This is a genomic window from Streptomyces sp. NPDC029164 (assembly GCF_055563995.1).
The window spans coordinates 55735-106095 of the sequence record NZ_JBVHWW010000019.1; the positions used below are offsets into that span (position 1 = coordinate 55735).

The following is a 50361-nucleotide window of genomic DNA, read 5'->3' on the forward strand; positions in this document are numbered from 1 at the left end:
CTGCCGGACCTGATGCAGGCGTACGGGGAGGTCCTGTCCGGGCGCGGCCCGCAGGAACGGCCGGAGCCGCCGCCGCTGTAGCCGCTGCGCGGCAAGATCGGGGGCTCCGCCCCCGGACCCCCGCGCCTCAAACGCCGGCGAGGCCGGATCTTTTCAGCCCGTCCGGCGTGTGAGGACCGGGGTCCGGTGGCGGAGCCCCGCAGCTGCGGCTACGCGCCCCGCACGTACGCGCGGTGGGACGGGTCGCGGACCTCGCCGACCAGCATTTCCAGGACGTCCTCCAGGGCGACCAGGCCCAGGACGCGGCCGCCCGGGTCGGCGACCTGCGCCAGGTGGGTGGCGTCGCGGCGCATGACGCCGAGGGCGTCGTCCAGCGGGACGGTGGCGCACAGCGTGGTCATCCGGCGCCAGACCCGCTGGGGCACGGCCCGTTCCCGGTCCTCCAGGTCCAGTACGTCCTTGACGTGCAGGTAGCCCATGAAGGCGCCGCTGGCGGCGCGGACGGGGAAGCGGGAGTAGCCGGTGCGCACGGTCAGCTGCTCGATCTGGCGCGGGGTCACGTCGGGGCCGACCGTGACCAGGCGGTCCCGGTCGAGGAGGACGTCGGTGACGGGCCGGCTGCCCAGTTCGAGGGCGTCCTCCAGCCGCTCCTGCTCGACCGGCTCCAGGAGCCCGGCCTGCCGGGAGTCCTTGAGGAGGCGGCCGAGCTGGGCGGAGGTGTAGACGGCCTCGACCTCGTCCTTGGGTTCGACCTTGAAGAGCTTCAGGACGAGCTTGGCGCAGGCGCCGAGCGCGGTCGTGACCGGCCCGCACAGGCGGGCGAAGGCGACCAGGCCGGGGCTGAACCACAGGGCGGTCTTCTCGGGGGCGGCCATGGCGAGGTTCTTGGGGAGCATCTCGCCGATGACCAGGTGCAGGAAGACCACGGCGGCCAGCGCGAGGGCGTAGCCGAGGGGGTGGATCAGGCCCTGCGGTACGTGAACGGCGTGGAAGACGGGCTCCAGCAGCCGGGCCACGGTGGGCTCGGCGACCGCGCCGAGGGTGAGGGAGCAGATGGTGATGCCGAACTGCGCGGCGGCCATCATGCGGGGCAGGTTCTCCAGGCCGTGGAGCACCTGGCGGGCCCGCTTGGACTCGGCGGCGAGGGGCTCGATCTGGCTGCGCCGTACGGAGACGAGTGCGAACTCGGCGCCGACGAAGAAGCCGTTGGCGAGGACCAGCAGCAGGGCGAAGAGGAGCTGGAGCGCGTTCATCGGGAGGCGCCTTCCAGCTCGGCCCGCTGCGGGACGGCTTCGCCGTGGCGGCCGGAGCCGAGCAGGGCGGCTCCGTCGGCGGCGGAGGCGGGCCGGTACGGGCCGGCCGCGGGCACCGCCGTCAGGCGGACCAGGCGCACGCGCTCGGCGCGGTTGCGGCCGACCTGGCGGACGGACAGCTTCCAGCCGGGGAGGTCGGCGCGGTCCCCGGGGGCGGGGATCCGGCCGAGCAGGTCGGCGACGAGGCCCGCGACGGTCTCGTACGGGCCTTCGGGCACCTCCAGGCCTATCCGGCGCAGGGTCTGCACCCGGCAGCTGCCGTCGGCCTCCCAGGAGGGGCGGCCGTCCTCGGCCGGTACGGCGGCCAGTTCGGGGCTCTCGTCCTCGGCGAGGTCGTGCTCGTCGCGGACCTCGCCGACGAGTTCCTCGACGATGTCCTCCAGGGTGACCACGCCGGCGGTGCCGCCATACTCGTCGACGACCACGGCCATCGGCTGTTCGCTGCGCAACCGTTCCAGCAGCGGCTGCACCGGCAGGGAGCCGGGCACCAGCAGCGGGGCGACGCAGATCCGGCTCACGGTGGTGCGGTCGCGCTCGGACTCGGGCACGGCGAGGGCGTCCTTGAGGTGGACCACGCCGGTGACCTCGTCGATGCGGTCGCGGTAGACCGGGAAGCGGGACAGGCCCGTGGCGCGGGTCAGGTTGAGCACGTCGGCCGCGGTGGCCGTGTGCATCAGGGCGCTGACCTTCACCCGGGGGGTCATGACGTGCTGGGCCGTGAGCTCGCCCAGCGAGAGGGTCCGTACGAAGAGGTCGGCGGTGTCCTGTTCGAGGGCGCCGGCCTGGGCCGAATGGCGGACCAGGGAGACCAGTTCGCCGGGGGTCCGGGCGGAGGCCATCTCCTCGGTCGGCTCCACGCCGAGCGCCCGGACGAGCCGGTTGGCGACGGCGTTGAGGCCGGCGATGACCGGCCGGAAGGCGCGGGAGAAGGCGTTCTGGGGGCCGGCGACGAAGCGGGCCACCTGGAGCGGCCGGGAGACCGCCCAGTTCTTCGGGACGAGCTCGCCGACGACCATCTGGACGGCGGAGGCGAGCAGCATGCCGATGACGACGGCGACGCCGGGGACGGCGCCCCGTGGCAGACCGGTCGCGCCGATCGGCCCGGCCAGCAGTGCGGCGAGGGCGGGTTCGGCGAGCATGCCGACCACGAGGGAGGTGATGGTGATGCCGAGCTGGGTGCCCGAGAGCTGGAAGGAGAGCTCTCTCAGGGCCTTGACCACCGTGCGGGCACGGCGGTCACCGTCGGCTGCGGCGCGCTCGGCCTCGGGTCTCTCCACGGTGACGAGGCCGAATTCGGCTGCCACGAAGAAACCGTTGGCGAGGATCAGGGCGAATGCCGCCGCGAGCAGGAGTAGCGGAATGGTCATGCCGCCGCCTCCGGAGGGAGGGCGGCGCGGGTACTACCGGACGATCCGTCCATTGCTGGAGGGAGTCACTCCTCGAGTCGCAGGTGCCCACGGGCCTCGGGGTCCCGGGGCCGGTGGGAGGGCGCACAGTTGCGCCCCGCCACCAGGGTAGTCATTGAGATCCCGGCCGCAACGGTACGCAGCGACGAGGATCGGTGGTCTCAGTGGTCGTTCGCACCGGTTCCGCGGCTCTCGGCGAGCGCGCGCAGGGCGCGGGCGTCGCCGATCGCCTGCTGCTTGGCGACGCCCGGCTGGATGCCGAGGACGGGCAGGCTGGTGCCGTCGTTGAGGTCCAGGAACACCCACGGGTCGCCGGGGCGGAGATTGACGCGCAGGATCTGCGCCCACTCCAGCCGGCGGGTGGTGGTGATGTTGACGACGGTGACGCCGGCCTCGTCCGCGACCACCTTGGGGCGGCTGAGCAGGACGAGGACGGAGCTCAGCAGGACGGCGGTGAACAGGAAGCTGATCCGCTCCCCCGTGCTGAGGTTCTCCAGGAGGAAGGAGATCGATCCGATGGTCACGAACATGGCGGTCCCGACGCCCAGCAGGACGGCCCGGGTCCGGTTCGGCCGGAAGGTGACCGGCAGGGCGGGGGTTCGGTGCTGGGCGGCGGACTCGGCCATGGTGGTTCGGATGCCTTCTGCGGTGGTGGTGCGGGTGGGACGGGTCAGAGCCGGCAGGCGTGGATCGACGTGGTGAGGATCGCGCGCGCGCCGAGCTCGTACAGGTCGTCCATGATCCGCTGGGCCTCCTTGGCCGGGACCATGGCGCGGACCGCGACCCAGCCTTCGTTGTGCAGCGGGGAGACGGTCGGCGACTCCAGGCCCGGGGTGAGGGCGACCGCGCGCTCCAGGTGCTCGGCGCGGCAGTCGTAGTCCATCATCACGTAGCTGCGGGCGACCAGGACGCCCTGCAGGCGCCGCAGGAACTGCTGGACCTGCGGGTCGTCGGCGTCGGCGCCGTTGCCGCGGATGACGACGGCCTCGGAGGTGAGGATCGGCTCGCCGATGACCTCCAGGCCCGCGTTGCGCAGGCTGGTGCCGGTCTCGACGACGTCCGCGATGATCTGGGCGACGCCGAGCTGGATGGCGGTCTCGACCGCGCCGTCGAGGTGGACGACGGAGGCGTCGATCCCCTTCTCGGCGAGGTGCTTGGCGACGATTCCCTCGTACGAGGTCGCGATCGTCATCCCGTTGAAGTCCTCGGGGCCCTTCGCGGTGCCGGGGGTGGTGGCGTAGCGGAAGGTGGACCGGCCGAAGTTCAGCGGCAGGATCTCCTCGGCGCTGGCGCCGGAGTCGAGCAGCAGGTCCCGGCCGGTGATGCCGATGTCGAGCTTGCCCGAGGAGACATAGATCGCGATGTCCTTGGGGCGGAGGTAGAAGAACTCCACCTCGTTCCCGGGGTCGACGACCACGAGCTCCTTGGACTCCTTGCGCATCCGGTAGCCGGCCTCATGGAGCATCGCCGACGCCGGTCCGGAGAGAGAACCCTTGTTGGGGACGGCGATGCGCAGCATGGGGCTTCCTTTGATGCGTGGGTGGTGCGTGCTTACGGGTGGGTGTACGGGCCGGAGCTCAGAGGTGCGCGTAGACGTCGTCGAGGGAGATCCCGCGCGCCACCATCATCACCTGGACGTGGTAGAGCAGCTGGGAGATCTCCTCGGCGGCGGCTTCCTTGCCCTCGTACTCGGCGGCCATCCAGACCTCGGCGGCCTCCTCGACGACCTTCTTGCCGATGGCATGGACGCCCTGGTGGACGAGCTCGGCGGTACGGGAGGTGCTGGGGTCGCCGTTGGCGGCCTTGAGCTGGAGCTCGGTGAAGAGGTCTTCGAAGCTCTTGGAGGGTTTGTTCGCCATGATGTCCTTAGGGTACGGGCTCACCCGGGTGTCCCCGTGCCGGGGTTCACTCCTTGGACTAGCGCCAGGGTTCGCTGACGGTCCGCAGGGTCATGGCGGTGGAGACGGCGGCGGTGACCGCTTCGTGCCCCTTGTCCTCGTTCGATCCCTCGAGCCCGGCGCGGTCCAGCGCCTGCTCGTCGTTGTCGCAGGTCAGTACGCCGAAGCCGACGGGGACTCCGGTGTCGATCGACACCTGTACCAGGCCCTGGGTGACGCCCTGGCAGACGTAGTCGAAGTGCGGGGTGCCGCCGCGGATGACCACGCCGAGCGCGACGATGGCATCGTAACCGCGACCGGCCAGTACCTTCGCCACGACCGGCAGCTCGAAGCTGCCGGGGACGCGCAGCAGGGTGGGCTCGTCGATGCCCAGCTCGTGCAGGGCCCGCAGGGCGCCGTCGACCAGTCCGTCCATGACCTTCTCGTGCCACTGGGCCGCGATCACGGCGACTCGGAGGTCTCCGCAGTTCTTCACGCTCAGTTCGGGTGCGCCCTTGCCGCTCACAGCTCTGCTCCTCGGTGGTTCGTGGATGTACGTACGGGTGGTGGTGGTGCGTGCTTACTGGTTGCCGCAGGCGGACGTGGTCACGGGCCCGTCCAGCCAGGGCAGGTCGTGGCCCATCCGGTCCCGCTTGGTGCGCAGGTACCGCAGATTGTGCTCGCCGGCCTCGACCGGCATGGCCTCCCGGCCGGTGACCTCGATGCCGTGCCGGACGAGCGCGGCGGATTTGTCGGGGTTGTTGGTGAGCAGCCGGACGGTGTGCGCGCCGAGGTCGGCGAGGATCTGCGCGCCGGCGGCGTAGTCGCGGGCGTCGGCGGGCAGGCCCAGCTCCAGGTTGGCGTCGAGGGTGTCGCGGCCGCGCTCCTGGAGCTCGTACGCGCGCAGCTTGGACAGCAGCCCGATGCCGCGGCCCTCGTGGCCGCGCAGGTAGACGACGACCCCGCGGCCCTCGGCCTTGATCCGCTCCATGGAGGCGTGCAGCTGGGGGCCGCAGTCGCAGCGCTGGGAGGCGAAGATGTCGCCGGTCAGGCATTCGGAGTGCATGCGGACCAGGAGGTCGCTGCCGTCGCCGATCTCGCCGTGGACGAGGGCGACGTGCTCGACGCCGTCGACTGTGGAGCGGTAGCCGAAGGCCGTGAACTCGCCGAAGGCGGTCGGCAGGCTGACCTCGGCCTCGCGGCGCACGGTGGGCTCGGCGGAGCGGCGGTAGGCGATCAGGTCCTCGATGGAGATGATCGTCAGGCCGTGCTTGCGGGCGAAGGGGATCAGCTCGGGCAGGCGCAGCATGACGCCGTCCTCGCCGGCGATCTCCACGATGGCACCGGCCGGGCGCAGGCCCGCGAGGCGGGCCAGGTCGACGGCGGCCTCGGTGTGGCCGCCCCGGACCAGGACGCCGCCGGGCTTGGCGCGCAGCGGGAAGATGTGGCCGGGGCGGACGAAGTCGCCGGGGCCGCAGACCCCGTCGGCGAGGAGCCGCAGGGTGGTGGCGCGGTCGGCGGCCGAGATGCCGGTGGTGACGCCGTGGGCGGCGCTCGCGTCGACGGAGACGGTGAAGGCGGTCTTCATCGACTCGGTGTTGTTCCGGACCATCTGGGGGAGTTCGAGCCGGTCCAGCTCGGGGCCCTCCATGGGGGCGCAGATCAGGCCGCGGCACTCGCTCATCATGAAGGCGATGATCTCCGGGGTGGCCTTCTCGGCGGCGATGACGAGGTCGCCCTCGTTCTCGCGGTCCTCGTCGTCGACGACGACGACCGGCCGGCCCGCCGCGATGTCGCGGATGGCCTGCTCGACGGGGTCGAGGAGGAAGGTCTCTTCGGGGATCTCGGGCACGGGCTTGAGGCTGGTCATGCCGTTGCTCCTTCCAGGGCCGTGGCGGGGGTGGTGGTGCGCGAGCGCTGGTACCAGTCGTAGGCGCCCCAGACGACGAGGGCGAAGTACACGACGTAGACGAGGCCGGAGAAGGCCAGGCCGCCGTTGAAGGCGAGGGGGACGCCGACCAGGTCGACGAGGAGCCAGGCGATCCAGAACTCGACGAGGCCGCGGGCCTGGGCGACCATCGCGACGATGGTGCCGACGAAGATGTAGGCGTCGGCCCACGGGCTCCAGGACAGGTCCGGGTAGAGCGTGAACAGGCCGCCGACGGCGAGGGTGCCGAGCGCCGCCCCGGCGAGGAGCAGCGCGCGCTCCTTCCAGGTGGCGGTGCGCACGGCGATGGAGCCGTCCTGGGCCTGCCGGCGGCCGAGCTGCCAGGCGCGCCAGCCCCACGCGGCCACGCCGATGACCAGGAGCTGCTTGCCGATGCCGCCCGTGAGGTGGGCGGACGCGTAGGCGGCGATGAGGATCAGGCCGGAGAGGAGCTGGGCGGGCCAGGTCCATATGGAGCGGCGCCAGCCGAGGGCGAGCGCGGCCAGGCCCATCAGGTTGCCGATCATGTCGGACCAGATGACCTTCTGGCCGAAGGCGGTGAAGGCCTCGGCGTTGAGCCAGGTCAGGGCGGTCACCGGCCGTCTCCCGCCGGATTGGCGTGCAGCGGGTCCACGCCGGCGGCCAGGAGGCGTTCGACGTACTTCGCGAGGACGTCGACCTCCAGGTTGACCGGGTCGCCGGCCTGCTTGTGGCCGAGCGTGGTCAGGGCGAGGGTGGTGGGGATGAGGCTGATGGTGAACCAGTCGGCGGCGGCCTCGACCACGGTGAGGCTGACGCCGTCGACGGTGATGGAGCCCTTCTCGACGACGTAGCGGGCGAGGTTCCGCGGGAGGGCGACCTTGACGATCTCCCAGTGCTCGGAGGGGGTCCGGGAGAGGATCTCGCCCGTGCCGTCCACGTGTCCCTGGACCAGGTGGCCGCCGAGCCGTCCGCCGAGGGCCATCGGGCGCTCCAGGTTGACCCGGGAGCCCTTGGTCAGGGCGCCGAGGCTGGAGCGGTTCAGGGTCTCCTGCATGACGTCGGCGGTGAACTCGCCGTCGGCGCTCTCCACGACGGTCAGGCAGACGCCGTTGACGGCGATGGAGTCGCCGTGCTTGGCGCCCTCGGTGACGAGGGGGCCGCGCAGCCGGAAGCGGGAGGCCTCCTGGAGCTGCTCGACGGCGGTGACCTCGCCCAGTTCTTCGACGATTCCGGTGAACACTCAGTGCTCCTTCGGGGCGGTGGTGGGGATGGCGGTGATGCGGAGATCGGGGCCCACGCGGACGGCCTCGGTGAGGTCGAGGCGGACGGCCTGGGAGATGTTCGTGATGCCCGCGTCGCCGAAGGCGGCGGGGCCGGCGCCGAGCAGGGCCGGGGCGAGGTAGCCGACGACCCGGTCGACGGCCCCGCCCTCGGCGAAGGCGCCCGCCAGGGTGGGGCCGCCCTCCAGGAGGAGGGAGCGCACGCCACGGGCGTACAGCTCCGTCAGGAGCCGGTGGATCGGGATCCGGCCGTCGTGCAGGGGCAGCCGCAGCACGTCGACGCCGGGCAGGTGGCCGGTGTCGGCGTCCTCGGCGACGACCAGCAGCGTGGGCGCGGAGTCGTCGAGGACGCGGGCGGACGGCAGGATTCCGGCGTGGGTGTCGAGAGCCACGCGCAGGGGCTGGGTGGCTCCGTCGATGCCGCGCACGGCCAGGTGCGGGTCGTCGGCGCGCAGGGTGCCGCCGCCCACCAGGACGGCGTCGGCCTCGGCGCGCAGCCGGTGGACGTCCGCGCGGGACTCGGCGGAGCTGATCCAGCGGCTGGTGCCGTCGGCCGCGGCGCTGCGGCCGTCGAGGGTGGCGGCGTACTTCCAGGTCACGTGGGGGCGGCCGAGCCGTACGGAGGTCAGCCAGGCCGTGTTGCCGGCCTCGGCCTCTGCTTCCAGGAACCCGGCCTCGGTGTCGACCCCGGCGGCTCGCAGGGTGGCCGCGCCGCCGCTGGCCTGCGGGTTCGGGTCGGAGACGGCGTAGACCACGCGGGCGATGCCGGCCTCGACGAGGGCGCGGGCGCAGGGTCCCGTACGGCCGGTGTGGTTGCAGGGTTCGAGGGTGACGTAGGCGGTGCCGCCGCGGGCCGCGGCGCCCGCGGCGCGCAGGGCGTTGACCTCGGCGTGCGGGCCGCCGGCGCGCTCGTGCCAGCCCTCGCCCACGACGGTTCCGGCGGCGTCGGTGATGACGCAGCCGACGACGGGGTTGGGGCTGGTGGAGCCGAGTCCGCGGGCGGCGAGCTCGACGGCTCGGCGCATGGCACGGGTACCCGCGTCGGATGCGGGTGCTGCGTGCGCGGCGTGTGTCGCCACCGGGTCCTCCTGCCTCATCGGGCACGGACTCCGGGGCCTGTCGGGATACGACAGATGAAGCGGTCCAGCTCACAGGGGGACGCCGAGGCCGAAAAAACGGTCCGATCGGGCATGTCCGCAGGGATATGCCGATGAACCGCCGACGGCGGCGTACCCGTGACTGGCCCGCCGCGCACTGCCTCCCATCCGGACTTTAACCGTCGGTCCAGGAATCTCACCTGGTCAACCGGCCGCTGGCTGCGGACGGGTCGCGGACTGTAACCGCCGGTTCGGAATTACACCGACCCCGGAGTGCGCTGCTACTGGTACTCCAGCCAGTCTGCCACGGGTGATCCGCCGCCATGCAGGTGATGCGGTGTGGCCTGGCTCACAGCGAGTCGCCGTCCGTGCGGACCCTGTCAAGTGGAACGGGGTTGGTCCAGACCTATTGACGAGGTGGTCTAGTCCTCTTAACGTTCCCTTCATCTTCCCGGGAACGGCCCGTCAGATGTGCGCACGTCACGGGCCAACACGCCTGCGCACCATCCCTGTTGCTTCATGTTGTGTCCACTTGTGTCCCGCATCCTCCCCTCCCCAGGAGGCACCATGCTGTCCCCCACACGTACGAGAGCGATGCTCCTGGCATCCGGCGCCGCGATCGCCGGACTGCTGGTGGGCGGGCTCTCGGCGGGCGTCTCCCACGCGGCCGACAACGAGTCGTGTCGCCCCGACGGGCTCTACAAAACCGCCGGCGTCGACGTCCCCTACTGCTCGGTCTACGACTCCGAGGGCCGCGAGAAGATGGGCGCCGACCACCAGCGCCGCGTCATCGGCTACTTCACCGGCTGGCGCACCGGCAAGGACGGCACCCCCGCCTACCTCGCCCACAACATCCCGTGGTCCAAGGTCACCCACCTGAACTACGCCTTCGCCCACGTGGGCGCCGACAACAAGATCTCGGTCGGCTCGGACAACGTGAACAACGCCGCCACCGGCATGACCTGGCCCGGCGTCGCGGGCGCCGAGATGGACCCGGCCCTCCCCTACAAGGGCCACTTCAACCAGCTGACCAAGTTCAAGAAGCAGCACCCGAACGTCAAGACGCTGATCTCGGTCGGCGGCTGGGCGGAGACCGGCGGCTACTTCGGCGACGACGGCAACCGCGTCGCCTCCGGCGGCTTCTACTCCATGGCCACGAACGCCGACGGCTCGGTGAACCAGGCCGGCATCGACACCTTCGCCGACTCCTCCGTCGAGTTCGTCCGCACGTACGGGTTCAACGGCGTCGACATCGACTACGAGTACCCGACCACGATGAAGGACGCGGGCAACCCGCTCGACTGGCAGCTGTCCAACGCCCGCCGGGCCGGCCTGGTCCAGGGCTACGCGGCCCTGATGAAGTCCCTGCGCGAGAAGCTCGACCGCGCGGGCGCCGCCGACGGCAAGCACTACCTGCTCTCCGTCGCCGCCCCCTCCTCCGGCTACCTCCTGCGCGGCATGGAGACCTTCCAGGTCCAGAAGTACCTGGACTACGTCAACATCATGTCCTATGACCTGCACGGCGCCTGGAACGAGTACGTCGGCCCCAACGCCTCGCTCTTCGACGACGGCAAGGACGGCGAACTCGCCGCCGCCGGCGTGTACTCCACCTCCCAGTACGGCGGCATCGGCTACCTCAACACCGACTGGGCCTACCACTACTTCCGCGGCTCGATGCCGGGCGGTCGCATCAACATCGGCCTGCCCTACTACACCCGCGGCTTCAAGAACGTGCAGGGCGGCACCGACGGCCTGTGGGGCAAGGCCCCCGCGACCGCCTGCCCGGCCGGCGCCGGCCTGACCAAGTGCGGCGACGGCGCGGTCGGCATCGACAACCTGTGGCACGACAAGGACACCAACGGGGTCGAGTCCCCGGCGGGCTCCAACCCGATGTGGCACGCCAAGAACCTGGAGAAGGGGATCGTCGGCGACTACGTCACCACGTACGGCTTCCCGGCGAACACCACGCTGACCGGCACCTACGTCCGCAAGTACGACTCCACCCTGGTGGCGCCGTGGCTGTGGAACGCGCAGAAGAAGGTCTTCCTCTCGACGGAGGACGAGCAGTCGGTGGCCGCCAAGGCCGACTACGTGGTGAACAAGGGCATCGGCGGCACGATGGTCTGGGAGCTCGCGGGCGACTACGCGTACAACGCCGCCAAGGGCCAGTACGAGAGCGGCGACACGCTCACCGACACGATGTACCAGAAGTTCAAGTCGGCCTCCCCGTACGGCGCGAAGAAGGCGGGCGCCACCGCGCTGCCCACCCAGGCCGTGAACATCAGGACGGAGTTCACCGAGTTCAAGCTGGGCGACTCCAACTACCCGCTCACCCCGAAGCTCAAGATCACCAACAACACGAACGCGACGCTGCCCGGCGGCACCGAGTTCCGGTTCGACTACGGGACCTCGGCCCCGGACAACGCCTCCGACCAGTCGGGCTTCGGCACCAAGGTGATCAGCAGCGGTCACACCGGCAACAACGTCGGCGGCCTGAAGGGCGACTTCCAGCGGGTCTCGCTGAAGCTCCCGGCCTGGCAGACGCTGGCCCCGGGCGCCTCCCTCGACCTGGCGTTCAACTACTACCTGCCGGTCTCCACGCCCTCCAACTGGACGGTGAACATCTCCGGCACCACCTACGCCCTCGCCGGGGACCTGGCGCGCGGCACCACGGTGACGGAACCGGGCGGCACCCAGCCGCCGACCACCCCGCCGACCACTCCCCCGACCACGCCGCCCACCACCCCTCCCCCGACGGGCGGGACCTGCACCGGCCCGGCGTACGCGGCGGGCACGGTCTACAACAGCGGCAACGTCGTCTCGCACAAGGGCCACCACTGGAAGGCCCAGTGGTGGACGCAGAACGAGGAGCCCGGCACCACCGGTGAATGGGGTGTCTGGAAGGACCAGGGCGCCTGCTGACCCTGATCCGCGCCCGAGCGAGTGACCGGGGACCCGGTGGCCCGGCGGCCACCGGGTCCTCGCCCGTGCCTACGCTGTCCCGGTGAGCACCCATGTCACCGCGACCGACGCGGTCTTCGAGGAACACCGGCCCCGGATGTTCGGCATCGCCTACCGCATGCTCGGCTCCGCCGCGGAGGCCGAGGACACCGTGCAGGACGCGTACCTGCGCTGGGCGGCGGCGGACCGCGCGGACGTCGGGCACCCGGGGGCCTGGCTCGCCAAGGTCGTCACGAACCTGTGCCTCAACCACCTCACCTCGGCGCGGGTCCGGCGCGAGGAGTACGTGGGCCCCTGGCTGCCGGAGCCGGTCCTCACCGGGGACGGGACGCTCGGCCCGCTGGAGTCGGCGGAGCAGCGGGACAGCGTGTCCATGGCCCTGCTGGTGCTGCTGGAACAGCTCACGCCGGTGGAGCGGGCGGTGTACGTGCTGCGCGAGGCCTTCGCGTACGGCCACCGGGAGATCGCCGGGCTCCTCGACCTCTCCGAGGCCAACTGCCGCCAGCTGTACCGGCGGGCGGCCCAGCGCGTGGAGGCCCCGCGGCCGCGCTTCCGGCCCGACCCCGCGCAGTGGCAGGGCCTGGTGGACACCTTCATGTCGGCGGCGCGCAGCGGGGACGTGTCCCGGCTGGAGAGCATGCTGACCGCGGACGTGCGGTACGTGTCGGACGGCGGTGGCGTGGTCAACGCGGCGCGGCGGCCGATCCTGGGCCGCGACAAGGTGGCCCGCTTCGCGATGGGCGCCCTGGGCAAGTACGTGGCGGGTCTGCCGGTCACCCTCACGGAGGTCAACGGAGCCCCCGCGCTGCTGTTCGGGGAGGCCGCGGTCCTGCTGATCGACTTCGAGGACGGCCTGGTCAGCGGGATGCAGGCGGTCGTGAACCCGGAGAAGCTGGAGTTCCTGCGGCGCCAGCTGTCACATTCCTGACGGCTGTCCGGTCCCTGCTGGCGAAGGCTTTTCCCCAGGGAAGGACGGACGGACCATGAGCACCATCCTCGTCACCGGCGGCACGGGAACCCTCGGATCGCAGGTCGTCACCCGGCTGCGGGACGCGGGCCACGAGGTCCGCGTCCTGAGCCGGCACTCCCCGGACCACCCCGTCGACCTGCGGGACGGCGCCGGGCTGGACGCGGCGGTGGCCGGGGCGGAGGTGGTCGTGCACTGCGCGAGCAGCCCGCGCGGCGGGGACGACACGGCGGCGGGCCATCTCATCGAGGCGGCCCGGCGGGCGGGGGTCGGGCACCTCGTCTACATCTCGATCGTGGGCGTGGACCAGGTCCCGTACTCGTACTACCGGGTCAAGCTCAAGGTCGAGCGGATGCTGGAGGAGTCGGGCCTGGGCTGGACGGTGCTGCGCACCACCCAGTTCCACGACCTCGTCCACGGCTACTTCCGGGCGATGGCCAAGCTGCCGGTCCTGCTGGTGCCCGCGGGGACCCGGGACCAGCCTCTCTCGGTGGACGAGGTCGCGGACCGGCTGGCGGCCCTCGCGGCCGCCCCGCCGGCGGGGCGGGTACCCGACATGGGCGGCCCGGAGTCGCGCGAGATGACGGACCTGGCCCGGGCCTACCTCCGCGGCACGGGCCGCCGCCGCCCGGTCCTCCCGGTCCGCCTCCCGGGCAAGGCCGCCGCGGCCTTCCGCCGCGGCGCGCACCTGGCCCCGGCGCACGCCGTCGGCAAGGCCACGTTCGAGGACTTCCTGGCGGTTTGGCTCCCGCCCGGGGATGCCGCCGCTTCCCGGTAACGGCGCCGCAACCGGGGCTCCGCCCCCGCCCCCACCGGGCTCCGCCCCGCACCCCGCGCCTCAAACGCCGGCGAGGCTGAACTTGTGCGGCGAGACTGGGTGGTGCGGCAAGGCCGAAGGGTGCGGCTCAAAGATCGGGGCTCCGCCCCGGACCCCGCGCCTCAAACGCCGGCGAGGCTGAACTTGTGCGGCGAAGCCGGATGGTGCGGCCAGGCTGGAGTAGCAGCCGGGCCGGTTGGGTCGGGGTCGGGTGTGTGTCGGGGTGATCCCCGCAGGGCGCCGAACACAAGGTGCCCAGACGCTCCGACCCCCCGACACGTTCGGCGCCCGAGGAGACGCCCCGGCGCGCGCCCGGCCCCGGCACAACCGGCCCCACCCGTACCCCGCCCGAGCGGTGCAGCCACCCGGCGCCCAGCCCCGGCACAACCCGCCCCCGCCCAAGCGGCGCAGCCAACCCGCGGCGCAGCCAACCGGCGGTCCCTACCCCCCGAACAGGGCGTCCTGCGCCGCCTCGCGGGCGCACAGGCGGGCGCCGGTGAGGACCGCCCGGTCGCCGAGCGCGGTGGCGCGGACGGCGGTCGGGACCGGGGACAGGGTGGCGAGGCGGGCGGCGACGCGGGCGGCCAGTGCGTCGCCCCCGGCTCGGCCGAGTTCACCGCCGAGGACCACGCAGCCCGGGTCGAGCACCGCCGCCACCGCCGCGGCGCCGAGGGCGAGCCGTTCGGCCAGGGCCTCCAGGAACGCGTCTCCGGCCGCGCCGGCGACGGCCTCCTCCGCCGGGCCGCGGAAGCCGTGTTCCGCCGCGAGCGCCGCCACCGCCTCCCGGCCCGCCAGGGCATGGAAGCCGCCCCCGCACTCGGCGGCCGAGGGCAGGGTGCCGGTGCCCGGGACCGGGAGGAAGCCGATCTCGCCGGCCCCGCCGGAGGCGCCCCGGCGCAGCCGGCCGTCCAGGACCACCGCCGCGCCCACGCCCGCGCCGAGCCACAGGAGGACGAAGGAGTCCAGGTCGCGGGCGACACCCAGGCGCTGTTCGGCGAGGGCGGCCAGGTTGGTCTCGTTCTCGACCACGACCACGGCGGGCAGGGTCCGTTGCAGGGCGCTCACCAGGTCGCGGTGCCAGGCCGGCAGGCCGATGGTGTCGCGGAGTTCGCCGGTGGCCGGGGTGACCAGGCCGGGGGCTCCGATGACGACGGTGTGCAGGGCGGACGCGCCGGCCTCGTGTGCGGTGCGCAGCAGGGCCGCCACCGCGTCCTCGGGTGCGCCGACGGGCAGGGCGGCCTCGGCGAGGGGCCGGCCGAGGAGGTCGGTGACGACGGCGGTGACCCGGTCGGTGCGGACGTCCAGGGCGGCGAGGTGGGCGCGGTGGGCGACGATCCCGTAGAGCTTGGCGTTGGGGCCGCGCCGCTGTTCGCCGGACTCCCCGACGACCTCGATCAGCCCGGCTCCGGTGAGCCGGTCGACGAGGTCGGCGACCGAGGGGCGGGAGAGCCCGGTCTTGGACTTGAGCTGGGTGGCCGTCAGCGGCCCGGACTCCTGGAGGAGTCGCAGGGCGAGGCGGTCGTTGAGGGCCCGGGCCGTGCTGGGCGAGGCGGGGGACGGTACCGGGGCGGGGGCGGAAGTCACGGCGCCCATCCTAGGGAGTCGAGGCCGTTAACTATCAGGCAGGGTCCCTGATAGTTTAAGGGTCATGACCGGGGACAACGACCTCAGCCCGGCGCGCCTGCGCCATGCCCGCTTCGCCATCGCGGCCGTCTTCTGCGCCCACGGCGCCGTCACCGGCTCCTTCGCCACCCGCATCCCCTGGATCCAGGACCACGCCCAGCTCAGCGCCGGCACCCTGGGCCTCGCCCTCGCCTTCCCCGCCCTCGGTGCGGCGCTCGCGATGCCGCTGGCCGGGCGGATCAACCACCGGTTCGGCGCGCGCACCGCGCTGCGGGGGCTGCTGGCGATGTGGACCCTCTCCCTGATCCTGCCGAGCCTCGCCCCGAACCTGCCCGCCCTCTGCCTGGCGCTGCTCATCTACGGAGCCACCGCGGGCATGTCGGACGTGGCGATGAACGCGCTGGGCGTGGAGACCGAGAACCGGCTGCGCCACTCGATCATGTCCTCGCTGCACGGCATGTGGAGCGTGGGCGCCCTGCTCGGCTCGGCCGCCGGCACGGTCGCCGCGCACACCGGGGCAGACGCCCGGCTGCACCACCTGGTCGCCGCCCTCGTCCTCACCGCGGCCGGGCTGATCGCCGTACGGGGCGTACTGGACCTGCGCAGCGACGCGGAGGCGCAGGCGCCGCCGCACTTCGCGCTGCCCCCGAAGTCCGCGCTGTTCATCGGGGCCATCGGGTTCTGCGCGGTCTTCGCCGAGGGCGCGAGCCTGGACTGGTCGGCGGTGTACCTGCGGGACGTGCTGCACACGGACGCCGGGCTGGCGGCCGCCTCCACCACCGCCTTCGCGCTCACCATGGCCGTGGCCCGGCTGTCCGGGGACCGGGTGGTGGACCGGTTCGGGCCGGTGCGCACGGTCCGGGCGGGCGGCGTACTGGCCACCGTGGGCGGGCTGCTCGTGGTCCTGGCGCGGAATCCGGGGGCGGCCCTGGCCGGCTTCGCGATGATCGGGCTCGGCATCGCGGTGGTGGTCCCGCTGGCCTTCGCGGCGGCGGGTCGCAGCGGGCCGGCCCCGGCGCAGGCCATCGCGGGCGTCGCGACGATCACGTACACCTCGGGGCTGATCGCGCCGTCGGCGATCGGCGCGGTGGCCGACGCGAGTTCGCTCGTGGTGTCCTTCGGACTGGTCACGCTGCTGGCCTTCGCACTGGTCGTGGGCGCCGCGGTACTGCGCCGGCGGCCGCCGGTCGGGCAGTCTGGGGGCGGGGCCGGCGAGAAGGCCGGCCCGGCCGATCGGGACGAACCCATCGATATCCGGCCGTAATATGTCGACGGGCCGCAGCGGCACTTCCCGTGCGCTGCGGCCTCGACGTGTCAGCGGCCGGCGCCGGGAGCGTCCGGAGATGAGGAGTGGAACATGGGCCTCGGCGTGGGCTGGACCCTGCACGGAGACGGGCGGACCCCCGCCCCCGGCGCGGTGGTCCGGCCGGAGGAGCGGCTGTCGTGGCCGCGGACCGCCGGGCTGGGCGCCCAGCACGTCGTGGCGATGTTCGGCGCGAGTTTCGTCGCACCGGTCCTGATGGGCCTGGACCCGAACCTGGCCATCATGATGTCCGGCGTCGCGACGGTGATCTTCCTCCTCGCGACGCGCGGCCGGGTCCCCTCCTACCTGGGCTGCTCGCTGTCCTTCGTCGGCGTGGCGGCCGCGATCCGGGCCGCGGGCGGAGACAGCGCGGTGGTCACCGGCTCGGTCTTCGTCGTCGGCGTGGCGCTCTTCCTGGCCGGGCTGGCCGTCCAGCGCTTCGGGGCGCGCGTGATCCACACGGCGATGCCGCCCATCGTGACGGGTGCGGTGGTGATGCTGATCGGCTTCAACCTGGCGCCGGTGACGGCGTCCACGTACTGGCCGCAGGACCAGTGGACGGCGTTGCTGACCATGCTGTTCACCGGCTTCGCCGTGGTCTGCCTGCGCGGTTTCTGGTCGCGCATCGCGATCTTCCTGGGGCTGGTCTTCGGGTACACGATCTCCTGGCTCTTCGACCTGCTCTTCGGGAAGATCCACTCGACGGTGGGCGGGGAGGCGGCCGTGGACCACTGGCGCCTGGACCTGTCGGCGGTCGCGAAGGCCGACTGGATCGGCCTGCCGTCCTTCCACGGGCCGTCCTTCGAGTGGTCGGCGATCCTGATCGCCCTGCCGGTGGTGATCGCGCTGATCGCCGAGAACGCCGGGCACATCAAGGCCGTCGGCGAGATGACCGGCGACCCCCTCGACGACAAGCTGGGCACGGCCATCGCGGCGGACGGCGCCGCGTCCATGCTGTCCACGGCGGTCGGCGGCCCGCCCAACACCACGTACTCCGAGAACATCGGCGTCATGGCGGCGACCCGGGTGTACTCCACGGCGGCGTACTGGGCGGCGGCCGGATTCGCGCTGCTCTTCGGCCTGTGCCCCAAGTTCGGCGCGATCGTCGCCGCGATCCCGGGCGGCGTCCTCGGCGGCATCACCGTGATCCTGTACGGGATGATCGGCCTGCTGGGCGCCCAGATCTGGATCAACGGCGGGGTCGACCTGCGCAATCCGCTGAACCTGGTGCCGGCCGCGGCGGGCATCATCATCGGCATCGGCGGCGTGAAGCTCCAGATCACCGACACCTTCGAGCTGGGCGGCATCGCGCTGGGCACGATCGTGGTGATCGGGGGGTATCACGCGCTGCGCTGTCTCGCCCCCGCGCACCTGAAGCCGCAGGAGCCCCTGCTCGACGCGGGCACTTCCGCCTACGACACCGGCGGGGAGGCGCAGGACAAGCCCCGTTGACGGGGTTTCGCCCGAATCGGGGAAGCGTACGGCCAAGTTCCCCGGTTCCGCGGCGGCGCCTGCGACTCTGCCTCCCATGGAAGCGGTGCTGGCGCGGATGCGCGCCCTGGACGAGCGGCTGCCGCCGCAGGACGGTGTCGCCGTCTTCAACCGGGTCTACCTGACCGTGACGGAGACCCTGCACCATCGGATCGAGCACGGGGGGTTCCCGGCGCCGCGCCGGGCGCAGACCCTCAGCGTGCGGTTCGCGGAGCGGTACCTGACGGCGGTGGAGGCGGACCGGGCCCCGGCCTGCTGGCGCCCCCTCCTCCAGTACCGGCGCCACCCCGGGATCCGCCCGCTCCAGCACGCGCTGGCCGGTATCAACGCGCACATCGGCCACGACCTGGCGGTGGCGGTGGTGTCCGCGTGCCGCTCCCTGGACTGCGAACCGGCCGCCCTCGAAGCCGACTTCGACCGGGTCGGCGACACCCTGGTCACCCTGGAGGAACGCATCCGGGAGGACCTGATGCCGGGCCCGGACCTCCTGGAGATCGCCGACCCGCTGACCCACCTGGTCGGCTCGTGGAGCCTGGAGCGCGCCCGCGCGGGCGCCTGGGCGGCGGCCCGCCTCCTGTGGACACTGCGCCGCTCCCCCGAACTGGCCGAGGAGTTCACGAAGTCCCTGGACGCGGGCGTCGGCCTGGTCGGCCGCTGCCTGCTGACCCCCGTCAGAACGCCCTCGCAAGCCGGCCGGACCCCCAGCCGGGTCTGACCTGCACGCCCCCGGGCGGGGCCGCGGGCGCCGTCACCTAGGCTCACGCGATGGGCAGCTTCACGACGCACCGCCTGCGGGCGCACGATCCCGCGCGATCGCCGGCGCTCCGCTTCGCCGCGCTGTGCACGTGCCTCGCCGAGTTCGCCCCGTACGGGTTCCGCGCGACCTACCACCACCTGTGCCACAGCGCGGGGATCCCGCCCGAACCGGAGCAGGACCCGCAGGCGGTGGTACGGGCGGTGGAGGAGCTGCACGCGGCGCGGGAGGTCTGGTTCGCCGCGTTCCGGGCCTGGAAGGGCGCGCGCCGGGTGCAGAAGCTCGCCGGGGTACGGGTCCCGGTGCCGCCGGAGCCGCGCCGCGTGCTGTGGTGCCCCGACCCGGGCTTCCACCCGGCCGAACCGCTCGCGGCGGTGATGCCGCGCATCCTGTGCGCACCGCCGGGGGCGCTCGCGCACTGCCCGGTCTGCCCGGAGGGCCGGGGCACGGTGCCCTGGCACGACGGGAACCGGGTCCACCGGCTCTGCGCGGGCTGCGGGGTGAGCCTCGCCGACCGGCCGGTTCCGCACGATGCCCGCGTCGCCGCCGACCGGGCGGAGCGGTGGCGGCCGGTCTGGAGACGGCGGGCATGAGAACGGGCCGCCGGCCCGCGTGCTGACGTTCGCGGGTCGGCGGCCCGTGATCGGGGGCCGGGAGGGTCAGTCCTCCGGGAGTTCGACCGGGGCGATCTCGTCGTAGACGTCGCCCGGGCCCGGGTTGGTGGAGTCCGTGGACCCGCCGAGGTGGTGCATGACGCCCCAGACGGCGTTGAGGGCGGTCTGGACCGCGCCCTCGGCCCAGCCGGCCGTCCAGGAGATGTCGTCGCCCGCGAGGAAGATGCCGCGCTTGTCCTCGGGGAGGCGGTCCTGCATGAAGTGGGTGAACAGGCGGCGCTGGTAGCGGTAGTGGCCCGGGAGGTTGGCCTTGAACGCGCCCATGAAGTAGGGCTCGTTCTCCCAGGACACGGTGACCGGGTTGCCGATGACGTGGCGGCGGATGTCGACCTTCGGGTAGATCTCGCCGAGGGACTTCAGCATGACCTCCATCCGCTCGTTCGCGGACAGCGGCAGCCACTTCAGGCTGTCGTCGCACCAGGTGTACGAGAGGCAGATGACCGCGGGCTTGTCCGGGCCGTTGTCCAGCAGGTACGTGCCGCGGGTCATGCGGTCGGTGAGGGTCATCGACATGACGTCGCGGCCCGTCTCCTCGTCCTTGTCGAGCCAGAAGGGGCGGTCGACGGGGACGAACAGCTTGGACGACTCCATGTAGTGGGTGCGCTCGATCGCCGTCCAGTGGTCGATCGGGAAGAGCGTGTCGTCGCACTCGATCTTCGACAGCAGCATCCAGGACTGGGCCGTGAAGATCGCGGCGCGGTACGTGCGGATGTCGCCGGAGGAGTCGGTGACCGTGATGCGGTTGCCGGCCGTGCGGTGCAGGCGGGTCACCGCCGGGCGCGGGGTGCCGTCGTGCAGGGTGGACAGCGAGGTGCCCTGGGCCCAGTGCACGATCTTCTCGGGCTCGCGCTCCCACAGGCGCAGCGGCAGCTGCTGCGAGCCGCCCACGATGCCGCGGTGGTGGTCGTCGGCCTCGGTGTAGACGACGCGCAGGATCTCCAGGATGGAGTTCGGGAAGTCGGTGTCCCAGCCGCCGGTGCCGAAACCGACCTGGCCGAAGATCTCGCGCTTGCGGAAGGACTGGAAGGCCTCGGACTTGCACAGGAAGCCGTAGAAGGTCTCGTCGTCGAGCTTCTCGACGAGCTTCGCCCAGATCTCGCGGATGCGCGGGACGTCCCGCTCGCGCATCGCGGTGTTCATGTCGGAGAAGTCGGCGCCCTCGTCGAGGCAGGCGTTCCACGCGGCGGCGACGTCGCGGTAGACCTGCGGGAGGTCGGCGATGGTCTCGGCGTAGTGGGTCTCGCCCTTGAGGTCCACGACCGTCGAGGGGGTGGCCTCGGCGAGCGGGTTCGGGAAGGGCTCGGTGACCAGGCCGACGAGGTCGATGTAGTGCTGCAGGGCCGTGGAGGACGGCGGGAAGCGCATGGCGCCCATCTCCGCGGTCAGTTCCTCGGTGCCGGCGCCCTCGAAGCCGACGGTGCGCAGCCGGCCGCCGATCTGGTCGGCCTCGTAGACGACGGGCTTGAGGCCCATCTTCATCAGCTCGTACGCCGAGATGATGCCGGACAGCCCGCCGCCGATGACGGCGACCTCGGTGCCGAGTTCGGTCGCGGGTATCTGACCGAGACCCGCCGGGTGGGCGAGGAAGTCGTCGTACGCGTACGGGAAGTCCGGGCCGAACATGGTGATCGGCGGCTGTCCGTCGCTGTGCGGGACGGCGGTGGTGGGCACCGTGGACGTCATGGGGGTACGTCTCCTTGCGGCAGGGCTGGGGGAAGGGGTCTCAGACGAGGGAGGCGTAGAGCCCGGGGCGGCGGTCCCGCAGGTAGGGATTGGTCTCGCGGGATGCTGCCAGCAGCTCGGGGTCGGCCTCGCCGAACACCAGCTCCTCGCCGCGGCCGGCCCGGGTCCGGGTGACCCCGTCGGGGCTCGCCAGGCAGCTGAGTCCGACGAACTCGAACTCGCCTTCCGGGCCGGTGCGGTTGACGTACGCGATGTACATCTGGTTCTCGAAGGCCCGTACGGGGACGAGCTGTTCGGCGACGAACTGGAACGGGTGCATCTGCGCGGTCGGCACCAGGAGGAGGTCGGTGCCGGCGAGCGCGTGCGCCCGGACGTTCTCGGGGAACTCCACGTCGTAGCAGATCATGATGCCGATGCGGAGGCCGCCGAGGTCCGCCTGGACGACGGGGGTGTCGCCGGGGGTGAAGGCGTCCTGTTCGAAGCAGCCGAAGAGGTGGGTCTTGCGGTAGTTCGCGAGACGCACCCCGTCGCGGCCGATGAGCTGTGCCGCGTTGAAGACGGCGTCGTCCCCCCGCTCCGGGTAGCCGTACAGGACGGCGATGCCGTGGCGGCGGGCGATCTCGCCGATGGCGACGGCGGACGGGCCGTCGGCCGGTTCGGCGAGCCCGGGGATGTCCTGGAGGTCCAGCGCGTAGCCGGTCAGGAACATCTCCGAGGTGACGAGGAGCCCGGCCCCGCCCTGCGCGGCGTGCGCCGCCGCCTCGTCGAGCGCCGTGAGGTTCTGGGCGGTGTCGCCGAGAACTCCGGAGCTCTGGAGGAGGGCGGTGCGCAGCGCAGGCATGGGCTACCTCTGTGACAGGAGGGGTGGGGTCATACGAAGGTACGTTCGCGCGCGCCACCGGGACAAGCCGTGACCGTTGCGCTGCGCGCATCGATTCGTTGCGTGTTCCGCGACGGGTGCGGCGATTCGTTGCGCGGGACCCCCAGGGGCTCCCGGGGAACCCCTGAGGACCCGCGCGGACCCCCTCCGCGGGCCCCTTCTACGCGGCCTTGCGGAAGGCCGGGTGGCCGGCCAGGAAGCGCAGGTCGTCGAGGATGTCGGGGGTGTGGTCGGAGACGACGCGGCCGCTCCAGGTGTCGACGAGGGCCGGGACGGTCACGGTGCCGTCGAAGTGGTGGCCGGCGGCCTCGTAGGCGAGCCGCAGCGCGGTGTACCCGGCGGATTCGACGGCGGAGCCGATGCCGGAGCCGATGTCGATGCCCGTGCCCGTGCCGGCGGTGCCGGTGACTGTGCCCGTGCCGGTGCCCGTGCCCTTGCCCGTGCCGAGGACCGTGGTGGCGACGGAGTCGTCGAGGCCCAGCACGGCCAGGGCGGCGGCCACCTGCCGGGAGCACGGACAGTCGGCGCGGAGGTAGAGGCGGTAGCGGTGCGGGACGGGGGAGAACCCGGCCCCGATGCGGCCGCGCGGGGCGGGGGCCGGACCGGTGCGGGGCAGGACGGTGTGGGACATGGCTCTCCAGGGGCTGCGCGGGCGATGGCCCGGTCACACGGCGGCCGGGTCACAGGGGTGGCCCGGGCAGGGCCGTGCCTCGGGTGAGGCGGCGCTGCGCAGGCCGGCGCTCCGGGCGCCGTCGCGCACGCCCGGTCCGGGTCACTCGTCTGCGAGGGGGTTCAGCCGCGCGGGCCGAATGCGCTGCACACGCGCAGCAGGTCGATGTGCAGGCGCCGGGTCAGCCACCAGCTCCGCAGGGCCGGGGCTCCCGGTTCCGCCGTCCAGGCCGTGTCCACCGGTGCTCCACCCCCGTCCTCTTCTCGGCCTGTCCAGGCCTGCTCCCGGTCCGTCCCGGCCTCGGCGGCCCGCGTCGTGGTCGCCCGCGGCGCGGTGGTTAGGCTTCCCACGACGGGCACGTTCGTCGTGGCCGTCCCCCGCAGTTTCGTGGCGGCGCCCGGGGCCGTCAAGAAGGCGGCCGCGGGACGGCCGCCGCCGCCCCACGGAAGGAGTCCCGCACCCATGTCCCCCGAGACCGGCACCCTGTCCGCCAGCGCTGTACTCGACAACCCGGTGTGGGCCGCACTGACCGGAACCCACCGCGCTTTCGCCGAGCTGGGGCCGGCGGGTCTGGCCGGCCGGTACACCGTGGACGCCTCCCCCTTCGCGGCGCTGTCCGACCCGGAGGATCCCGGGGCGTGGGCGGACCTGGCCGCGCTGGCGGGACCCGGTCAGGAGGTCTGGGTGACCGGGCTGCCGACCCCGCCGGCGGACTGGGAGACGCTGGTGACGGTGCCGGGCGTACAGCTGGACGGCCGGGCGGTACGGGCCGAGGCCGCGCCGGAGGCGGTCCTCCTGGGCCTCGACGACGTCCCGGAGATGCTGGAGCTGGTCGGGCTGACCCGGCCGGGCCCGTTCCTGGACCGGACGGTCGAGCTGGGCACGTACCTCGGGATCCGCCACGAGGGCCGGCTCGTCGCGATGGCCGGGGAGCGGATGCGGCCGGCGGGCTGGTCGGAGATCAGCGCGGTGTGCACCCATCCGGACCACCGGGGCCGGGGCCTGGCGGGCCGGCTGACCCGTGCGGTCGCGGCGGCGGTCCGCGAGCGCGGGGACAGCCCGTTCCTGCACGCGGCGGCGGCGAACACCGGCGCCGTACGGCTCTACGAGTCGATGGGCTTCACGACGCGCCGCCGCCCGCTGTTCCTGGGGCTGCGCACGCCGGCCGGCGGGGCCTGATCCGGCGGTCGTCGGCGACGGCGGGGTTTCAGCGGGCGGCCTGCGGTCACACGCGGGACAACCCACGGAAAGGAACTGCCATGACCGACGTCTCACGCCTGCCCGGCTCCGCGCACCACTTCTGGCAGTGGCAGTCCAGGGCGGCCTGCCGGGACCTGGGGTCCGGCCGGTTCTTCCACCCCGCCGGTGAGCGGGGCGAGGACCGCGAGCAGCGGGACGCCGCCGCGAAGCGGGTCTGCGCGGCCTGCCCGGTCCGGACGGCCTGCCTCGACCACGCCCTGCGCACCCGCGAGCCGTTCGGCGTCTGGGGCGGCCTGACGGAGGAGGAGCGCCACGCGCTCCTCGGCCCGGCGGGGCTGACGTTGGCGGCCCGCGGCTAGGCCCTCCCGGGCCGGTTGGCCGCGCCGCTCGGGCCGGGCTTCGGGTGGGCCGGTTGTGCCGGGGCCGGGCGCCGGGTGGCTGCGCCGCTCGGGCCGGGCTTCGGGTGGGCCGGTTGTGCCGGGGCCGGGCGCCGGGTGGCTGCGCCGCTCGGGCGGGGTACCGGTGGGGCCGGTTGTGCCGGGGCCGGGCGCCGGGTGGCTGCGCCGCTCGGGCGGGGTACGGGTGGGGCCGGTTGTGCCGGGGCCGGGCGCCGGGTGGCTGCGCCGCTCGGGCGGGGTACGGGTAGGGCCGGTTGTGCCGGGGCCGGGCGCCGGGTGGCTGCGCCGCTCGGGCGGGGTACGGGTAGGGCCGGTTGTGCCGGGGTCGGGCGCGCGCCGGGGCGTCTCCTCGGGCGCCGAACGTGTCGGGGGGTCGGAGCGTCTGGGCACCTTGCGTCGACGCCCTGCGGGGATCACCCCGACACACACCCGACCCCGGCCCAACCGGCCGGTCCGATCTCAGCCCCCTGCGGCCTTTCGGCTTCGCCGCACCATATCCAGCCCCTCCGGCGTCCCCCGGACGAAGTCTGGGGGAGGGTCCGGGCGGAGCCCGGCGGGGCGGAGGCTCGGAGGCTGGGTTGCTGCGGTACGGCCGGCCGGGCCGAGGGTTACGCCGGTGCGCCGGAGGTGAAGCGGCGGAGCAGCGGGGAGAGGACGAGGACCGACTTGGTGCGCTCCACGAAGGGCTCGCCCGCGATGCGTTCCAGGACCCGTTCGAAGTGCCGCATGTCGGAGGCGAAGACCTGGACGAGGGCGTCCGCGTCACCGGTGACGGTCGACGCGGACACCACCTCGGGATATCTCTCCAGTCCTCGCCGGATGTCGTCCGGCGAGGTGTTGTGCCGACAGTAGATCTCGATGAAGCCCTCGGTCTCCCAGCCCATGGCGGCGGGGTCCACGCGCACGGTGAAGCCGGTGATGGCGCCTTCGGCGCGCAGCCGGTCCACGCGCCGCTTCACGGCGGGGGCGGAGAGCCCGACCTCGGAGCCGATGTCCGCGTAGGAGCGGCGGGCGTCCTCGGCGAGGGCGTGCACGATGCGTTCGTCGAGATCGTTCAGTCGCACGGGGGGTGAATCACTTCTGTTCAGCGGCCTCCTCGGCCGTGTCGGCCAGGGCGGCCACAGTGGCCAGGCTGGAGCGGCGCATGCCGTAGAAGAAGTAGATCACGAGCCCGACGGCCATCCAGCCACCGAAGACCAGCCAGGTGATTCCGGGCAGCTCCGTCATCAGGTAGGCGCAGAGGAGGAAGCCCACGATCGGGGTGACCGGGAAGAGCGCGACCTTGAAGGTGCGGTTCATCTCCGGGCGGGTCCTGCGCAGGATGATGACGGCCACGTTGACGAGGGCGAACGCGAAGAGCGTGCCGATGCTGGTGGCGTTCGCCAGCTCACCCAGCGGGATGAAGGCGGCGAGCAGTCCGCAGAAGAGGCAGACGATGATCGTGTTGACGCGGGGGGTGCCGGTCTTCGGGTCGACCTTGGCGAAGGCCTTGGGCATCAGGCCGTCGCGGGACATGGCGAAGAGGATGCGGGTCTGGCCGTAGAGGACGGCGAAGACGACGCTGGCGATGGCGACGACGGCGCCCGCGGCCAGGATGACGCTCCAGAAGGAGTGACCGGTGACGTTCTCCATGATCTGGGCCAGGGCGGCCTCGCTGCCCTCGAACTCCTGCCACGGCATGGCGCCGACGGCGACCAGGGCGACGAGGCAGTAGATCGCGGTGACGATGGCGAGCGAGAGCATGATCGCGCGCGGCAGGTCCTTCTTCGGGTTCTTGGCTTCCTCACCGGCGGTGGAGGCGGCGTCGAAGCCGATGTACGAGAAGAAGAGCATGGAGGCGGCGGTGCTGATGGCGGTCACGCCGAGCGGGGCCAGCGGGGTGTAGTTGCCGGCCTTGATGCCCATGAAGCCGATGACGCAGAAGAGCACCAGCGTCACGATCTTGACGGCGACCATGATCGAGTTGATCCGGGCGCTCTCCTTGGCCCCGCGCAGCAGGAAGACCATGCAGAGCAGGACGACGACCAGGGCGGGCAGGTTGATGTAGCCGCCCTCGCCCAGCGGGGCGGAGAAGCCCTCGGGGATGGTGAAGCCGAGCGTGCCGTCGAGCAGCTCGTTGAGGTACTGGCCCCAGCCGACGGCGACGGCCGCGACCGAGACGCCGTACTCCAGGACCAGGCACCAGCCGCAGACCCAGGCTATGAGCTCGCCCATGGTGGCGTAGGCGTAGGAGTACGAGGAGCCCGAGACGGGGATGGAGCCCGCGAGCTCGGCGTAGGAGAGCGCCGAGAAGAGCGCGGTCAGGCCCGCGAGGATGAACGCGACGAAGACGGCCGGGCCGGCGATCGGGGTGGCCTCGCCGAGGACGACGAAGATGCCGGTGCCCAGGGTGGCGCCGATGCTGATCATGGTCAGCTGCCACATGGTGAGCGAGCGCTTGAGCGCTCCGCCCTCACCCTGGCCGCCCTCGGAGACCAGCTGCTCCACCGGCTTGCGGCGGAGCAGCGGGTTGACGGGCTTCGAGGCGAGCGGTGGCGCCTGGCCGTGGTCGAGCACGAGGGGACTCCTTGTCACTGCGGATCGGGGAGGTCGGGGATGAGGCGTCGACCGCGACGGTCCGGAGCAGGACAGGGCCCGACGGGGGAAGGGGCCTGAGCATGGGAGGACCGCCGAGCTGGCGATCCGCCACTCCACGTACAGCGAGTGAGCCTACGAGCTGAGTGATACCGCCCGTAATGCACCATCCTTGCACATTGGCGCACGATCGTTGCGCGGATCTGTCCGGGATGGTCCTTTGTTGCGTGCGGATGATCGATCGCTGCGCAGCCCTCTCCGAACCCCGTTTCTTGACACCTCGTCAGGTGTGTCGCAGCGTGCCGCCTGACGGCATTGGTGCGACCGGAGGCGGTGGATCCGCGCCCGCGCGGGGTACGGGTCGCCGAGACCGCGGACACACGATCGGAGGCGGAGCGTGAGCAGACCGGGCGCTGACGAGCGGTGGCCGTGGCAGGATCCGCAGCCCTTCCTGCGCGGGGTGGCCTGGCTGGACCAGGGTCGCCCGGTGCGGGCCGACCCGGCCGACACCATGCGGCTGCCGTGGGACACCGGCGAGCGGGCCACCCTGCCCATAGGGGTCCGGCTGGAGTTCACCACGGAGACCGCGCAGGCGGTGGAGGTCCGCTACCGGGCGACCGTGCCCGGCCCCACCGACGCCCTGCGCGACCTCGCGCACGGCTTCGCGCTCTGGGACCGGCACGGGGTGGTCGCCGAGGTGTTCACCGAACCGGCCGCGGAGGCCGTCGTACGGATCGGCCTGGGGGGCGGCACCGGCCCCTTCACCATCCACCCGCCCGAGACCCAGTCCCCGCTGGTCCTCGGCCTGCGCGGGATCGGCGGCCCGCTCGCCCCGGCGCCGGCCGCCCCGCGCTGGGTGGTGCACGGCGACTCCATCACCGAGGGCTGGTGGTCCACCCGTCCCGCGCACGGCTGGCCCGCCGTCACCGGCCGGGCCCTCGGCTGGGACACCGTCAACCTCGGCTACGCGGGCGCCGCGCGCGGCGAACTCACCACCGCCGAACAGCTCGCGGGCCTGCCCGCCGACGTCCTCACGCTCGCCTTCGGCACCAACTGCTGGTCCCGGGTGCCCTTCTCCGCGCCCCTGCTGTACGAGACCACGCGCGCCTTCCTCGACCTGGTCCGCCAGGGTCACCCGCGGACCCCACTGCTGCTGGTCTCGCCGGTGCTGCGGCCCGACGCCGAGCGCACCCCGAACAAGCTCGGCGCCACCCTGGGCGCGCTGCGCGACGCGATGGAGCGCGCCACCCGGGACCGGATCGCCGCCGGGGACGACCGGCTCGCCGTCCTCCCGGGCCGCGACCTGCTCGGTCCCGAGCACCTGGAGGACGGGCTGCACCCCAACGACAGCGGACATCAGGTACTCGGCCTCGCTGTGGCCACGGCTCTGCGGCGCACCGGGTTCGGCGCGGGGTGAGTGAAACAGCCCACACGAGCTCCCTTGAACAGATCCCTGCCATCAGGGCGTGTCCTGAGCACAGTTGCCGCCGCCGGGGGCGACGGCACGACAGACACCACATGTGGGAGAGATCAAGATGGGCATCAAGCGCGGAACCACCCTTGCAGCCGTCGCGATGACGGTCGTCCTCGCGGCGACCGCCTGCGGTCCGTCGGACGACAAGGCGGCCGACACCGCCCAGCCCGCCGGTGCCGCCGCCCAGGCCCCCGCCGCGGACGGGGGGTACGGAGCCCCCGCCGCGGACGCGGGATCGGGCGCCAAGACCGCCGGGCAGCTGGCGATCGCCAACAACGACCAGCTGGGCGCGGTTCTCACCGACAGCGCCGGCCTCACCCTCTACCGCTTCGACAAGGACACGGCCAAGCCGCCGAAGTCGAACTGCGACGGGGACTGTGAGAAGACCTGGCCGGTGGTCGCCGCCGGCGATGCCACCGCCTCGGCGGGCATGGACCCCTCGCTGCTCGGCGAGGTCGTGCGCAGCGACGGCAGCAAGCAGCTGACGGTGGCCGGCTGGCCCGCGTACCGCTTCAACAAGGACACCAAGGCGGGCGACTTCAACGGCCAGGGCGTCGGCGGGGTGTGGTTCGCGCTCGCGCCGGACGGCAAGAAGGCCGCCAAGGGGGCGGCGACCGAGGGGGCACCGCCGGCCGCGGGCGGCGCCGCCGAGGCCGACGGGAAGCTGTCGGTGGCCAAGGACCCCAAGCTGGGCGATCACATCGTCGACGGCAAGGGCATGACCGTCTACCGGTTCAAGCCGGACACCCAGTGGCCGATGACCTCCAAGTGCGTGGGCGACTGCCTGGCCAAGTGGCCGGTCGTCGCGCCGGTGGAGAAGGCCGAGGACAAGGGGATCGCCGAGAAGAACTACACGGTGCTCAACCGCCCGGACGGCCTGAAGCAGCAGAGCGTCGACTGCTGGCCCGTCTACACCTTCACCGGTGACAAGAAGCCCGGCGACATCAACGGCCAGGGCGTGGGCGGCACGTGGTACGCCGTCTCCCCGGAAGGCAAGCTCATCACCGTCCAGTAGTCCCGGCACTCCTCCGCAACCCTCCCGGCCCCCCACCACGGTCGCGCGGCCCCTGCCCCCATCCCCCGGGGCGGGGGCCGCGCCCCGTTCCGCCGCGGCGCGCCGGTACCTAGACTCGGCGCCATGCTGCGCGTACTGGCCGTCGACGACGAGAAGCCGCTCCTGGAGGAACTCCTCTACCTGCTGCGCTCGGACCCCCGCGTACTCAGCGCGGAGGGCGCCTCGGACGCCACCGAGGCCCTGCGCCGGGTCACGCGGGCGCTGGAGTCGGGACCGGACGGGGCCGACGCCATCGACGTGGTCTTCCTCGACATCCACATGGCCGGGCTGACCGGTCTGGACATCGCCCGGCTGCTGGCCGGGTTCGCGCGGCCGCCGCTGATCGTGTTCGTCACCGCCCACGAGGGTTTCGCCGTACAGGCCTTCGACCTGAAGGCCGTGGACTACGTGCTCAAGCCGGTGCGCCCCCAGCGGCTGGCCGAGGCCGTCCGGCGGGCCTGTGCGCAGCTGGGCCGCGCCGGGGAGGCGCCGCCGGCCGCCGCCGAGCCGGTGGCGAGCCCGCCGGCCGCGGTGCCACCGCGCCGCCCGGCCCCCGAGGTCGCGGTCGCCGACCGCGCGCCGGAGCAGATCGCGGTCGAACTCGGCGGGGTCACCCGCTTCGTGGCGATCGCCGACATCGCCTACGTCGAGGCGCAGGGCGACTACGCCCGCCTGCACACCGCCGAGGGCAGCCACCTGGTCCGCATCCCCGTGTCCACGCTGGAGGAGCGCTGGGCGGCGCGCGGGTTCGTACGGATCCACCGCCGCCATCTGGTGGCGCTGTCCCGGATCGACGAGATCCGGCTGGACGCGGGCACCACCAGCGTCCGGGTCGGTTCGGCGGAGCTCCAGGTCAGCCGCCGGCACGCACGGGAGCTGCGGGACCTCCTGATGCGGCACGCCACGGGCTGAAAGCGGCCGCCGCCGGGGGCCGTCCGGCGCGCGCGTCCGCCGGCCGGCGACCGTCCGGCGCGCGCGGGTGCCGTTCGTCGCGCGGGGAGGGACGTACGGCGATCCGCCGGAGCCGTCGGCCGCACCGCCGGCGTGAACGGCCCGCCACTGCCATCGCCCCTGCGTATCGTGGATCTTCCGGCGCGGGAGGAGCGAGATGTCCGAGATCCAGGCGCTGGTCGACGCCCTGAGCGGACTGCCCCGCACCCGGCCCGCCGGCCCCGCCGAGGCGGAGGCTCTGCTGGCCCGGCTGCGCAGTGCTGCCGCCCGCTGGGCCGACATCCTGTACGAGGCCCGTGAGGGCGTCCGCGAGCAGGTGCCGCCGCGTGCGGAGGCCGCGCTGACGCTGGCGTTCCGGCGCGCGGAGGAGTCGTACGTGGAGCTGGAGATCGCCCTCCGGGACTGCGCCGAGCACCGCGACCCGGCGGTCTGATCCGGCAGCGGCGCGGAGCCCCCGGCCGCGGCGCCGCAGGGCCGGATCAGGCCTGTTGCCGGGTCCGGGCCCGTGCATAGACTCCGGTCTCCACCCCCCTCCGCCGAAGGACCGACCGGTGAACCAGACGTACGCGCTGACCGCGGTCGCCGTCGTCGTGGTGGTCACCGTCCTGGTCGGCGCGCTGGGTCTGCGCATATCCCGGACCACCTCCGACTTCTACGTGGCCTCGCGCACGGTGGGGCCCCGGCTCAACGCGGCGGCCATCAGCGGGGAGTACCTCTCGGCCGCGTCCTTCCTCGGGGTGGCCGGGCTGGTGCTGCTGCAGGGGCCCGCGATGCTCTGGTACCCGGTGGGCTACACGGCCGGGTACGTGGTGCTGCTCGCGCTGGTCGCGGCCCCGCTGCGGCGCTCCGGCGCGTACACGCTGCCCGATTTCGCCGAGGCCCGGATGGAGTCGCAGGCGGTGCGCCGGATCGCGGTGCTGTTCGTGGTCGGGGTGGGCTGGCTGTACCTGCTGCCGCAGCTGCAGGGAGCCGGGCTGACGCTGGAGGTCCTGACCGGGGCCCCGCACTGGGTCGGCGGGCTGCTCGTGGCCTTCGTGGTGAGCGCGGCGGTGGCCGCCGGCGGGATGCGCAGCATCACCTTCGTCCAGGCCTTCCAGTACTGGCTCAAACTCACGGCCCTGCTGGTCCCGGCCTTCTTCCTGCTGGCCGCCTGGGCCGGGGACGGGGCGCCGCGGGCCACCTTCGACGCGCCGGCGGTCTTCCGGGAGCACACCTCGGTGACCCTCGCGGAGGACGTGCGGCTGTCCCTGGACGAGCCGCTGACGGTCACGGTGACCGGGCAGGTGGACGGTCGCGGCTACGTGGCGGTCCCGCTGACCCTGGCCCCGGGCGCGCATTCCGTACGGGCGCACGCGCGGCTGGAGTTCGCCCCGGACACGCCGGTCCCGGATACCCGCGCGGAAGCCGGACTCGGCGTGTCCAGCTGGTCGGAGCCGCTGTCCGGGGACCGCCCGGAGCACCGGCTGTACGCCACCTACGGGCTGATCCTGGCCACCTTCCTCGGCACGATGGGCCTGCCGCACGTGGCGGTGCGCTTCTACACCAGTCCCAACGGGCGGGCCGCCCGGCGCACCACGCTGGTCGTGCTCGGGCTGGTCGGCGTCTTCTACCTGCTGCCTCCGGTGTACGGGGCGCTGGGCCGGATCTACGCCCCCGAACTCGCCCTGACCGGCGACGCGGACGCGGCGGTGCTGGTGCTGCCCGAGCGGATGCTGGGCGGGCTGCTCGGCGAGCTGCTGGGGGCGCTGCTGGCCGGGGGCGCCTTCGCGGCGTTCCTGTCGACGGCTTCGGGACTGACGATGGCGGTGGCCGGGGTGCTGCACCAGGACGTGCTGCCGGCGCGTGGGGTGCGCAGCTTCCGTTCGGCGGTGCTCGTGGCGATCCTGGTGCCGCTGGGCGGGAGCGTCGCGGCCACCGACGTTCCGGTGGCGGACGCGGTGGGCCTGGCCTTCGCCGTGTCGGCCTCCTCGTTCTGTCCGCTGCTGGTGCTGGGCATCTGGTGGCGCGGGCTGACCCCGCCCGGGGCGGTGGCCGGGCTGGTCACCGGCGGCGGGGCGGCCCTGAGCGCGGTGCTGGCGACCCGGGCGGGGCTGGCCCCGGCGGGCTGGGTGCACACGCTGCTGGCGTGGCCGGCGGTGTGGTCGGTGCCGCTCGGATTCCTGACGATGGTCGCGGTGTCGCTGGTCACCCGCTCGCGGATCCCGGCCGGGACGGCGGCCACACTGGCGCGGCTGCACCTGCCGGAGACCGTGGCCGTGGACCGGGCGTGGGGGTCCCCCCGGTGGAGCGGGGAGGGTCCGCGGTGACCGCGGTGGGTCCGGCCCTGCTGGCCGTGCTGGCGGTGGCGGGTGCGGTCCTGCTGCTGGGCGCGGGCTGGGCGGCGGGCCGCTGGCAGGCCCGGCGCGGCGAACGGGCGGCCGGGCTGGACCTCGGGACGCCGGTGGAGCGGGCCACCTTCCACACCCTGCACACGGCTTCGCTGGCCGCTCCCCCGCTGCGCGCCGGGCTGACCGAGGACGCCGCCCGCAAGGCCGCCCGGCGGCTGCGCTCGCTGCTCGGCACGGAGGCGCTGTGCCTCACGGACCGGGAGTCGGTGCTGGCCTGGGACGGGCCGGGCGCCGACCACCACGAACGGCGGGCGATGGCCCGGGTGGCGGTGATGCTGGAGTCGGGGCGCAGCCAGAGCGTGCGGACCGAGTGCCAGCGGCCCGACTGTCCGCTGAAGTGGGCGGTGGTGGCCCCCCTCACCGGCGAGGACGGGATGCTGGGCGCGCTGGTGGCGTACGGGTCGCGGGAGTCGGCGGTGCTGGTGCGGGCCGCCACGGAGGTCGCGCGGTGGGTGTCCGTACAGCTGGAGCTGTCCGAGCTGGACCGTTCGCGGACCCGGCTGATGGAGGCGGAGATCAAGGCGCTGCGGGCGCAGATCTCCCCGCACTTCATCTTCAACTCGCTCGCCGCGATCGCCTCGTTCGTGCGGACCGATCCGGAGCACGCCCGGGAGCTGCTGCTGGAGTTCGCCGACTTCACCCGGTACTCCTTCCGGCGGCACGGCGACTTCACCACGCTGGCCGAGGAGTTGCGCTCCGTCCAGCAGTACCTGGCGCTGGCGGGCGCCCGGTTCGGCGACCGGCTGAAGGTGACCCTGCGGGTGGCGCCGGAGGTGCTGCCGGTGGCGCTGCCGTTCCTGTGCCTGCAGCCCCTGGTGGAGAACGCCGTCAAGCACGGGCTGGAGGACTCCACCGAGGAGTGCCGGATCACCATCACCGCGCAGGACGCGGGAGCGGAGGCGGTGATCACCGTCGAGGACAACGGGGTGGGGATGGATCCGGCCCTGCTGCGCCGGATCCTGGCCGGGGAGCTCAGCGGTTCCTCCTCCGGCATCGGGCTGCCCAATGTCGACGAGCGGATCCGGCAGGTGTACGGGGACGCGTACGGTCCGGTGATCGAGACGGGCGTCGGCGCGGGCATGAAGGTCACCATCCGCATTCCCAAGTACCGTGCGGGCGTGCACAGTTCACCGTCAGAACACCATCCCCCACGCCCCTGAGCGACCGATCGCGTGTCATCCTGGGAGGGGCGCGACGTGACCGGCGGGGGTACCCCCCGCGGTGACTGCGGAAGGGATCGCCGACGTGCGGGCCGGGCGAGAGAAGCTTCGTGACGAGTTACGGCAATGGGTGCGCGGGGGCGCCGCGGGCGGTGGGGCCTTCCTGGTCGTGGAGGGCGAGCCCGGCGCGGGCCGGACCGACTTCGTACGGGACGCCGTGGCGCGGGCGGCGGCCCTGGGCTGCCGCGTGCGGTACGCGGCGGGCGACCCCCCGGGGATGGGACTGCCGCTGCACGCCGCACTGGACTGTCTGCACCCCCGCGGCCCGGACCGGGCGGCGGTCGTCGCCCTGCTGCGGGAGGCGGAGGAGGCGGCGCGGCCGGGCGGTGCCCTGCTGGCCGCCGTGGACCGGCTGACGGCCGCGGTCGAGGAATGGTGCGCACAGCGGCCGCTGCTGCTGGTGGTGGACGATGCGCAGTGGGCGGATGCGGCCAGCCTGCTGCTGTGGCGGCGCCTGGCCGACCGCGCGGTGACGGGCCGGCTGCCGCTGCTGCTGGCGGCGACCCGGCGCCCGCTGCCCAGGCGGCCCGAGCTGGAGGAGCTGTGCGCCACCCCGGGCGGGCGCACGCTCCGGCTGGAGCCGCTGTCCGGGGCGGAGGCCGCGGGGCTGGTCCGGGACCTGCTGGGCGCGGAGCCCGGGCCCCGGCTGCGGGAGGCGGCCGAGCAGGCGGGCGGCAATCCGCGGCTGCTGCGGGAGCTGCTCGCGCACTGGTCCGGACTGCTCCGCGTCGACGGAGACCGCGCGGAACTCCTCGTCTCCGAGGAGGAGTTGCCGCCACCGCCCGCCTCGCTGACCCGCGAGCCGGGCCGGCTCTCCGCACCGGCGCGCAGCACCCTGCGGCACGCGGCCCTGCTGGGTCCGGCCTTCACGGCGCGCGAGCTGGCCCTCGTACGGGGCGGGCCGGCCCGTGAGCTGCTCGCGGACCTGGAGGAGCCGGTGGCTGCCGGGCTGCTGACGGACACCGGCGGCTCCCTGCGCTTTCGCCACCCGGCGGTGCGGCTGGCGCTGTACGCCGAGACCCCCGAGGCCCTGCGCGACGCCCTGCACCAGGACGCCGCACGGGCCTTCGCCGGCGCGGGCCTGGATCCGGCCCGGACCGCCGGACAGCTGGTGCGCGGCGGCCGACTGGCGCCCTGGGCGGTGCGCTGGCTGGCGGACTCGGCCCCGGCGCTGATCGCCGGGGCGCCGGGCGCGGCGGCCGAGCTGCTGGAGCGGGCCATCTCCGAGGGCGACCCGCGGGAACGGGAGACCCGCGACGCGCTGGAGGAACGGCTGGCGGACGCGGCGCTGATGCTGCGCCGCCCCGAGTCGGTGGACCTCCTCGGCACGCTGCGCGCCCGGACCACGGACCCCGACCGGCGGGCCGCGGTGGACTTCAAACTGGTCTCCGCGCTGATGATCCAGGGCGACATGGCCCGCTCCCTGGCGGTCACCGAGCGGGCGCTGGCGGAGGAATTCCCCTCCGTCGCCCTGCGGTTGCGCCTGGAGGCCTGCCGGGTGCTGGCTCTGGCGGATCTGCACCGGGCCGCGGAGGCGTACGCGCTGGCCGAGGCGGTGGTGGCGCGGGCGCGCCGGCTGCGCGATCCGCTGTGCGGGGCGGAGGCCCACCACGCCGCCTCCTACGCGCTGTTCCACCTGGGGCGCGGCCGGGACTCGCTGCGCCATGTCGCGGACGGGATCGCCTGCGCCCGGCGCAGCCCCGGCGCCAACGACATGCGGTTGCTGCTGCTGGCCAACCAGGCGGAGGGTCACATGCGGTTCGACGAGCCGGGGGCCGTGGCGGCCGCGCTGCGGGAGGCGCGCGAGCTGGCGGTGGCGACCCGTTCGACGGGTCGGCTGGTGGTGACCGAGGCGCGGCTCGCCGAGTTCCACTACCGGCTCGGCGACTGGGACGAGGCCCTCGCCGGGGTGGCCCGGGCCTGCGCGCTGCCGGTGTCGGACGGCTGGCTGCCGGTGGTGGTGCACGGGCTGCGGGCGCTGGTCCTGGGCCACCGCGACGAGCGGGAGGCGGCGGGGGCCGAGCTGGCGGACCTGCCGGCCGATGCCTTCGCCACGCCCACGGCCCGCCGCTACGCCTCCCACGTGCTGCTGGCCCGGGCGCTGCTGGCGGAGCGGGACGGCCGCCCGGCCGACGCCCTGGAGGCGCTGGCGCCCGCGCTGGAGGACGGGGTCGAGGAGTCGGTGGCGTACGACCGCCCCTGGGTGCTGTCGGAGATCGTCCGGCTGGCCCTGGAGTGCGGGGAGACGGCCACGGCCCGGGCGGCGGTGGAGCGCTGCGGGCGGGCGGCGGCGACGCTGGCCGAGTACCCGGGTCCGGCGCTGGCCCTGCTGCGCTGCCGGGGGTTGTTCGCCCAGGATCCGGAGCTGCTGGCGCGGGCGGTGGCACGGGGCGAGCGCGGCGGGTGGCCGCTGGTGCTGGGCCACACCCTGGAGGACCTGGCGGTGGCGCGGGCCTGGCACGGCGATCTCGCCGGGGCTCGGTCGGCGCTGACGCGCGCGGCGGCGGCGTACGAGGGCCTGGGCGCCCGGTGGGACATCGCCCGGGCCGACGCCCGGCTGCGCAGCCTGGGTGTGCGCCGGGGCAGCCGATCGGCGCGGCGCAGGCCGGCCAGCGGCTGGGAGGCGCTGACCCCGGCCGAGCTGAAGGTGGCGCTGCTGGTGGCGCGGGGCCGCTCGAACCCGGAGATCGCGAGCGCGCTGTTCCTGTCGCCGAGGACCGTACAGACGCACGTCTCGCACATCCTGGCCAAGCTGCAGGTCCGCTCGCGGGCGGCGGTGGCGGCTCAGGCGGCCGGGGCGACGGGGCGCCGGGGGCGGCCGGGGCATCGGGTCCGTAGCCGGGCATGGCGGCACGCAGGGCCCGCAGGGCGTAGTGGGTGCGGGACTTCACGGTCCCCGCGGGTACCCCGAGCGCTTCGGCGGCCTCGCAGACGGATGCCCCGCGGTAGTAGATCTGCACGAGCACGGCGCGGTGCTCGGGGCTGAGTAATCGCAGGGCCCGGCGGACGTCGAGGACGGCGACGGCCTGCTCGGTGCGGTCGTCGGCGGCGGCCGGGACGTGCGCGAGGGCCTCCGGGCCGACCTCGGCGGGCCGCACCAGACGGGCCCGGCGGGCGTCGATGGCGAGGCGCCGGGCGACGGTGTAGAGCCAGGGCCGGATGGAGGCGTGGCCGCTCTCCAGGGCCTCGGGGTGCGTCCAGGCCCGGAAGAGGGTCTCCTGCAGGAGGTCCTCGGCGCGTTGCCGGTCGCCGAGGGTCAGGCCGAGGAGGAAACCGTGGAGGGCCTTGCCGTGCTCGCTGTGCAGCCGGGCGAGGGCGTGCGGTTCGGTTCTGGCCACGGGGTGCCCCTTCCTGGTCGGGTCACCTCAGCGTGACCGACCGGCGCCCCGGAGTTATCCGCCGCATGACGTATCCGGCCCCCGCCTGCGCCGAACGGTCGTCCGCCGCGCCGAACGGTCGCGGGGCTCCGCCCGGGACCCCGCGCCGCGCCTCAAACACCGGCCAATCCAGCCTCGCCGGCGTTTGAGGCGCGGGGTTCGGGGCGGAGCCCCGGTCTTGAAGCCCCGCCGGCGATAGAAGCGCGGGGCCGGGGGCGGGGCGGGCCCCCGGGGAACGGGCGTGGCCCCCGGGGCCGTCCGTGGTGGACGGGCCCGGGGGCCACGGGGAAGAGCTAGCTCCAGCTGGCGTGCAGCGGCTTGCCCTCGGCGTAACCGGCGGCGGACTGGATGCCGACGACCGCCTTCTCCTCGAACTCCGCCAGCGAGCCCGCACCGGCGTACGTGCACGAGGAGCGGACACCGGCGATGATCGAGTCGATCAGGTCCTCGACGCCCGGACGCGCCGGGTCGAGGAACATCCGCGAGGTGGAGATGCCCTCCTCGAACAGCCCCTTGCGGGCACGGTCGTAGGCCGACTCCTCGCTCGTGCGGTTCTGCACCGCACGCGCGGAGGCCATGCCGAACGACTCCTTGTAGAGGCGGCCGTCGGCGGACTGCTGGAGGTCGCCCGGGGACTCGTACGTACCGGCGAACCAGGAGCCGATCATCACGTTGGACGCTCCGGCGGCCAGCGCCATCGCCACGTCGCGCGGGTGACGGACGCCGCCGTCGGCCCACACGTGCTTGCCGTACTTCTTGGCCTCGGCCGCGCATTCCAGCACCGCGGAGAACTGCGGGCGGCCCACGCCGGTCATCATGCGGGTGGTGCACATGGCGCCGGGGCCCACACCGACCTTGATGATGTCGGCGCCGGCGTCGATGAGGTCCTTGACGCCCTCGGCGGCGACGATGTTGCCGGCCACGATCGGGACCTGCGGGTCCAGCGCGCGGACGGCCTTGATCGCGTTGATCATCGATTCCTGGTGGCCGTGCGCCGTGTCGATGACGAGCGTGTCCACGCCCGCGTCGAGCAGCTGCTTGGCCTTGGCCACGAAGTCGCCGTTGATGCCGACGGCGGCCGCGATGCGCAGCTTGCCGTTGGCGTCGGTCGCCGGGGTGTACAGGGTCGCGCGCAGGGCGCCCTTGCGGGTGAGCAGGCCGACGAGCTTGCCGTCCTTGTCGACGGCCGGGGCCAGCTTGCGGTGGCCGGCGTCGAGCTTGTTGAAGGCCTCGCGGGGGTCGATGTCGGCGTCGATGAGCAGCAGCTCCTTCGACATGACCTCGGAGAGCTGGGTGAAGCGGTCGACACCGGTCAGGTCGTGCTCGGTGACGACGCCCACCGGGCGGCCCTCGCCGTCGACGACGACTCCGGCGCCGTGGGCGCGCTTGGGCAGCAGGGACAGCGCGTCGGCGACCGTCTGGGTGGGGGCCAGCGTGATCGGGGTGTCGAGCACGTGGTGGCGGGTCTTCACCCAGGAGATGACGTCGGTGACGATCTCGATCGGGATGTCCTGCGGGATGACGACGATGCCGCCGCGGCGGGCGACGGTCTCGGCCATCCGGCGGCCCGCGATGGCGGTCATGTTCGCCACGACCAGCGGAATGGTGGTGCCCGTGCCATCGGGCGAGGAGAGGTCGACGCCCTGGCGGGAACCGACCGCGGAGCGGCTCGGAACCATGAACACATCGTCGTACGTCAGGTCGTACGGCGGCTTCGAGTCATTGAGGAAACGCACGTGCTGAACATCCCAGTCGATCGGAGGTACCCCGACGGGTCAGCCGAGGAAACGCACGTACTTCATTCTCCCACGACCTGGCGTTCACACGGTCCGGGCCGATCGTCCAGGACATACCGGGCCCCATGGTTCTTTCCTACGGGACCTCGGTCACGGGGGGACGCGCGGGATGCGCCGAATGGGCGGAGAGTGAAGGAAGGCAGAGGAGGACAAGCCGGAGAACGGAGGACGGACCATGGCCGGAACGACGCGGGACGAAACCCCCGTCGCCCTTGAGGGCGGTGGCCTGGAAGTGCGGGTCAAGGAGATCGGCGGAGACCTCACGGTCGGATTCTTCCGCCTGCCCGAGGGCACGGACATGACTGCGGCGGTCAAGGGGTTGCCGGACGACATGTGCCAGTGCCCGCACTGGGGCTACCTCCTCAAGGGCCGACTGCTGATGCACTCCCGGGACGGGGACACGGTGTACGAGGAGGGGCAGGCCTTCTACTGGGGGCCGGGCCACGTCCCCGTGGCGCTCACCGACACCGAGTACGTCGACTTCTCGCCGACCGAGGAGTTCAACAAGGTGCTCGACCACGTGAGGGCACAGGCCGGCTAGGAGCGCCTCCCTCCCCTGCCGGCCGCCCCGGCTGCCTCCGCCGCACGCCGGTGCACAGGGCCGCGGCGCCGGGCCAGTGGGAGGACCGTTCCTCCGTGCCGGACCGCCGTGAACTCGGCGGCGATGGCCAGGGCCGTCTCCTCTGGGGTGGCGCCGCCCAGGTCCAGCCCTATGGGTGAGCGCAACCGGGCGAGCGCGGCGTCGCTCACCCCTTCCTCCCGCAGCCGTCTCTCGCGTTCGGCGTGGGTGCGCCGCGATCCCATGGCTCCCACGTAGCCCACGGGCAGCCGCAGGGCGAGCTCCAGGACGGGTACGTCGAACTTGGCGTCGTGGGTGAGGACGCACACGGCGGTACGGGAGTCCAGGCGGCCGGCCTCCCATTGCGCGGCGAGGTGCCGGTGCGGCCAGTCGACGAGGACCTCGTCCGCGGCGGGGAAGCGCTCCGGGGTGGCGAAGACGGGCCGGGCGTCGCACACGGTGACCCGGTGGCCGAGGAAGGCGCCGATCCGCGCGAGGGCCGCGGCGAAGTCGATGGCCCCGTAGACGATGAGCCGGGGCGGTTCGGCGGCCGATTCGACGAGCAGGGTCAGCGGCTCCCCGCAGAGTCCGCCGGCGGTGCCGAGCTCGGCGGTGCCGGTGCGCCCGGCCAGCAGCAGGGCCCGTACCCGGCCGGCGGCGGCCCGGTCCAGGGCGGGGCCGCCGGCGAGCCCGCCCTCGTAGGAGCCGTCGGCGTGGACGGCGAGCGCCCGGCCGAGCTGGCGGGGCGGGCCGGAGACCACCCGGGCGAGCGCGGCGCGGCTCCCTCCCGCGGCGGCGTCGAGCACCGAGCCGAGCACGGGCCGCACGGGGTCGAGTCCGCGCACCGGGGTGACCAGTACGTCCAGGACTCCCCCGCAGGTAAGGCCCACCGCGAAGGCGTCGTCGTCGCTGTAGCCGAAGCGGTGCAGGCCGCCTTCGCCGGAGGCGATCGCGTCGAGGCACAGCTCGTGCACGGCGGATTCCACACAGCCCCCGGAGATGGAGCCGAGGGCGGTGCCCCGGTCGTCGACGGCGAGGGAGGCACCGGGGCCGCGCGGGGCGCTCCCGCTGACCGCCACCACGGTGGCCAGCGCGAACTCCCGCTGAGCGGCGCACCACGCGCGTAGCTCATCGGCTATGTCGAGCATCAGCGGATGTACTCGCGGCGCGGGGTCTGGCCGGGGAGGTACGGGCGCGGCGGCAGGACGGCCGGGGGCGCCGGCCGGGCCGGGGCGGGCCGGGCCGCGGCGGCGGGGGCGGCCGGCCGGGTGACGGCGGGACGGGCGGGTCCGGGGTATACGTCGGGGAGCTGGGGCCGGGTGCCGAGCAGCCGGGCGGCGTGGGCCACGCTCGCGAGGGTGGTGTGGTGGTGCCAGCCGCGGAAGGAGCGGCCCTCGAAGTCGCGGATGCCCACCGGTTCGCAGGTCTCGGTGAAGTCCAGGGAGACCCGGTCGGTGAGCTTGGCGAGCAGGAAGAGCTGGGCGAGCGGGCGGTCGCCGATGTTGGTGATCCAGAACTCGGAGGGCAGCAGGGCGGCTTCGGTCCATGCTCCGACCAGCAGCAGCGGGGTGGGCGGCGCGGGCAGGGGCCGCTCCTCGCAGGGGGTGGCGAGGATCGAGGCCGAGGTCAGCAGGGTCACCGCGCCTTCGGCCCGGCCGTGCCGGGTCCATTCGACGACGCGGCGCTGGGAGCGCAGGGAGTCGATGAGTTCACGGGCGGGGGCGGTGTGCGGTCCGGGTTTGTGCCGGCCGGCGCCGCCGAAGGAGACGGGCAGGGAGCCGTCGACCTTGAAGACGAAGGGGATGTCCTGCTGCGCGAAGGACTCGATGCACTGCGGCAGATCGCCGTTGGCGACCTCCATCACCACGGGCCGGCGCTGGAGTTGCCAGGTCGCGGCCATCCGCTGGACGGCGTGTACGGCGTCCTGGGCGGGGGTGAGGGAGCGGGCTGTGTCGGGGATGCCGGCCCGCCGGCGGCGCAGGAGTTCACTGGTCCAGGGCCCGGGGAGGGTGAGGGTCCATTCGACCGGGAAGCTGGCCTCGCTGGAGGCGAGCCAGATCCCGCTGGCCTGCTGACAGTTGGCGGTGCGGCCGAGCTGGGGGACGAACTGCCGGCCGACGCCGACCGAGCGGTCGCCGGCCTTCTCTATGACCATGGGCTGGAGCACCCAGGCCAGGGGGCGCTGCGCGGTGCGTTCGAGGTGCTGGGCGAGGGAGCGCCGGACCGGGGTCCAGTCCCAGGGGGACTTGCTGATGAACTGCTGGAGGCTCTGCTCGACGGAACTGGCCCCTGTTCCGGCGATGTTACGGATTGTTTTCTTCCCGGTGGTCCGCACCAATCCGTTCAGATAAACGCGGGCCCAGTTTCGCTGGTCCCGCCGGGGTAAGGACTCGAAGAGCAGAGAGATCAGGACGTCGATCAATTCGGAGATTTCCTTCGTGGAATCCTCCGGCAGGACTACGCGAGCCATCTGGGCCTCCCCCGCGACCAGCTAGATCCAATACCCTACTTGACCGCGGAGAACGGCCGTAGGCCCCGGCGGCTACTTCCTGAGGTCGCTGGCAGTTTCGAGCCGCTCTTCCTCTACCACGAGGGGGATGGGGATCTGGTTCGCCGCATAGTAGATCGCGATCAGGAAGTGTGCGACAAGCGTGAGCGTCGCCGAGTAGAAGGCAAGGGCGACGGTGAGGGGGTAGGCGATGGCGCCGAGGCCGAAACGCACCCGTGTGGCGCGTGCGCCCTCCCGGTCCACCTTCTCGTGGAAGAGGTGGCCGACCCGGGTGACGTACCACCAGAAGGCCAGGAATGCCATGGCGTAGGCCACGGTGACGCCGCTGTAGAGGACCGCGGCGGCATGGGCGGAGCCGCCTTCCTCCATGAGGTGCTCGGCGAGGACGTTGGTGGTGTACGGAATCACCGAGACCACCATCAGTACCAGGAGATTCAGGAACAACAAGGGGCGGTCGACCCTCTTCAGGTGACTGAAGATGGTGTGGTGGTTCACCCACATCACGCCGATGATGAGGAAACTCACGACGTAGGCCGCGTAATGGGGCCACTGATCCCGGACCCCGTGCCAGAAATCAGATCCCGTTTCTTCCGGAACCTTTAATTCCAGAACGAGGATCGTGATGATGATGGCGAATACTCCGTCACTGAATGCCTCGATCCGCCCGGTTTCGTTTTCCATTGCCTCCCCTTTGCCACCGCTCGCATATATGCGCGATCTGCAAACGCACGGTATGCCACACATACGGGGAGGGCGTTCTCCCGCCCTCCCCGCACACGCTACCCAGATTTCGGCCGTCAGCCGCCGAATCCGGCGGTCTGCCGCCAGATTCGGCCATCGCGGACGACGAGTGTCCCGAACGCGTGCTCCGGTTCGCCGTTCAGGTTCATGATCGCCCGATAGAAGATGGTGTCCTCGGTCTCGATGTACTCCTGGAGTTCGACGAGGGTGGGCTTCACCGTGAGATAGCCGGTGAACGTCTCACGAACGGCTTCGATGCCGACCGAGACCCCCTCGAAGCGCAGCAGCACGGCGTCGTCGGTGTAGTTCTTCATCACCGCCTCGATGTCCAGGGCCGCCAGCGCTTCCATCTGGCGGACGAACACCGGGTGCAGCTTGGAGATGTCGTACTTGGCCATGTCGACTCCTTTTCAACCGGGCGGGGTGCCCTCGATGGATGCCGTATCGGGTGTTGCAGCAGGTGGGGCACAGGACTGGGCGCTGCCGGCGAAGGGCAGCCGGACCACCATGCGGGTCTCGCCGGGGCGCGAGCGCGCCGTGAGCGAGCCGTGGTGGCGCTGGGTCACGATGCGGTAGCTCAGGTGCAGCCCGAGGCCCGTGCCCTTGCCCACGTCCTTGGTGGTGTAGAAGGGTTCGAAGATCCGCGGCAGGGATTCCGCGGGGATGCCGCGCCCGGTGTCGGAGATCTCCACGACCATGCAGTCGCCCTCGGCCCGGGCGCGCAGGCTCAGTACGCCCGCGCCCTCCATGGCCTCGGCGGCGTTGTCGACCAGGTTGGTCCACACCTGGTTCAACTCACTCGGGTAGCCCGTCAGTTCGGGCAGCCCGGGCTCGTACTCACGCACGATGCTGATGCCCCCGAGCTTGGCACGCAGCACGACCAGTGTGTTCTCCAGCCCCTCGGTCACCGGGAAGCGCTGTTCGGGCGCCCGGTCGAGATTGGCGTAATCCCGGGTGGCGGAGACGAGTTGGGAGATTCTGGGGCCCGCGGCCCGGAGCTCCGCGGCGAGCGAGCGGATCTCCAGCAGCGCCGCCAGGTGGTCCAGGGCGCAGGCGAGGGCCGGCTCGCCGACCCCCTCCAGCCGCTCCAGCAGCCAGCCGAGCTCCAGCCCGAGGTCCGAGATCCCGGAGCCGAGCAGCCCGGGCCGTTCGGTGCCCGCCTCCTCGGCCCAGTCGGCGATCTCCTCCTCGGCGTCGGCCTGGGCGAAGGGGTCGGTGGTCACGGGCGGCGGCAGCTTGTCCAGTTCCTCGGCGAGCCGGTCGAAGACGGCCCGCTCCGCGCCGGTGGCGGCCGCGCCCCAGGCCTGGGCGGTCCGGGTGAGCCGGTCCAGGGCCGGTGCCAGTTCCTGCGCGGCCCGGGCCACGGCGGCCGCCGGGTTGTTCAGCTCGTGCGCGAGCCCGGCGGCGAGCGTGCCGAGCGCCTCCACGGTGGCCCGCTTGCGGGCCTGCACCTCGGAGGACTTGATCCGCCAGGCCAGGACCGGGATCAGGACGGCGGCCACGCCGTGGCAGCGGGTGAGCATCTCGAAGAAGACCGCCTTGGGGTACGCCACGACGGTGGTCGAGGGCCCGCTCGCGGCCGCGGTGGCCACGTACGAGCCGTCGGTCAGCAGGGGCAGTTCGCCCGTGAACCGGTGGGCGGCCGGCGGTTTGCCGTCGTGCTCCTCGGCGGAAGCGCTCTCTTCTTCCGTGGAGTGGCGGGTGAGCACCTCCTCCCGGCCGTCGACGACCTTGGTGACGACCAGCCCGCCCGAGAGCAGGACGTGGAAGCCGGCGGCCTCCTCGCCGTCCCGGAAGAGCACCTCCCCGTCGCCGAGCATCCTGGGTTCGGACACCGAGACCAGCCAGTCCAGCTGGTCCTCGGCCAGTCCTTCGAAGATCTCCAGCGAGCGCAGGGCGGACCGCAGTTCTGCCGGTTTCATACCGTGCCCTCCTCTGCCCTGGTGCGGGCGGCCAGTCGCAGGGTGGCCAGCAGGGCCAGCGCGCACATCCCGGCGACGGCGGCCATGAAGCCGACGGAGGTGCGGTGCAGCCCGTGGATGTTGGTGAGCATCCCGGCGAGGACCGCCGGCACGCTCATCGCGAGGTACGCGAAGACGTATACGGCGGCGGTCAGTTCACCGCGGTGCGCCGGTTCGGCGAGTGCGCTCAGCGCCCGGAAGGAGCCGAGGAAGGCGGCGCCCCAGCCGCTGCCGAGGACCGCGGTGGCCCCCAGGAACACCGCGGCCGAGCCGAGGCCCAGCGCGAGGAGCACCAGGCCGAGACCGGTGAGCAGGCCGAACAGTCCGAGCACGGCGGTGCGCAGCGCCGCGGTGCCGCCGAGCATCAGCTGGGCGACGGTGGCGGCGCCCGCCAGCAGTGCCACCGTGGCGCCGCCGACGAGGTAGTTGGTGGACTCCAGCAGCGACAGCGCCAGGTGCGGGCCGAGCGAGAGGTAGAAGCCGCCCACCGACCAGACGGCGACGATGGTCAGCACGAGGACGGCGAAGCGGCCGCGGGCGCCCTCCGGTACGCGGATCCGGTGCGGGACCACCCGGAAGCGGCCCCCGGCGCCGGGAGCGCTCTCGCGCATCCGGAACACCCCCACCAGGGTCACGGCGAAGGCCCCGACCAGCAGCAGGTAGCTCAGGACGGTCGGCGCGGGCGCGTACTGGACGAGCAGTCCGGCCCCGATCCCGCCGAGCCCTATGCCCACGGTCGGGCCCGCGCTGTTGACCTGGGCGCCGAGCGCGGGCTTCGAGGCGGGGCTGAGTTCCAGCAGGGCCGCACCCATCGCCCCGGTGGCCAGGCCCACGGCCAGGCCCTGGACGGCGCGGGCGGCGAGGAGCAGCCCGAGCCCCTGGGCCCCGGCGAACAGGACCATGGAGACGATCGCCAGGACCAGCCCGGTGGCCAGGACCGGGCGCCTGCCCAGGGTGTCGGAGAGGGACCCGAACAGCAGGAGCCCGGCGAGCACGGTGACGGCGTACAGGGCGAAGACCACCGTGATCATGCCGGAGGACAGGTCCCACTCCTGCTGGTAGAGCACGTAGAGGGCGGAGGGCACGGAGGAGGAGAGCATCAGCAGGACGAGGACCGCTCCCACCACCCAGAAGCCGGAGCCTCTGGGCGCTCCGGCCGCGGGTGCGGCCGGGTGCACGGTTACCCCCGTGGTCGTCTTCGATGATTCGGCCACTGCTTCACTCAACTCCCCCGTGAGGGGGCCCTGCCCGGGCCCCGTGATGGGCGATCAGGCGAGTGCCTGCTCGGCCCTCTGCAAGGCTCGCGCCGTCAGTACCCCCGCGAGGTGGCCGAGGTACTCGGCCGAGGTGCCGCGCCCGGGGACGAAGAGTTCCCGGGGCTCGGCGCGGAAGGCCGCGAGGACGGCGTCGGTGCTGTACGGGCCCCCGCGCAGGCGGTCTTCGACCCCGCGCAGCCGCAGTGCGCGGGGGGTGGCTCCGGTGACGGCGATGCGCGGTCCGCCGGGTGTGATCCGTACGGCCGTGGCGCACACCGGGTAGCGGGTGGCCCGGTCGGCGGTCTTCTCGAAGGCGGCGGCCCGGCCGGCGGCGGGCACCAGCAGGGCGGTGAGCACCGCGGCGGCGGGTGCGCCGTCGGCCGCGAACTCCTCGGCCGGCAGGGCCGACCGCCCGTCGGGACCGGCGAGTTCGACCGCGGCGTCCGCGGCGATCGCGGCGACCGGCAGGTCGGTGGCCCGGCCGGCGGCGGCGAGGTTGCCGCCGACGGTGCCCAGGTTGCGGACCTGGGGGTCGCCGTTGGCGCGGGCCGCGGCGGCCAGTTCGGGTGCCTCGGCGAGCACCAGCGGGTCCGCGGCGAGTTCGGCGAGCGTGGTGAGGGCTCCGATCCGCAGCTGCCCGCCGCCGGGGTCGCGCCGGATGCCCCGCAGTTCCGTGAGCTGCCGGATGTCGACCAGCAGGCGGGCGTGGTCGGCGCCCGTCCGCAGGTCGGGCAGGAGGGTCTGCCCGCCGGCCAGCAGCCGGGCGCCGCGCGTCCCGGTCAGCAGGGCCAGGGCCTCGTCGAGGCCGGCGGGGCGGACGTAGTCGAACTCGGTGAGGATCACTGGGATTCCCCTCTCAGGCGGCGCCAGACCTTCTCGGGGGTGAGCGGCATGTCGATGTGCCGGACGCCCAGGTCGCAGAGGGCGTCGACGACGGCGTTGACGACGGCCGCGGCGGGCGGGACGGTGGCGATCTCGCCGGCGCCCTTGGCACCGAGCGGATTGTGCGGGCTGGGCGTGACGGTCTTGTCGAGCGCGAAGAACGGCACGTCGGCGGCGCGCGGCAGGGCGTAGTGGTTGAGGTCGCAGCTGACGAGCAGTCCGTTCTCGTCGTATTCGGCGGCCTCCATGAGGGCCTGGCCGAGGCCGTGCACGATGCTGCCCTCGATCTGCCCGTGGACGATCTTCGGGTTGCCGATGTTGCCCGCGTCGTCGACGGCCGTGTAGGCCACCACCTCGGTCTCGCCGGTCAGTTCGTCGATCTCGACGACCGCGACGTGCGTCCCGAAGGGGTAGTTGAAGTCCGGCGGATCGAAGTGGGTGGTCTCGTCGAGGGCCGGCTCGATCTCCGGGGGCAGTCCCCACCCGTACCACATGGCCATGGCCAGCTCGGCGAAGGTCTTGGTGTTCTCCGGGTTGCCCTCCTCGAAGACCTTGCCGCCCTCGTAGACGACCTTCTCCTCGGGGACGTTCAGGAACACGGCGCCGGCCTTCACCAGCTTGGTCTTGATCTTGCGGGCGGTGAGGGCGACGGCGGGCGCGGCCATGCTGTACGAGCGCGAGCCGTAGGTGCCCTGCCCGTACGGGGCCTTCTGCGTGTCGCCTTCGAGGACCTGGACGGTGTCCGGGTCGATGCCGAGCTCGTCGGCGGCGACCATCGCGAAGACGGTGCCGTGGCTCTGGCCGGTGGAGGCGGACCCCACGGTGACGGTGACCTCGCCGGTCGGGTGGACGCGGATGTTCGCGCTCTCCCAGGTGCCGCCGAGCATGCCCTCCTGCGACATCCGGGTGGAGGGGCCCACCCCGCAGATCGCGACGTAGGTGGCGAGGCCGACGCCCAGGCGCTTGCCGCGGGTGCGGGCCTCGGCCTTGCGGGCGGGCATGTCGGCGTAGCCCGACAGCTCGATCGCCCGGTCGAAGTTCAGCTCGTAGTTCCCGGAGTCGTAGGTCCAGCCCAGACCGTTGTCGTACGGGAACTTCTCCTTCGGCACCAGGTTCTTGCGCCGTACGGCCGCCGGGTCCATGCCGATCTCGGAGGCGTACCGGTCGACCAGGCGCTCCATGAGGAAGGCGGCCTCGGCCCGCCCGCTGCCGCGCTGGGCGCCGAGCGAGACGGTGTTGGTGAAGGCGGCGTAGACCTCGCAGAAGGCCGCGCCGATGTCGTACATGCCGCTGATGGAGCGGCCCATCAGGGCGGTGGCGACACCGGGGCCGATGGTGGAGGGGTACGCGCCGAGGTTGGCGTAGCTGGTGGCGCGCACGGCGGTGATGCGGCCGTCGCGGGTACCTGCGAGGGTGACGTGCTGGCGGTGGTCGCGGCCCTGGACGGTGGAGTTCATCAGGCCGGTGCGGGTGTCCACCCACTTCACGGGCCGGCCGAGCGCCTTGGAGAGCAGCAGGACCAGCGCCATGTCGGGGTAGAGGTACCCCTTGGTGCCGAAGCTGCCGCCGACCGTCGGGGCGATCACCCGGAGTTTGTTGAACGGGATGCCGAGGACCAGCGCGGAGAGCAAGAAGCGGTGGTTGTGCGGGCCCTGGGTGGAGGCGTACAGCGTGTACTCGCCGGTGGCGGCGTCGTAGTCGCCGACCGCGCCGCGGGGCTCGATGGGGCTGTTGATGGTGCGCTGGTTGACCAGGTCGAGCTCGACGGTGACCTCGGCCTCGGCGATGGCCGCGTCGGTGCGGTCCTTGTCGCCACAGGTCCAGTACGCGTTCAGGTTGCCCGGGACCGCCTCGTGCAGCTGGGGCGCGCCCTCGGCGAGCGCCTCGTCGGCCCGGGTGACCACGGGCAGCGGCTCGTACTCGACGGCGATGACGGCGAGCGCCGCGGCGGCCTGGCGCGGGGTCTCGGCGACGACCACGGCGATCGGGTCGCCGACGTGCCGCACGGCGTCGCCGGTGAGGACCGGGCGGGCGCCGGGAAGTCCGTAGGGGTGGGGCGGGAAGTGGCTCTCGACCCCGCCGGGTATCCAGATGCAGGGCAGCGGCATCACGTCGGTGAAATCGGCGGCGGTGGCCACCTTCAGCACACCGGGCAGCTGCTCCGCGGCCTTGGTCTCGATGGAGAGGATCCTCGCGTGGGCGACCGGGCTGCCCAGGATGGCCATGTGGGCGGTGCCCGGCAGGTCGATGTCCGCCACGTACGTCGCCTCGCCGCGCAGCAGCTGCGGGTCCTCGCGGCTGTCCAGCGGCTGCCCGAGCACTGCGCCGCCCCCGGCAGGGGCGTCCCCCGTCACTGCGGTCATGTCCCTCACACCTCCTGTCCGGCAGCGTCGGACGCGGCGCCGGCGCCGGCCCCGGAGAGGGCTCCGGGCTCCTCGGCGCGGGCGGCCGCGCAGGCGCGCTGCACTCCCCGTACGACGCTGTGGTAGCCGGTGCAGCGGCACAGGTTCCCGGTGAGCCATTCACGGATCTCGGGCTCGGTGGGGGCCTCGCCGCCGGCGGTGGTGTCGACGAGTTCGCCGAGCGCCATGACCATGCCGGGGGTGCAGAAGCCGCACTGGGTGCCGTGTTCCTGGCGCAGTGCCTCCTGGAGGCCGGTCAGCTCGCCGCCGGGGGTGGTGACGCCCTCGATGGTGGCCACCGCGCCGCCCGCGGCCGAGGCGGTGAGGACCAGGCAGCTCTTGACGGACCTGCCGTCGAGCCGGACGACGCAGGAGCCGCACTGGCCGGTGTCGCAGCCGACCTTGGTGCCGGTCAGTCCGAGGCCGTCGCGGAGCCGTTCCACGAGCAGTTCGTTCGGCTCGGCCGAGAACTCCTCCGGTCTTCCGTTCACATTCAGTGTGATATCCATGCCAGCGCCTGCGCTTCCGTGAGCGGCCGGTTGAAGAGGGGCCCGCCGGGCTGCTGGAGAATTCCTCCGGAGTGCAACGGGCCGGTGTCCACGGGCGCGAATCCCAGATCCGCGATGATTCCCGCGACGATTTCCTTCGCTTTCACGTCGTCGCCCGCCGTGTAATGCGCCAGGCGCTCTCCGGATGCGGTGCCGGCGACGGCGAGGGTTTCGAAATGCATGGTGTTGAGGGATTTCACGACCTGGGCGCCGGGGTACCACTCGGCGACCAGGTCGCTGGAGCCGCGCCCGCCGAGGTCGGCGGGCGCGGGGGGGCCGCCGAACGCGTTGGTGGCGTCCCAGAGCACCCTTTCCTGCACGACACACGGAGGGAGCAGCCCCCCCACAATGTCGAAAGGCACCATCC

At 73.1% G+C, this 50361-nt stretch carries 45 protein-coding genes, 2 pseudogenes and 1 riboswitch (1 of these 48 only partly in view); of the genes and pseudogenes, 18 read left to right on the forward strand and 29 right to left on the reverse strand.

Features of this window, described 5'->3' with window-relative positions; translation table 11 throughout:
• On the forward strand, positions 1–81 hold the end of the coding sequence (locus tag ACZ4VT_RS19565) for an AAA family ATPase (protein WP_467951216.1). 1839 nt of this gene lie to the left of the window's left edge; only the last 81 of its 1920 coding nucleotides appear in the window; the start codon falls outside the window, past its left edge; its stop codon occupies positions 79–81.
• A 128-nt stretch (positions 82–209) separates the two neighbouring features.
• Here the strand turns inward: ACZ4VT_RS19565 and ACZ4VT_RS19570 are convergent, their stop codons facing one another.
• From ACZ4VT_RS19570 to ribD, 10 genes are all read right to left on the reverse strand, one after another.
• Entirely contained in the window at positions 210–1253 is a 1044-nt protein-coding gene (locus ACZ4VT_RS19570; RefSeq protein WP_467951217.1) for a hemolysin family protein, read from the reverse strand.
• Positions 1250–2680: a hemolysin family protein gene (locus tag ACZ4VT_RS19575; RefSeq protein WP_467951219.1), complete on the reverse strand. Its 1431-nt coding sequence runs from the start codon at positions 2678–2680 to the stop codon at positions 1250–1252. The genes ACZ4VT_RS19570 and ACZ4VT_RS19575 overlap by 4 nt, the downstream gene beginning before the upstream one ends.
• Positions 2681–2880: 200 nt before the next feature.
• The gene (locus tag ACZ4VT_RS19580) at positions 2881–3345 is read right to left on the reverse strand and encodes a PH domain-containing protein (protein WP_362815041.1); all 465 of its coding nucleotides are present in this window, start codon (positions 3343–3345) and stop codon (positions 2881–2883) included.
• Positions 3346–3389: 44 nt separating this feature from the next.
• Positions 3390–4238, reverse strand: coding sequence for an ATP phosphoribosyltransferase (gene hisG / locus ACZ4VT_RS19585; protein WP_467951221.1), 849 nt, complete (start codon positions 4236–4238; stop codon positions 3390–3392).
• A 58-nt stretch (positions 4239–4296) separates the two neighbouring features.
• Positions 4297–4578: a phosphoribosyl-ATP diphosphatase gene (locus tag ACZ4VT_RS19590; protein ID WP_351299314.1), complete on the reverse strand. Its 282-nt coding sequence runs from the start codon at positions 4576–4578 to the stop codon at positions 4297–4299.
• A 58-nt stretch (positions 4579–4636) separates the two neighbouring features.
• Positions 4637–5122: a 6,7-dimethyl-8-ribityllumazine synthase gene (gene ribH / locus ACZ4VT_RS19595; protein WP_007262951.1), complete on the reverse strand. Its 486-nt coding sequence runs from the start codon at positions 5120–5122 to the stop codon at positions 4637–4639.
• A 54-nt stretch (positions 5123–5176) separates the two neighbouring features.
• Positions 5177–6466 carry a bifunctional 3,4-dihydroxy-2-butanone-4-phosphate synthase/GTP cyclohydrolase II gene (locus tag ACZ4VT_RS19600; protein WP_467951223.1) on the reverse strand — a complete coding sequence of 430 codons (1290 nt, stop codon included), beginning with the start codon at positions 6464–6466 and terminating at the stop codon, positions 5177–5179.
• Positions 6463–7119 carry a nicotinamide mononucleotide transporter family protein gene (locus ACZ4VT_RS19605; protein WP_467951225.1) on the reverse strand — a complete coding sequence of 219 codons (657 nt, stop codon included), beginning with the start codon at positions 7117–7119 and terminating at the stop codon, positions 6463–6465. The genes ACZ4VT_RS19600 and ACZ4VT_RS19605 overlap by 4 nt, the downstream gene beginning before the upstream one ends.
• Positions 7116–7745, reverse strand: a complete 630-nt coding sequence (locus tag ACZ4VT_RS19610; RefSeq protein WP_467951227.1) for a riboflavin synthase — start codon at positions 7743–7745, stop codon at positions 7116–7118. The genes ACZ4VT_RS19605 and ACZ4VT_RS19610 overlap by 4 nt, the downstream gene beginning before the upstream one ends.
• Positions 7746–8882: a bifunctional diaminohydroxyphosphoribosylaminopyrimidine deaminase/5-amino-6-(5-phosphoribosylamino)uracil reductase RibD gene (ribD, locus tag ACZ4VT_RS19615; protein WP_467951229.1), complete on the reverse strand. Its 1137-nt coding sequence runs from the start codon at positions 8880–8882 to the stop codon at positions 7746–7748.
• A gap of 150 nt (positions 8883–9032) precedes the next feature.
• A riboswitch (FMN riboswitch) is annotated at positions 9033–9163 on the reverse strand.
• A gap of 286 nt (positions 9164–9449) precedes the next feature.
• Here ribD and ACZ4VT_RS19620 point away from each other — a divergent pair.
• From ACZ4VT_RS19620 to ACZ4VT_RS19630, 3 genes are all read left to right on the forward strand, one after another.
• The gene (locus ACZ4VT_RS19620; protein WP_467951231.1) at positions 9450–11804 is read left to right on the forward strand and encodes a chitinase C-terminal domain-containing protein; all 2355 of its coding nucleotides are present in this window, start codon (positions 9450–9452) and stop codon (positions 11802–11804) included.
• Between the two features lie 82 nt (positions 11805–11886).
• A complete protein-coding gene (locus ACZ4VT_RS19625; protein WP_467951233.1) occupies positions 11887–12771 on the forward strand; it encodes an RNA polymerase sigma-70 factor in 885 nt (294 codons plus the stop codon).
• 55 nt (positions 12772–12826) lie between these two features.
• Positions 12827–13588, forward strand: a complete 762-nt coding sequence (locus tag ACZ4VT_RS19630; RefSeq protein ID WP_467951235.1) for an SDR family oxidoreductase — start codon at positions 12827–12829, stop codon at positions 13586–13588.
• A gap of 480 nt (positions 13589–14068) precedes the next feature.
• Here ACZ4VT_RS19630 and ACZ4VT_RS19635 read toward each other — a convergent pair whose 3' ends face one another.
• Positions 14069–15220: an ROK family transcriptional regulator gene (locus ACZ4VT_RS19635; protein ID WP_467951237.1), complete on the reverse strand. Its 1152-nt coding sequence runs from the start codon at positions 15218–15220 to the stop codon at positions 14069–14071.
• Positions 15221–15275: 55 nt separating this feature from the next.
• Between ACZ4VT_RS19635 and ACZ4VT_RS19640 the strand changes: the two genes are divergently transcribed.
• From ACZ4VT_RS19640 to ACZ4VT_RS19655, 4 genes are all read left to right on the forward strand, one after another.
• Positions 15276–16514: an MFS transporter gene (locus tag ACZ4VT_RS19640; protein WP_467951239.1), complete on the forward strand. Its 1239-nt coding sequence runs from the start codon at positions 15276–15278 to the stop codon at positions 16512–16514.
• Positions 16515–16607: 93 nt separating this feature from the next.
• Positions 16608–18005, forward strand: coding sequence for a uracil-xanthine permease family protein (locus tag ACZ4VT_RS19645; protein WP_362814243.1), 1398 nt, complete (start codon positions 16608–16610; stop codon positions 18003–18005).
• Positions 18006–18081: 76 nt separating this feature from the next.
• The gene (locus ACZ4VT_RS19650; RefSeq protein ID WP_467951241.1) at positions 18082–18759 is read left to right on the forward strand and encodes a DUF5995 family protein; all 678 of its coding nucleotides are present in this window, start codon (positions 18082–18084) and stop codon (positions 18757–18759) included.
• 50 nt (positions 18760–18809) lie between these two features.
• A complete protein-coding gene (locus tag ACZ4VT_RS19655) occupies positions 18810–19391 on the forward strand; it encodes a hypothetical protein (RefSeq protein WP_467951243.1) in 582 nt (193 codons plus the stop codon).
• Positions 19392–19457: 66 nt separating this feature from the next.
• Here the strand turns inward: ACZ4VT_RS19655 and ACZ4VT_RS19660 are convergent, their stop codons facing one another.
• The 4 genes from ACZ4VT_RS19660 to ACZ4VT_RS19675 form a co-directional block, all read right to left on the reverse strand.
• On the reverse strand, positions 19458–21155 hold the full coding sequence (locus ACZ4VT_RS19660) for a flavin monoamine oxidase family protein (RefSeq protein WP_351302486.1): 1698 nt from the start codon (positions 21153–21155) through the stop codon (positions 19458–19460).
• A 40-nt stretch (positions 21156–21195) separates the two neighbouring features.
• On the reverse strand, positions 21196–21996 hold the full coding sequence (locus tag ACZ4VT_RS19665; RefSeq protein WP_467951246.1) for a carbon-nitrogen hydrolase family protein: 801 nt from the start codon (positions 21994–21996) through the stop codon (positions 21196–21198).
• 199 nt (positions 21997–22195) lie between these two features.
• Positions 22196–22666: a hypothetical protein gene (locus ACZ4VT_RS19670; protein WP_467951248.1), complete on the reverse strand. Its 471-nt coding sequence runs from the start codon at positions 22664–22666 to the stop codon at positions 22196–22198.
• Positions 22667–22827: 161 nt separating this feature from the next.
• The gene (locus ACZ4VT_RS19675; RefSeq protein WP_467951249.1) at positions 22828–23055 is read right to left on the reverse strand and encodes a hypothetical protein; all 228 of its coding nucleotides are present in this window, start codon (positions 23053–23055) and stop codon (positions 22828–22830) included.
• A gap of 112 nt (positions 23056–23167) precedes the next feature.
• Between ACZ4VT_RS19675 and ACZ4VT_RS19680 the strand changes: the two genes are divergently transcribed.
• Positions 23168–23884, forward strand: coding sequence for a GNAT family N-acetyltransferase (locus tag ACZ4VT_RS19680; RefSeq protein WP_467951251.1), 717 nt, complete (start codon positions 23168–23170; stop codon positions 23882–23884).
• Positions 23885–23964: 80 nt separating this feature from the next.
• On the forward strand, positions 23965–24264 hold the full coding sequence (locus ACZ4VT_RS19685; RefSeq protein ID WP_467951253.1) for a WhiB family transcriptional regulator: 300 nt from the start codon (positions 23965–23967) through the stop codon (positions 24262–24264).
• A gap of 647 nt (positions 24265–24911) precedes the next feature.
• Here the strand turns inward: ACZ4VT_RS19685 and ACZ4VT_RS19690 are convergent.
• Together ACZ4VT_RS19690 and ACZ4VT_RS19695 are read right to left on the reverse strand one after the other, a co-directional pair.
• Positions 24912–25367 carry an Lrp/AsnC family transcriptional regulator gene (locus ACZ4VT_RS19690; protein WP_007262967.1) on the reverse strand — a complete coding sequence of 152 codons (456 nt, stop codon included), beginning with the start codon at positions 25365–25367 and terminating at the stop codon, positions 24912–24914.
• A 10-nt stretch (positions 25368–25377) separates the two neighbouring features.
• Positions 25378–26859, reverse strand: coding sequence for an amino acid permease (locus ACZ4VT_RS19695; RefSeq protein ID WP_467951255.1), 1482 nt, complete (start codon positions 26857–26859; stop codon positions 25378–25380).
• A 415-nt stretch (positions 26860–27274) separates the two neighbouring features.
• Here ACZ4VT_RS19695 and ACZ4VT_RS19700 point away from each other — a divergent pair, with 415 nt between their 5' ends.
• From ACZ4VT_RS19700 to ACZ4VT_RS19730, 7 genes and pseudogenes are all read left to right on the forward strand, one after another.
• Complete coding sequence (locus ACZ4VT_RS19700; protein ID WP_467951257.1) at positions 27275–28294, forward strand: GDSL-type esterase/lipase family protein; 1020 nt, start codon at positions 27275–27277, stop codon at positions 28292–28294.
• Positions 28295–28412: 118 nt separating this feature from the next.
• Complete coding sequence (locus ACZ4VT_RS19705) at positions 28413–29366, forward strand: SCO0930 family lipoprotein (RefSeq protein ID WP_467951348.1); 954 nt, start codon at positions 28413–28415, stop codon at positions 29364–29366.
• A gap of 123 nt (positions 29367–29489) precedes the next feature.
• A complete protein-coding gene (locus tag ACZ4VT_RS19710; RefSeq protein WP_467951259.1) occupies positions 29490–30317 on the forward strand; it encodes a LytR/AlgR family response regulator transcription factor in 828 nt (275 codons plus the stop codon).
• 196 nt (positions 30318–30513) lie between these two features.
• Positions 30514–30789: a hypothetical protein gene (locus ACZ4VT_RS19715; protein WP_362814223.1), complete on the forward strand. Its 276-nt coding sequence runs from the start codon at positions 30514–30516 to the stop codon at positions 30787–30789.
• Positions 30790–30907: 118 nt separating this feature from the next.
• Entirely contained in the window at positions 30908–32662 is a 1755-nt protein-coding gene (locus tag ACZ4VT_RS19720) for a sodium/solute symporter (RefSeq protein WP_467951262.1), read from the forward strand.
• Between the two features lie 5 nt (positions 32663–32667).
• On the forward strand, positions 32668–33903 hold the full coding sequence (locus ACZ4VT_RS19725) for a sensor histidine kinase (RefSeq protein WP_467951349.1): 1236 nt from the start codon (positions 32668–32670) through the stop codon (positions 33901–33903).
• An 85-nt stretch (positions 33904–33988) separates the two neighbouring features.
• Positions 33989–36685, forward strand: a pseudogene (locus ACZ4VT_RS19730) (ATP-binding protein); the annotation flags it as partial.
• 103 nt (positions 36686–36788) lie between these two features.
• Here ACZ4VT_RS19730 and ACZ4VT_RS19735 read toward each other — a convergent pair.
• Positions 36789–37301, reverse strand: a pseudogene (locus ACZ4VT_RS19735) (sigma-70 family RNA polymerase sigma factor); the annotation flags it as partial.
• A gap of 332 nt (positions 37302–37633) precedes the next feature.
• Positions 37634–39076, reverse strand: a complete 1443-nt coding sequence (locus ACZ4VT_RS19740; RefSeq protein WP_362810576.1) for a GuaB1 family IMP dehydrogenase-related protein — start codon at positions 39074–39076, stop codon at positions 37634–37636.
• Between the two features lie 235 nt (positions 39077–39311).
• Between ACZ4VT_RS19740 and ACZ4VT_RS19745 the strand changes: the two genes are divergently transcribed.
• Positions 39312–39677 carry a cupin domain-containing protein gene (locus ACZ4VT_RS19745; RefSeq protein ID WP_362810574.1) on the forward strand — a complete coding sequence of 122 codons (366 nt, stop codon included), beginning with the start codon at positions 39312–39314 and terminating at the stop codon, positions 39675–39677.
• On the opposite strand, the gene ACZ4VT_RS19750 is transcribed toward ACZ4VT_RS19745, so the two are convergent.
• The 10 genes from ACZ4VT_RS19750 to ACZ4VT_RS19795 form a co-directional block, all read right to left on the reverse strand.
• On the reverse strand, positions 39674–40843 hold the full coding sequence (locus tag ACZ4VT_RS19750) for an XdhC family protein (protein WP_467951265.1): 1170 nt from the start codon (positions 40841–40843) through the stop codon (positions 39674–39676). The two genes, ACZ4VT_RS19745 and ACZ4VT_RS19750, sit on opposite strands and share 4 nt — an antisense overlap.
• Positions 40843–42165: an IS701 family transposase gene (locus tag ACZ4VT_RS19755; protein ID WP_467951267.1), complete on the reverse strand. Its 1323-nt coding sequence runs from the start codon at positions 42163–42165 to the stop codon at positions 40843–40845. The genes ACZ4VT_RS19750 and ACZ4VT_RS19755 overlap by 1 nt, the downstream gene beginning before the upstream one ends.
• A 72-nt stretch (positions 42166–42237) precedes the next feature.
• Positions 42238–42885, reverse strand: a complete 648-nt coding sequence (locus tag ACZ4VT_RS19760) for a TMEM175 family protein (RefSeq protein ID WP_467951269.1) — start codon at positions 42883–42885, stop codon at positions 42238–42240.
• Positions 42886–43001: 116 nt separating this feature from the next.
• The gene (locus ACZ4VT_RS19765; RefSeq protein ID WP_030656331.1) at positions 43002–43343 is read right to left on the reverse strand and encodes a nuclear transport factor 2 family protein; all 342 of its coding nucleotides are present in this window, start codon (positions 43341–43343) and stop codon (positions 43002–43004) included.
• A gap of 12 nt (positions 43344–43355) precedes the next feature.
• On the reverse strand, positions 43356–44867 hold the full coding sequence (locus tag ACZ4VT_RS19770; RefSeq protein WP_467951272.1) for an ATP-binding protein: 1512 nt from the start codon (positions 44865–44867) through the stop codon (positions 43356–43358).
• A complete protein-coding gene (locus tag ACZ4VT_RS19775) occupies positions 44864–46120 on the reverse strand; it encodes an MFS transporter (protein WP_467951274.1) in 1257 nt (418 codons plus the stop codon). The genes ACZ4VT_RS19770 and ACZ4VT_RS19775 overlap by 4 nt, the downstream gene beginning before the upstream one ends.
• Before the next feature lie 54 nt (positions 46121–46174).
• Positions 46175–47005 carry an FAD binding domain-containing protein gene (locus tag ACZ4VT_RS19780; protein ID WP_467951276.1) on the reverse strand — a complete coding sequence of 277 codons (831 nt, stop codon included), beginning with the start codon at positions 47003–47005 and terminating at the stop codon, positions 46175–46177.
• Entirely contained in the window at positions 47002–49407 is a 2406-nt protein-coding gene (locus ACZ4VT_RS19785) for a xanthine dehydrogenase family protein molybdopterin-binding subunit (RefSeq protein WP_467951279.1), read from the reverse strand. Before ACZ4VT_RS19785 ends, ACZ4VT_RS19780 begins: the two co-directional genes overlap by 4 nt.
• Positions 49408–49412: 5 nt before the next feature.
• On the reverse strand, positions 49413–49943 hold the full coding sequence (locus ACZ4VT_RS19790; protein WP_467951351.1) for a (2Fe-2S)-binding protein: 531 nt from the start codon (positions 49941–49943) through the stop codon (positions 49413–49415).
• Positions 49940–50361: NADPH-dependent F420 reductase (locus ACZ4VT_RS19795; protein ID WP_467951281.1), on the reverse strand; the 422-nt coding region annotated here is incomplete at its 5' end. The genes ACZ4VT_RS19790 and ACZ4VT_RS19795, both read right to left, overlap by 4 nt.

Coding starts and splice junctions, on each gene's coding strand:
- ACZ4VT_RS19645 (WP_362814243.1), top strand. CDS start 16,608: ATGGGCCTCGGCGTGGGCTGGACCCTGCACGGAGACGGGCGGACCCCC.
- ACZ4VT_RS19590 (WP_351299314.1), bottom strand. CDS start 4,578: ATGGCGAACAAACCCTCCAAGAGCTTCGAAGACCTCTTCACCGAGCTC.
- ACZ4VT_RS19665 (WP_467951246.1), bottom strand. CDS start 21,996: ATGCCTGCGCTGCGCACCGCCCTCCTCCAGAGCTCCGGAGTTCTCGGC.
- ACZ4VT_RS19580 (WP_362815041.1), bottom strand. CDS start 3,345: ATGGCCGAGTCCGCCGCCCAGCACCGAACCCCCGCCCTGCCGGTCACC.
- ACZ4VT_RS19680 (WP_467951251.1), top strand. CDS start 23,168: ATGTCCCCCGAGACCGGCACCCTGTCCGCCAGCGCTGTACTCGACAAC.
- ACZ4VT_RS19570 (WP_467951217.1), bottom strand. CDS start 1,253: ATGAACGCGCTCCAGCTCCTCTTCGCCCTGCTGCTGGTCCTCGCCAAC.
- ACZ4VT_RS19770 (WP_467951272.1), bottom strand. CDS start 44,867: ATGAAACCGGCAGAACTGCGGTCCGCCCTGCGCTCGCTGGAGATCTTC.
- ACZ4VT_RS19745 (WP_362810574.1), top strand. CDS start 39,312: ATGGCCGGAACGACGCGGGACGAAACCCCCGTCGCCCTTGAGGGCGGT.
- hisG (WP_467951221.1), bottom strand. CDS start 4,238: ATGCTGCGCATCGCCGTCCCCAACAAGGGTTCTCTCTCCGGACCGGCG.
- ACZ4VT_RS19750 (WP_467951265.1), bottom strand. CDS start 40,843: ATGCTCGACATAGCCGATGAGCTACGCGCGTGGTGCGCCGCTCAGCGG.
- ACZ4VT_RS19760 (WP_467951269.1), bottom strand. CDS start 42,885: ATGGAAAACGAAACCGGGCGGATCGAGGCATTCAGTGACGGAGTATTC.
- ACZ4VT_RS19715 (WP_362814223.1), top strand. CDS start 30,514: ATGTCCGAGATCCAGGCGCTGGTCGACGCCCTGAGCGGACTGCCCCGC.
- ACZ4VT_RS19705 (WP_467951348.1), top strand. CDS start 28,413: ATGGGCATCAAGCGCGGAACCACCCTTGCAGCCGTCGCGATGACGGTC.
- ACZ4VT_RS19620 (WP_467951231.1), top strand. CDS start 9,450: ATGCTGTCCCCCACACGTACGAGAGCGATGCTCCTGGCATCCGGCGCC.
- ACZ4VT_RS19660 (WP_351302486.1), bottom strand. CDS start 21,155: ATGACGTCCACGGTGCCCACCACCGCCGTCCCGCACAGCGACGGACAG.
- ACZ4VT_RS19600 (WP_467951223.1), bottom strand. CDS start 6,466: ATGACCAGCCTCAAGCCCGTGCCCGAGATCCCCGAAGAGACCTTCCTC.
- ACZ4VT_RS19685 (WP_467951253.1), top strand. CDS start 23,965: ATGACCGACGTCTCACGCCTGCCCGGCTCCGCGCACCACTTCTGGCAG.
- ACZ4VT_RS19655 (WP_467951243.1), top strand. CDS start 18,810: ATGGGCAGCTTCACGACGCACCGCCTGCGGGCGCACGATCCCGCGCGA.
- ribD (WP_467951229.1), bottom strand. CDS start 8,882: ATGAGGCAGGAGGACCCGGTGGCGACACACGCCGCGCACGCAGCACCC.
- ACZ4VT_RS19765 (WP_030656331.1), bottom strand. CDS start 43,343: ATGGCCAAGTACGACATCTCCAAGCTGCACCCGGTGTTCGTCCGCCAG.
- ACZ4VT_RS19650 (WP_467951241.1), top strand. CDS start 18,082: ATGGAAGCGGTGCTGGCGCGGATGCGCGCCCTGGACGAGCGGCTGCCG.
- ACZ4VT_RS19575 (WP_467951219.1), bottom strand. CDS start 2,680: ATGACCATTCCGCTACTCCTGCTCGCGGCGGCATTCGCCCTGATCCTC.
- ACZ4VT_RS19710 (WP_467951259.1), top strand. CDS start 29,490: ATGCTGCGCGTACTGGCCGTCGACGACGAGAAGCCGCTCCTGGAGGAA.
- ACZ4VT_RS19640 (WP_467951239.1), top strand. CDS start 15,276: ATGACCGGGGACAACGACCTCAGCCCGGCGCGCCTGCGCCATGCCCGC.
- ACZ4VT_RS19635 (WP_467951237.1), bottom strand. CDS start 15,220: ATGGGCGCCGTGACTTCCGCCCCCGCCCCGGTACCGTCCCCCGCCTCG.
- ACZ4VT_RS19785 (WP_467951279.1), bottom strand. CDS start 49,407: ATGACCGCAGTGACGGGGGACGCCCCTGCCGGGGGCGGCGCAGTGCTC.
- ACZ4VT_RS19630 (WP_467951235.1), top strand. CDS start 12,827: ATGAGCACCATCCTCGTCACCGGCGGCACGGGAACCCTCGGATCGCAG.
- ACZ4VT_RS19670 (WP_467951248.1), bottom strand. CDS start 22,666: ATGTCCCACACCGTCCTGCCCCGCACCGGTCCGGCCCCCGCCCCGCGC.
- ACZ4VT_RS19755 (WP_467951267.1), bottom strand. CDS start 42,165: ATGGCTCGCGTAGTCCTGCCGGAGGATTCCACGAAGGAAATCTCCGAA.